General features: G+C 67.9%; 55 protein-coding genes and 1 tRNA gene (2 of these 56 only partly in view). 22 read left to right on the top strand and 34 right to left on the bottom strand.

Annotation, left to right across the window (positions count from 1 at the left end):
• The 5 genes from RTY13_RS03335 to RTY13_RS03315 all read left to right on the top strand — a co-directional run.
• On the top strand, positions 1-1,196 hold the 3' portion of the coding sequence (locus tag RTY13_RS03335; protein WP_312781116.1) for a sugar porter family MFS transporter. It extends 235 nt beyond the left edge of the window; the window shows 1,196 of its 1,431 coding nt (coding positions 236-1,431); its start codon lies off the left edge, out of view; it ends in the stop codon at positions 1,194-1,196.
• A gap of 85 nt (positions 1,197-1,281) precedes the next feature.
• Complete coding sequence (locus tag RTY13_RS03330) at positions 1,282-2,724, top strand: aldehyde dehydrogenase family protein (protein ID WP_312781114.1); 1,443 nt, start codon at positions 1,282-1,284, stop codon at positions 2,722-2,724.
• A gap of 5 nt (positions 2,725-2,729) precedes the next feature.
• On the top strand, positions 2,730-3,599 hold the full coding sequence (locus RTY13_RS03325; RefSeq protein WP_312781113.1) for an SMP-30/gluconolactonase/LRE family protein: 870 nt from the start codon (positions 2,730-2,732) through the stop codon (positions 3,597-3,599).
• On the top strand, positions 3,596-4,453 hold the full coding sequence (locus tag RTY13_RS03320; protein WP_312781111.1) for an aldose 1-epimerase: 858 nt from the start codon (positions 3,596-3,598) through the stop codon (positions 4,451-4,453). The genes RTY13_RS03325 and RTY13_RS03320 overlap by 4 nt, the downstream gene beginning before the upstream one ends.
• A gap of 1 nt (position 4,454) precedes the next feature.
• Complete coding sequence (locus RTY13_RS03315) at positions 4,455-5,306, top strand: rhamnogalacturonan acetylesterase (protein ID WP_312781110.1); 852 nt, start codon at positions 4,455-4,457, stop codon at positions 5,304-5,306.
• Here RTY13_RS03315 and RTY13_RS03310 read toward each other — a convergent pair.
• Positions 5,303-7,099, bottom strand: coding sequence for an IlvD/Edd family dehydratase (locus tag RTY13_RS03310; RefSeq protein ID WP_312781781.1), 1,797 nt, complete (start codon positions 7,097-7,099; stop codon positions 5,303-5,305). The genes RTY13_RS03315 and RTY13_RS03310 overlap by 4 nt on opposite strands.
• Before the next feature lie 114 nt (positions 7,100-7,213).
• On the opposite strand from RTY13_RS03310, the gene RTY13_RS03305 reads away from it, so the two are divergent.
• Together RTY13_RS03305 and RTY13_RS03300 are read left to right on the top strand one after the other, a co-directional pair.
• Positions 7,214-7,969, top strand: coding sequence for a FadR/GntR family transcriptional regulator (locus tag RTY13_RS03305; RefSeq protein ID WP_312781108.1), 756 nt, complete (start codon positions 7,214-7,216; stop codon positions 7,967-7,969).
• A gap of 755 nt (positions 7,970-8,724) precedes the next feature.
• The gene (locus tag RTY13_RS03300) at positions 8,725-9,264 is read left to right on the top strand and encodes a helix-turn-helix transcriptional regulator (RefSeq protein WP_312781107.1); all 540 of its coding nucleotides are present in this window, start codon (positions 8,725-8,727) and stop codon (positions 9,262-9,264) included.
• A 13-nt stretch (positions 9,265-9,277) separates the two neighbouring features.
• Here RTY13_RS03300 and RTY13_RS03295 read toward each other — a convergent pair whose 3' ends face one another.
• A complete protein-coding gene (locus RTY13_RS03295; protein ID WP_312781106.1) occupies positions 9,278-9,562 on the bottom strand; it encodes a hypothetical protein in 285 nt (94 codons plus the stop codon).
• Positions 9,563-9,652: 90 nt separating this feature from the next.
• Entirely contained in the window at positions 9,653-10,174 is a 522-nt protein-coding gene (locus RTY13_RS03290) for a hypothetical protein (protein ID WP_312781104.1), read from the bottom strand.
• Between the two features lie 148 nt (positions 10,175-10,322).
• On the opposite strand from RTY13_RS03290, the gene RTY13_RS03285 reads away from it, so the two are divergent.
• A complete protein-coding gene (locus tag RTY13_RS03285) occupies positions 10,323-11,525 on the top strand; it encodes a threonine ammonia-lyase (protein ID WP_312781103.1) in 1,203 nt (400 codons plus the stop codon).
• Positions 11,506-12,048, top strand: a complete 543-nt coding sequence (locus RTY13_RS03280) for an FKBP-type peptidyl-prolyl cis-trans isomerase (protein WP_312781102.1) — start codon at positions 11,506-11,508, stop codon at positions 12,046-12,048. The genes RTY13_RS03285 and RTY13_RS03280 overlap by 20 nt, the downstream gene beginning before the upstream one ends.
• A 121-nt stretch (positions 12,049-12,169) precedes the next feature.
• On the opposite strand, the gene queG is transcribed toward RTY13_RS03280, so the two are convergent.
• From queG to RTY13_RS03265, 3 genes are read right to left on the bottom strand one after another with little or no spacing between them, the layout of a single operon-like run.
• Positions 12,170-13,309 carry a tRNA epoxyqueuosine(34) reductase QueG gene (gene queG / locus RTY13_RS03275; protein WP_312781100.1) on the bottom strand — a complete coding sequence of 380 codons (1,140 nt, stop codon included), beginning with the start codon at positions 13,307-13,309 and terminating at the stop codon, positions 12,170-12,172.
• 25 nt (positions 13,310-13,334) lie between these two features.
• Complete coding sequence (locus tag RTY13_RS03270) at positions 13,335-14,021, bottom strand: glutathione S-transferase family protein (RefSeq protein ID WP_312781098.1); 687 nt, start codon at positions 14,019-14,021, stop codon at positions 13,335-13,337.
• A 60-nt stretch (positions 14,022-14,081) separates the two neighbouring features.
• On the bottom strand, positions 14,082-15,035 hold the full coding sequence (locus RTY13_RS03265) for a cation diffusion facilitator family transporter (protein ID WP_312781097.1): 954 nt from the start codon (positions 15,033-15,035) through the stop codon (positions 14,082-14,084).
• A gap of 115 nt (positions 15,036-15,150) precedes the next feature.
• Here RTY13_RS03265 and RTY13_RS03260 point away from each other — a divergent pair, with 115 nt between their 5' ends.
• The gene (locus tag RTY13_RS03260; protein ID WP_312781095.1) at positions 15,151-15,957 is read left to right on the top strand and encodes an undecaprenyl-diphosphate phosphatase; all 807 of its coding nucleotides are present in this window, start codon (positions 15,151-15,153) and stop codon (positions 15,955-15,957) included.
• A gap of 72 nt (positions 15,958-16,029) precedes the next feature.
• On the opposite strand, the gene RTY13_RS03255 is transcribed toward RTY13_RS03260, so the two are convergent.
• Positions 16,030-17,004: a complex I NDUFA9 subunit family protein gene (locus RTY13_RS03255; protein WP_312781094.1), complete on the bottom strand. Its 975-nt coding sequence runs from the start codon at positions 17,002-17,004 to the stop codon at positions 16,030-16,032.
• 115 nt (positions 17,005-17,119) lie between these two features.
• On the bottom strand, positions 17,120-18,799 hold the full coding sequence (locus RTY13_RS03250) for an amidohydrolase (protein ID WP_312781092.1): 1,680 nt from the start codon (positions 18,797-18,799) through the stop codon (positions 17,120-17,122).
• 103 nt (positions 18,800-18,902) lie between these two features.
• Here RTY13_RS03250 and RTY13_RS03245 point away from each other — a divergent pair, with 103 nt between their 5' ends.
• Together RTY13_RS03245 and RTY13_RS03240 are read left to right on the top strand one after the other, a co-directional pair.
• Positions 18,903-19,580 (top strand): IPTL-CTERM sorting domain-containing protein, encoded by a 678-nt coding sequence (locus RTY13_RS03245; RefSeq protein WP_312781091.1) that lies wholly within the window; start codon positions 18,903-18,905, stop codon positions 19,578-19,580.
• A 119-nt stretch (positions 19,581-19,699) separates the two neighbouring features.
• The gene (locus tag RTY13_RS03240; RefSeq protein WP_312781089.1) at positions 19,700-20,131 is read left to right on the top strand and encodes a DUF488 domain-containing protein; all 432 of its coding nucleotides are present in this window, start codon (positions 19,700-19,702) and stop codon (positions 20,129-20,131) included.
• A 171-nt stretch (positions 20,132-20,302) separates the two neighbouring features.
• Here the strand turns inward: RTY13_RS03240 and RTY13_RS03235 are convergent, their stop codons facing one another.
• The 5 genes from RTY13_RS03235 to RTY13_RS03215 form a co-directional block, all read right to left on the bottom strand.
• Positions 20,303-22,267, bottom strand: coding sequence for a M1 family metallopeptidase (locus tag RTY13_RS03235; RefSeq protein ID WP_312781088.1), 1,965 nt, complete (start codon positions 22,265-22,267; stop codon positions 20,303-20,305).
• A gap of 52 nt (positions 22,268-22,319) precedes the next feature.
• Positions 22,320-23,576 carry a multidrug effflux MFS transporter gene (locus RTY13_RS03230; RefSeq protein ID WP_312781086.1) on the bottom strand — a complete coding sequence of 419 codons (1,257 nt, stop codon included), beginning with the start codon at positions 23,574-23,576 and terminating at the stop codon, positions 22,320-22,322.
• 71 nt (positions 23,577-23,647) lie between these two features.
• A complete protein-coding gene (locus tag RTY13_RS03225; RefSeq protein WP_312781085.1) occupies positions 23,648-24,778 on the bottom strand; it encodes an HlyD family secretion protein in 1,131 nt (376 codons plus the stop codon).
• A 13-nt stretch (positions 24,779-24,791) separates the two neighbouring features.
• On the bottom strand, positions 24,792-26,474 hold the full coding sequence (locus RTY13_RS03220; RefSeq protein ID WP_312781083.1) for an MFS transporter: 1,683 nt from the start codon (positions 26,472-26,474) through the stop codon (positions 24,792-24,794).
• A complete protein-coding gene (locus tag RTY13_RS03215; protein ID WP_312781081.1) occupies positions 26,471-27,055 on the bottom strand; it encodes a TetR family transcriptional regulator in 585 nt (194 codons plus the stop codon). Before RTY13_RS03215 ends, RTY13_RS03220 begins: the two co-directional genes overlap by 4 nt.
• A 241-nt stretch (positions 27,056-27,296) precedes the next feature.
• On the opposite strand from RTY13_RS03215, the gene RTY13_RS03210 reads away from it, so the two are divergent.
• Positions 27,297-27,578: a hypothetical protein gene (locus tag RTY13_RS03210; protein ID WP_312781079.1), complete on the top strand. Its 282-nt coding sequence runs from the start codon at positions 27,297-27,299 to the stop codon at positions 27,576-27,578.
• 16 nt (positions 27,579-27,594) lie between these two features.
• On the opposite strand, the gene RTY13_RS03205 is transcribed toward RTY13_RS03210, so the two are convergent.
• The 10 genes from RTY13_RS03205 to hppD all read right to left on the bottom strand — a co-directional run bounded on the left by RTY13_RS03205 (position 27,595) and on the right by hppD (position 35,415).
• Positions 27,595-27,679 (bottom strand) — tRNA-Leu (locus tag RTY13_RS03205).
• An 81-nt stretch (positions 27,680-27,760) separates the two neighbouring features.
• Complete coding sequence (locus RTY13_RS03200; RefSeq protein WP_312781077.1) at positions 27,761-28,618, bottom strand: hypothetical protein; 858 nt, start codon at positions 28,616-28,618, stop codon at positions 27,761-27,763.
• Between the two features lie 63 nt (positions 28,619-28,681).
• On the bottom strand, positions 28,682-29,689 hold the full coding sequence (locus RTY13_RS03195) for a fumarylacetoacetate hydrolase family protein (protein ID WP_312781076.1): 1,008 nt from the start codon (positions 29,687-29,689) through the stop codon (positions 28,682-28,684).
• 51 nt (positions 29,690-29,740) lie between these two features.
• The gene (locus RTY13_RS03190) at positions 29,741-31,804 is read right to left on the bottom strand and encodes a TonB-dependent receptor domain-containing protein (RefSeq protein WP_312781074.1); all 2,064 of its coding nucleotides are present in this window, start codon (positions 31,802-31,804) and stop codon (positions 29,741-29,743) included.
• A gap of 94 nt (positions 31,805-31,898) precedes the next feature.
• The gene (locus RTY13_RS03185; RefSeq protein WP_312781073.1) at positions 31,899-32,198 is read right to left on the bottom strand and encodes a hypothetical protein; all 300 of its coding nucleotides are present in this window, start codon (positions 32,196-32,198) and stop codon (positions 31,899-31,901) included.
• The gene (locus RTY13_RS03180; RefSeq protein WP_312781071.1) at positions 32,189-32,659 is read right to left on the bottom strand and encodes an isoprenylcysteine carboxylmethyltransferase family protein; all 471 of its coding nucleotides are present in this window, start codon (positions 32,657-32,659) and stop codon (positions 32,189-32,191) included. Before RTY13_RS03180 ends, RTY13_RS03185 begins: the two co-directional genes overlap by 10 nt.
• A complete protein-coding gene (locus tag RTY13_RS03175) occupies positions 32,656-33,024 on the bottom strand; it encodes a cupin domain-containing protein (protein WP_312781070.1) in 369 nt (122 codons plus the stop codon). Before RTY13_RS03175 ends, RTY13_RS03180 begins: the two co-directional genes overlap by 4 nt.
• Entirely contained in the window at positions 33,021-34,115 is a 1,095-nt protein-coding gene (locus RTY13_RS03170; protein WP_312781068.1) for an isoaspartyl peptidase/L-asparaginase, read from the bottom strand. Before RTY13_RS03170 ends, RTY13_RS03175 begins: the two co-directional genes overlap by 4 nt.
• A 28-nt stretch (positions 34,116-34,143) precedes the next feature.
• The gene (locus tag RTY13_RS03165; RefSeq protein ID WP_312064645.1) at positions 34,144-34,329 is read right to left on the bottom strand and encodes a hypothetical protein; all 186 of its coding nucleotides are present in this window, start codon (positions 34,327-34,329) and stop codon (positions 34,144-34,146) included.
• The gene (hppD, locus tag RTY13_RS03160; RefSeq protein WP_312781067.1) at positions 34,330-35,415 is read right to left on the bottom strand and encodes a 4-hydroxyphenylpyruvate dioxygenase; all 1,086 of its coding nucleotides are present in this window, start codon (positions 35,413-35,415) and stop codon (positions 34,330-34,332) included.
• A 192-nt stretch (positions 35,416-35,607) separates the two neighbouring features.
• Between hppD and RTY13_RS03155 the strand changes: the two genes are divergently transcribed.
• The 3 genes from RTY13_RS03155 to RTY13_RS03145 are packed head-to-tail and all read left to right on the top strand — an operon-like array spanning position 35,608 to position 37,366.
• Positions 35,608-36,189 carry a YqaA family protein gene (locus tag RTY13_RS03155; RefSeq protein ID WP_312781066.1) on the top strand — a complete coding sequence of 194 codons (582 nt, stop codon included), beginning with the start codon at positions 35,608-35,610 and terminating at the stop codon, positions 36,187-36,189.
• Positions 36,190-36,225: 36 nt separating this feature from the next.
• Positions 36,226-36,765, top strand: coding sequence for a disulfide bond formation protein B (locus RTY13_RS03150; protein WP_312781064.1), 540 nt, complete (start codon positions 36,226-36,228; stop codon positions 36,763-36,765).
• 10 nt (positions 36,766-36,775) lie between these two features.
• The gene (locus tag RTY13_RS03145) at positions 36,776-37,366 is read left to right on the top strand and encodes a demethoxyubiquinone hydroxylase family protein (RefSeq protein WP_312781063.1); all 591 of its coding nucleotides are present in this window, start codon (positions 36,776-36,778) and stop codon (positions 37,364-37,366) included.
• Between the two features lie 161 nt (positions 37,367-37,527).
• Here the strand turns inward: RTY13_RS03145 and RTY13_RS03140 are convergent, their stop codons facing one another.
• The 6 genes from RTY13_RS03140 to RTY13_RS03115 form a co-directional block, all read right to left on the bottom strand.
• On the bottom strand, positions 37,528-38,499 hold the full coding sequence (locus RTY13_RS03140) for an esterase-like activity of phytase family protein (protein WP_312781061.1): 972 nt from the start codon (positions 38,497-38,499) through the stop codon (positions 37,528-37,530).
• On the bottom strand, positions 38,496-40,367 hold the full coding sequence (cobT, locus tag RTY13_RS03135; protein ID WP_312781059.1) for a cobaltochelatase subunit CobT: 1,872 nt from the start codon (positions 40,365-40,367) through the stop codon (positions 38,496-38,498). The genes RTY13_RS03140 and cobT overlap by 4 nt, the downstream gene beginning before the upstream one ends.
• A 470-nt stretch (positions 40,368-40,837) precedes the next feature.
• Positions 40,838-41,077 (bottom strand): hypothetical protein, encoded by a 240-nt coding sequence (locus tag RTY13_RS03130; protein WP_312781058.1) that lies wholly within the window; start codon positions 41,075-41,077, stop codon positions 40,838-40,840.
• A 29-nt stretch (positions 41,078-41,106) separates the two neighbouring features.
• Positions 41,107-41,421 (bottom strand): hypothetical protein, encoded by a 315-nt coding sequence (locus RTY13_RS03125; protein WP_312781056.1) that lies wholly within the window; start codon positions 41,419-41,421, stop codon positions 41,107-41,109.
• 1 nt (position 41,422) lies between these two features.
• Positions 41,423-41,755, bottom strand: a complete 333-nt coding sequence (locus RTY13_RS03120) for a hypothetical protein (protein ID WP_312781055.1) — start codon at positions 41,753-41,755, stop codon at positions 41,423-41,425.
• Positions 41,756-41,843: 88 nt separating this feature from the next.
• On the bottom strand, positions 41,844-42,587 hold the full coding sequence (locus RTY13_RS03115; RefSeq protein ID WP_312781054.1) for an NYN domain-containing protein: 744 nt from the start codon (positions 42,585-42,587) through the stop codon (positions 41,844-41,846).
• A 161-nt stretch (positions 42,588-42,748) separates the two neighbouring features.
• Between RTY13_RS03115 and RTY13_RS03110 the strand changes: the two genes are divergently transcribed.
• Both RTY13_RS03110 and RTY13_RS03105 read left to right on the top strand, forming a co-directional pair.
• Entirely contained in the window at positions 42,749-43,135 is a 387-nt protein-coding gene (locus tag RTY13_RS03110) for a hypothetical protein (protein ID WP_312781053.1), read from the top strand.
• Between the two features lie 53 nt (positions 43,136-43,188).
• Positions 43,189-43,617 carry a hypothetical protein gene (locus tag RTY13_RS03105; protein WP_312781051.1) on the top strand — a complete coding sequence of 143 codons (429 nt, stop codon included), beginning with the start codon at positions 43,189-43,191 and terminating at the stop codon, positions 43,615-43,617.
• Positions 43,618-43,682: 65 nt separating this feature from the next.
• Here RTY13_RS03105 and RTY13_RS03100 read toward each other — a convergent pair whose 3' ends face one another.
• Both RTY13_RS03100 and lepA read right to left on the bottom strand, forming a co-directional pair.
• Positions 43,683-46,535: a pitrilysin family protein gene (locus tag RTY13_RS03100; RefSeq protein ID WP_312781049.1), complete on the bottom strand. Its 2,853-nt coding sequence runs from the start codon at positions 46,533-46,535 to the stop codon at positions 43,683-43,685.
• 171 nt (positions 46,536-46,706) lie between these two features.
• Complete coding sequence (gene lepA / locus RTY13_RS03095; protein WP_312781048.1) at positions 46,707-48,515, bottom strand: translation elongation factor 4; 1,809 nt, start codon at positions 48,513-48,515, stop codon at positions 46,707-46,709.
• A gap of 307 nt (positions 48,516-48,822) precedes the next feature.
• Between lepA and RTY13_RS03090 the strand changes: the two genes are divergently transcribed.
• The 4 genes from RTY13_RS03090 to RTY13_RS03075 all read left to right on the top strand — a co-directional run bounded on the left by RTY13_RS03090 (position 48,823) and on the right by RTY13_RS03075 (position 51,485).
• Positions 48,823-49,608 carry a hypothetical protein gene (locus RTY13_RS03090; RefSeq protein ID WP_312781047.1) on the top strand — a complete coding sequence of 262 codons (786 nt, stop codon included), beginning with the start codon at positions 48,823-48,825 and terminating at the stop codon, positions 49,606-49,608.
• A gap of 61 nt (positions 49,609-49,669) precedes the next feature.
• The gene (locus RTY13_RS03085) at positions 49,670-50,050 is read left to right on the top strand and encodes a hypothetical protein (RefSeq protein ID WP_312781046.1); all 381 of its coding nucleotides are present in this window, start codon (positions 49,670-49,672) and stop codon (positions 50,048-50,050) included.
• Positions 50,051-50,166: 116 nt separating this feature from the next.
• Complete coding sequence (locus RTY13_RS03080; protein ID WP_312781044.1) at positions 50,167-50,805, top strand: C39 family peptidase; 639 nt, start codon at positions 50,167-50,169, stop codon at positions 50,803-50,805.
• A gap of 5 nt (positions 50,806-50,810) precedes the next feature.
• Positions 50,811-51,485: a hypothetical protein gene (locus RTY13_RS03075; protein ID WP_312781042.1), complete on the top strand. Its 675-nt coding sequence runs from the start codon at positions 50,811-50,813 to the stop codon at positions 51,483-51,485.
• A gap of 38 nt (positions 51,486-51,523) precedes the next feature.
• Here RTY13_RS03075 and RTY13_RS03070 read toward each other — a convergent pair whose 3' ends face one another.
• The 3 genes from RTY13_RS03070 to RTY13_RS03060 form a co-directional block, all read right to left on the bottom strand.
• Positions 51,524-52,819 carry a transporter gene (locus tag RTY13_RS03070; RefSeq protein ID WP_312781041.1) on the bottom strand — a complete coding sequence of 432 codons (1,296 nt, stop codon included), beginning with the start codon at positions 52,817-52,819 and terminating at the stop codon, positions 51,524-51,526.
• A gap of 105 nt (positions 52,820-52,924) precedes the next feature.
• Positions 52,925-53,611, bottom strand: a complete 687-nt coding sequence (locus RTY13_RS03065; RefSeq protein WP_312781780.1) for a Crp/Fnr family transcriptional regulator — start codon at positions 53,609-53,611, stop codon at positions 52,925-52,927.
• 504 nt (positions 53,612-54,115) lie between these two features.
• Positions 54,116-54,672 carry the 3' portion of a hypothetical protein gene (locus RTY13_RS03060; RefSeq protein ID WP_312781039.1) on the bottom strand. 106 nt of this gene lie beyond the right edge of the window, so the window shows 557 of its 663 coding nt (coding positions 107-663); its start codon lies off the right edge, out of view; it ends in the stop codon at positions 54,116-54,118.

Below are 54,672 nucleotides of genomic sequence, written 5' to 3'. Positions count from 1 at the left end.
CCGCGGGGCGGCTGGCGGACGCCATAGGCCGTCGCACAGTCATGCAGATCGCCGCCGTCATGTTCATCATCTCGGCGGTCTGGGCTGGGGCGGCGGACAGCTCGGCCCATTTCATCATCGCCCGCTTCATCGGCGGGCTGGGCGTCGGCGCGGCCTCGGTCCTGTCGCCGGCCTATATTTCAGAGGTCACCCCGGCCTCGATCCGGGGGCGGCTGTCGTCGGTGCAGCAGATCATGATCATCACCGGTCTGACCGGGGCCTTCGTCGCCAACTACGCCCTGGCCAAGACGGCGGGCGGATCGACGGCCGACTTCTGGCTGGGCTATCCGGCCTGGCGCTGGATGTTCTGGTTGCAGGTCGTCCCGGCCGCCATCTATTTCCTGGCCCTGCTGGCCATTCCCGAAAGCCCGCGCTTCCTGGTGGTCAAGAAGAAGGATGGTCAGGCTGAAGCCGTGCTGTCCAAGCTGTTCGGCCACGGCGCCGGCGCCCGCAAGGTGCAGGAAATCCGCGCCTCGCTGGCGGCGGACCACAAGCCGCGTTTCGCCGACCTGCTGGACCCGGCCACGCGCAAGGTGCGCCCCATCGTCTGGGCCGGCCTGATCCTGGCCGTCTTCCAGCAACTGGTCGGCATCAATATCGTTTTCTATTACGGCGCGGTGCTGTGGCAGTCGGTCGGTTTCTCCGAGAACGACGCCCTGCAGATCAACATCCTGTCCGGCGTCCTGTCGATCGCGGCCTGTCTCGGCGCGGTGGCGGTGATCGACAAGATCGGCCGCAAGCCTCTGCTGCTGATCGGTTCGGTCGGCATGTTCGTGACCCTGGGCGTGCTGGCCTGGTGCTTCTCCAAGGCGGCCATGGTCGACGGGGCGCTGCATCTTGATGATCAGACCGGCCTGACCGCCCTGATCTCGGCCAACGCCTATGTGGTCTTCTTCAATCTCAGCTGGGGCCCTGTCATGTGGGTCATGCTGGGCGAGATGTTCCCCAACCAGATGCGCGGGTCGGCTCTGGCTGTCGCCGGTTTCGCCCAGTGGATCGCCAACTTCGCCATCGCGGTCAGCTTCCCCTGGATGGCGGCGACCCTGGGGCTGGTCGTGACCTACGGCTTCTACTCGGTCAGCGCCCTGATCTCCTTCTTCCTGGTGCAGGCCTGGGTGAAGGAGACGCGCGGTCGCGAACTGGAAGACATGGGCTGAGGCCCGCAAGCTCTGCTACTTGATCTCCCCGAAGGCGGGGCGACGCTCCCCCGTCGCCCCGCAGCCTCAATGAAAGGACCTTCCCATGACGGACACGCTTGAGCTTTCGCACTGGATCGGCGGCGAGAAGGTGGGCGGGGATCTGTCGGGCGAGAGCCTGAATCCGTCCGACACGCGCGACGTCGTCGCCCGCACGCCCAAGGGCGGGGCGGCCGAGGTGGATCAGGCGGTCCAGGCCGCACGCGCCGCCTTCCCGGCTTGGGCCGACGCCTCGCCGGAGGCGCGCTTCGACGTGCTGGACCGGGCCGGGTCCCTGCTGATGGAACGCGCCCCCCAGATCGGCCGCCTGCTGTCGCGCGAGGAGGGCAAGACCCTGCCCGAGGGCATCGGCGAGACCATGCGCGCCGCCCGCATCCTGAAATATTTCGCCGGCGAGGCCCTGAGGGTTCACGGCCAGAACCTGGCCTCGACCCGTCCGGGGGTGGAGATCCAGACCTATCGCCAGCCGGTCGGGGTCTTCGGCCTGATCACGCCGTGGAACTTCCCCATCGCCATCCCGGCGTGGAAGATCGCCCCGGCCATCGCCTTCGGAAACACGGTCGTCATCAAGCCCGCCGGCCCGACCCCCGCGACGGCCGAGGCCCTGATCGCCATCCTGCATGAGGCGGGCCTGCCCAGGGGCGTGGTCAACATGGTCATCGGCGACGGCGACGTGGGCCGCGCCATCGTCGCCCATCCGGGCATTGACGGCATCAGCTTCACCGGCTCGCAGGGCGTCGGCGCCGGCGTGGCCGAGGGCGCGATCAAGCGTCAGGCGCGGGTGCAGCTGGAAATGGGCGGCAAGAACCCGCTGATCGTTCTCGACGACGCCGATCTGGACCGGGCGGTCAACATCGCCCTGGACGGCAGCTTCTTCGCCACCGGCCAGCGTTGCACGGCGTCGAGCCGCCTGATCGTGCAGGACGGCATTCATGATCGCTTCGTCGCCCTGCTGGCCGAGAAGGTGGCGGCGCTTCGCGTCGGCGACGCGCTTGATCCCAACACCCAGATGGGCCCGGCGGTGACCGAGGCCCAGCGCGACGTCTCCTACAACTACATTGACATCGCTCGCGACGGCGGCGGTCGCATTGTCACCGGCGGCGATCGTCTGAAGCTCGACAAGCCGGGCTGGTACGTCCAGCCGACCCTGATCGCCGACACCCTGCCGGACGCGCGCATCAATACCGAGGAAGTCTTCGGCCCCGTCGCCTCGACCATCCGCGTGGCCAGCTACGAGGAAGCCCTGGCCGTGGCCAACGGCGTCGAGTTCGGCCTGTCGGCGGGCATCGTCACCCAGTCGCTGAAACACGCCCGCGACTTCCAGAGGAACGCGCGCGCCGGCATGACCATGGTCAACCTGGCCACCGCCGGCGTCGACTATCACGTCCCCTTCGGCGGCACGAAGAAGTCCTCCTACGGCCCCCGCGAACAGGGCTTCGCCGCCGTCGAATTCTACACCCAGATCAAGACCAGCTACTCGGCGGGCTGATGGCCATGACCACGCCGACCCTCGTCTGGGATGTTCAGGCCGAACTGGGCGAGGGGCCGGTGTGGGATGCGGCACGCGCCTGCCTGTGGTTCGTCGACATCAAGGGGCGGCGGCTGCATCGCTATACGCCCGCGCCTGAAGACCCCAGGACCGGCGACAAGGCGTCGTGGGGCGCGCCGGATCAGATCGGTTTTGCGCTTCCGGCCGAGGACGGCTCGCTGATCTGCGGCGTGCGCGGTGGCCTCTATCGTTTCGACGTGGACATGGGCGACTTCTCCCTGTTCCAGCCGATCGAGACGGACCGCCCGCAGAACCGGTTGAACGACGGCTTCGTCGCCCCCGACGGCGCCCTGTGGTTCGGATCGATGGACGACAGCGAACAGGGACGGAGCGGCGCCCTCTATCGCTGGTTCCGGGGCGAACTGACCCGCCACGACGACGGCTACGGGGTCACCAACGGGCCCTGCCTCAGCCCCGACGGACGGACCCTCTATCATCACGACACGCTGGAGAAGACGGTGCTGGCCTTCGATCATGAGGATGGGGTTCTGTCGAACCGGCGCATCTTCGCCGTGACCGAGGACGGCTATTGTGACGGACCAAGCATGGACGCCGATGGGGTGCTGCACGTCGGCCTGTTCAACGGCTGGGGCGTGGCGCGGCTTGCCCCCGGCGGCCAGCGTCTGGGCACGATCCCTTTTCCCGTCCAGACGGTGACCAAGGCGGCCTTCGGCGGGGCGGACGGGCGCGACCTCTATTGCACCACAGCCTGGCTGGGGAACGCCGACAAGCGCGCGGCGCAGCCGACGCTGGGCGGCCTCTATCATCTGCGGGTCGAGACGCCCGGCCTGCCGCAACACCGGATCGCGTTGTGAGGATCGAACGCGGCGACTGGACCTTGTGCCTGCGCCCTGATCTCGGGGCCTCGATGACGTCTCTGACCTGGCGCGGACGCGACGTGCTGCGGCCGGCGCCGGAAAACCTCGACAGTCCGCTGGCCGCGTCCAGCTTCCCGTTGGCGCCCTACGCCAACCGTATCGACGGCGGCGCCTTCGCCTTTGAGGGAAGGGCGGTGCGCCTGCCCGCCACGCCGGGGTTCGCGCCCCACGCCCTGCACGGCGTCGGCTGGCGCGCGCGGTGGAACGTGCTGCGCGTCCACGGCGGGAGGGTTGATCTGGTCCTGGCCGCCGAGGCCGGGGCGGAATGGCCCTGGGCCTGGACGGCCTCGCACCGGCTGGCTTTGACCGAGGACGGGCTGGAGATGAGCCTGAGCCTCGCCAACGAGGACGCCGCCCCGATGCCCGCCGGGCTCGGCCTGCATCCCTATTTCGCTGTCGATCCCGCGACGCGGCTGCGGCTGTCGGCGCCGAAGGTCTGGCTGACGGATGCGCGCGAAATCCCGGAGCGGCTGGCGGACGCCGCCGACCTCATCGACTGGAGCGAGGCCGTGGCCGTGGCCGAGGCGCCCTTCGTCGATCACGCCTACGCCGAGTGGGATGGGCGCGCGGCGCTGCTTCACGACGGCTGGCGGGTCGATATGACCGCCTCGCCGAACGCCCGCTGGGCCCAGGTCTATGCGCCGCGCGGCGAGGGCTTCGTCTGCGTCGAGCCCGTAACCCATCGTCCCGATGCCCATAACGCCCCGGCGGGCGAGGAGAGCGGCCTGACCGTGCTGGCGCCCGGCGGCGTCCTGACCCTGACCGCCCGCATCACCGCTTCGGAGACCTGAAATGATCGCCGCCCTGACCGCAGCCCTGAGCCTCGCCGCCGTGCAGACCCCTACGGCCGAAGCACCGCCTGTCCAGCCGATCCGCGCGTCGAAGATCATCCTGGTGGGGGATTCCACCACGGCGGTCGTCGGTGGCTGGGGGCCAAGCTTCTGCGCCTATCATGTCACTTCGTTTGCGGCCTGCGTGAACCTGGCGCGCGGCGGGCGCAGTTCGGGCAGCTATATCGCCGAAGGGTCGTGGGACCTGGCCCTGTCCGAGATGGCGACGCCGGGGTTTACGGCGACCTACGTCCTGATCCAGTTCGGTCACAACGACCAGCCGGGCAAGCCGGGGCGCTCGACCGATCTGGCGACCGAGTTTCCCGCCAATCTGAAACGCTACGTCGCCGAGACGCGGGCGCGCGGCGCGACGCCTGTCCTGCTGACGCCCCTGGTCCGTCGCCAGTTCGTCGATGGGCGCCTGCAGAACGATCTGGAGCCCTGGGCCGAGGCGGTGCGGGCCGTGGCGGCCGAGACCAATACGCCTCTCGTCGATCTGAACCGCGCCAGCGCCGAGACGGTTCAGGCGCTCGGTCCGGCCATGTCGGCCCGCTTCGCTCAGGCCGCGCCGTCGCCCGAAGTCGCCGCGGCCCTGCTGACCGGCACGACCATCGCCTCCAGCACCGGAGTTCCCGTCGCGCCGGGCGCGCCCGCTGCGGCCCAGAACAATGCGGCGGTCGAGCCGCTGGGCCAGGCGCGCGTCGCGTTCGACTACACCCATGTCGGGCGCGAGGGCGCGGACTTCTTCGCCGCCCTGGTGACCCGCGACCTGATCGCGGCGGCGCCCTCGATGCGGCGGCTGCTCATTCCCTAGTGGTTGTCACGGGGCAGGCCCAGGGTGTCGACGATGCGGTGATACTTGACGGCGGGCTCCAGCACGGCGCCCGTCTCAAGCTCGCCGATCATGCCGCGCTGGAACTCCTGCCAGGGGGTCTGCGACGCCGGATACTGGTAGCCCCCGGCGGCCTCGAAGGCGGCGCGGCGTGCGGCCATCTCGGTCTCGTCGATCAGAACGTCGACGCGGCGCGTATTCAGGTCGATGCGCATCCGGTCGCCGGTCTTCAGCAGGGCGATGTTCCCGCCGGTCGCCGCCTCGGGCGAGGCGTTCAGGATCGAGGGCGAACCCGAGGTGCCGGACTGGCGCCCGTCGCCGATGCAGGGCAGGGCGTGGACGCCCTGTTTGATCAGATAGGCGGGCGGCCGCATGTTGACGACCTCGGCCGCGCCCGGGTGGCCGACGGGACCGGCGCCGCGCATCACCAGGATGCTGTCGGGGGTGATGCCTTCGGCCGGATCATCGATGCGGTGATGATAATCCTCGGGGCCGTCGAAGACGACGACATCGCCGGTGAAGGCGTCGGGGCTGGCCGGATCGGACAGATAGCGGTCGCGGAACTCGGGGCTGATGACGCTGGTCTTCATGATGGCGCTGTCGAAGACATTGCCCGACAGGACCAGGAAGCCCGCGTCGTTCACCAGGGCCGTGTCGAAGTCGCGGATGACGTCGGGCAGGACGACGTCGGCGTCCCGGCAGTTGTCGCCGATGGTGCGGCCGTTGACCGTCAGGGCGTCCTGGTGGATCTGGCCGCGGCGCATCAGTTCGGCCACCACGGCGGGGACGCCGCCGGCCTGATGAAAGTCCTCGCCCAGATACTTGCCGGCGGGCTGCAGGTTCACCAACAGGGGCGTCTTGTGGCCGATCTCCTCCCAGGCCTGTAGCGGCAGGTCGACGCCCGCGTGGCGCGCCAGGGCGGTCAGGTGGATCGGGGCGTTGGTCGAGCCGCCGATGGCCGAGTTGACGACGATGGCGTTTTCGAACGCCTCGCGGGTCAGGATGTCGGATGGCTTCAGGTCCTCATGGACCATGTCGACGATGCGCTTGCCGGTCAGGTAGGCGACCTGGGGCCGTTCACGATAGGGGGCGGGGATGGCCGCCGAACCGGGCAGGGACATGCCCAGGGCCTCGGCCAGCGAGTTCATCGTCGTCGCCGTCCCCATGGTGTTGCAATAGCCGACCGAGGGCGCCGAGGTGGCGACCAGATCGATGAATTCCTCATAGCCGATCTCGCCCGCCGCCATCATCTCGCGGGCCTTCCAGATGATGGTGCCCGAGCCGACGCGCTCGCCCTTGTGCCAGCCGTTCAGCATGGGGCCGACCGACAGGGCGATGGCGGGAATGTCCACGGTCGCCGCCGCCATCAGGCAGGCGGGCGTGGTCTTGTCGCAACCGATGGTCAGGACCACCCCGTCGATCGGATAGCCGTACAGCAGCTCGACCAGACCCATGTAGGCCAGGTTGCGGTCCAACCCGGCGGTCGGGCGCTTGCCGGTTTCCTGAATGGGGTGGACCGGGAATTCCAGGGCGACGCCGCCCGCCTCGCGGATGCCTTCGCGCACCCGCTTGGCCAGTTCGAGGTGGTGGCGGTTGCAGGGGCTGAGGTCCGACCCCGTCTGGGCGATGCCGATGATCGGCTTGCCCGAGCGCAACTCCTCCAGCGTCAGCCCGTAGTTCAGATACCGCTCCAGATAGAGGGCCGTCATGTCGGGGTTGGACGGATTGTCGAACCAGGCGCGGCTGCGCAGCGGCTTGGGCGAAGACTGGGTCATGGGGCGCGGCAGGCTGAACGTCGTCGAAGGTTGGCGACGCATTGTGAATATCATAATACTAATGATTGGCCAGCGCCTTTGCGCCGAAACGACCAGACCGCTAGAGGAACAGACATGGATATGTCCTCGCCTGCTTCTTCGCCCGCTTCGACCCGTGCGAGCGGTCACGTGGTCTCGGCTCACGACCAGATCGTGCGCGCCCTGGCGCAGGACATCCTGACGGGCGCCCTGGAGCCCGGCGACAAGCTGCCGCTGGAAGCGGATCTGCTGGAACGGTTCGGCGTATCGCGCACCGCCTTGCGCGAGGCGCTCAAGACCCTGTCGGCCAAGGGGTTCCTGAACGTGAAGACCCGGGTCGGCACGCGGGTCAGCGACAGCGTCCACTGGAACTTCTTCGACAAGGAGGTTTTGACCTGGCGCGTCGCCATCGGCATGGACGCCCAGTTCCGACAACACCTGGCCGAGGTCAGGCGCAGCCTGGAGCCGACGGCCGCCTCCCTGGCCGCGCGCCACCGCACCGAGGCGGACCTCGCCGCCATGCGCGCAGCGCTCGACTGGATGCGTCGCGAGGCGGCGTCAGCCCATGAGTTCGCTCGCGCCGACCTGGCTCTGCATCTGGCCATCGGCGCGGCCTCGCAGAACCCGATGATCCGCTCGGTGGCGGGGGTGATCGAAACGGCCTTGCTGGAAGCCTTCACGCTCAGCCCGCCGACCCAGGCGCCGGCTCTGCATCATGAAACGGTCGAGGCTCACGCCCGGATCGTTGAACGGATCGCCGCGCGAGATGAGGCGGGCGCCGCCCAGGCCATGCTCGCTGTCATCGACGCGGGTTATCAGCGAGTGGAAGCGGAGCAGTCGTCCGCGGGATGAGGCAGGCCTGGCGCTCCGGCGACGACTCCGGTCGTGCGGAACGCTGGGGGGCGTGCTGTTCCGCGTCGAGGCCGTCGCGCCGAAGCGCCCATGTTTGAGCGACGACGAAGTGTCGCCGCCCGGCCCGCCCTTTGACGTGTCGATCCCGCAAATGCGGTGGTGGCGATCGAGGCGTCGGGGTCTGAAAGGGCGCTGCGTCGCACGCGAATGCGGGAGGCAGGCTGCGCTCCCTTGGCTCTGCGGGCGAGGGCTGGAACGAATTTTCCGAGATGCCGAGAGCCCTTCTACTTTTGGCGGTCAAGCGTGGCTGGAGGCGACTCTAGAAAAAATCATTAAAACTCAATGTTTTGATCTGTTAACCTTCTATTAGTAATCGATATTTCACTTCGTTTTGACGAAATCGCCTGTCAATTACAGTATTGATTGAGTCAATGCGTCGGTGACGTGCGGGTCTTTCTGTTCTTAACGCTACAATATTATAAAACCTTCAATTGAAATATCACCAATCTGTGGGGTGTCTTTGGGAATATTTTGAGGTATGTTGAAATTTGTCAGGAATACGGCGTTGCGTCAGTGGTGGTGCGACAACCGGTCGGACGGGGGCGACCAGAACTTGGAGCGTCGGTGTGAGGCAGGGTTCTGTAGAGTTTGGGCGCGCCCCGAGTGCGCCGCAGGAGCCGTTCTGGTTCGCGGTTGATCGCCGCGCTGCGCGTGATCGGCGGAGTGCGTCGGCGCTCGAGGCGGACGCCAACGAGATGTGCGGTCGCGCCTTGGCCAACTGGATCGATGGCGAGCGACGCGCGCGGTTGATCGTCACGCGCGATCTGGACGTCCTTTGGATGAATGAAGCGGCGCGGGTCATGCGCGACGACGGCGATGCGTTTGAGGTGATCGATGGCCGACTGGCGCCGCGTTCGCCGATCGTCGCCAGCCTGGTCTGCGGGGCTCGACCAGAGGACGCAGCCTGCTCGGTGGTGCCGGGCGAAGGCGGGCGTCATTGGGTGGCCTGGGCGCGCGAAGTCTGCGCTCCCCCCAAGGCGCTGATCGGATTGACCTTGCAACGAGCGCGTGGCGAAGTCCGTTTTCAGGCCCTGATCGAGAACCACCTTCTGACGCCTTCCGAAGGACGGATCGTCGAGATGCTGCTGGCCGGGGCGGAGACGGGCCGGATCGCTCAGGCGCTGGACATCTCGATCGAGACCCTGCGCACCCATCTGAAGCACGCCTATCAGAAGTTGGGCGTGCGCAGTCGCGGCGAATTGTTCGCCGAGGCCTTGAGCTTTGTCGGCCCTTGAGGGGCGATCGATCTTAAGCGGCTGGAGACGAAACGCCGACGACAGCAGGCGTCGGCGTGACAGCTGTCGGCGCAGGTGCAGGAGCCGAGACCTCGGCGGCGTCGGCCTGGACCAGCAGGGGGCCGAGCGCAAAGGCCGCCGCCGCTGCGCCAGCCGAGAGCGCCAGAACCGCAACCACGGCATAGGCCGCAAGCGAGCGCGAACGGCGCCGCCGGAATCCGCCGGACTTGACGCCGCGAATGATGACGAAGGGCCCCTTGGTGAAGGCCTCTGAGCCGATGATGTTGTGCTGGGACAAGAACGCGCTCCCCGACTGTCCAGGAGTGGATCAGTTCACAGAGCGGCCCGATAAGGCCAAAGGATGGCGAACGCCGGTCCCCTGGTCGGTTTAACTTCCGAGGGTGACGCTGACCATGCGCCCGCCGCGCGTCTGGACGCGCTTCATCACCACCATGATGTCGTCTCCCGCCTTGACCGGCGAGATCAGGAACCAGCTGCCGTCCGGCAGGCCGGTGAAGCGGAAGGCGTCGGCGGCGCAGGGCTGGGCGCGTTCGAACGAGCGATAGTCGGCGCCCTGTTCTCCGGCCGAGCGGGCGCGCACCACGGCGGCTGGCACGGCTGCGCGCTCGGTCGAGCCATAGAGGCGCTGCATGCGGGCGCGGGTGTAGCCGGTGTCGGGGATCAGGCCGACATTGCCGACGCAATGGAAACTCTTGCCGTCCTGGGCGAAGGCGACCCGGCCCTCGATCGAGGCCTGGCCCGCACGGGCCGACCAGGCAAAGGCGTCGGCGCTGAACTCGGTCGAACCGGCGCCGGTCGCGCCGCCCATCGGCGTGGTGGCGCAGGCGCCGAGCGCCAGGGCGCCGGCCAGAACGGCGGCGAGGGCGAGGGAAGGGCGACGGATCGACATGGAGGGGGCTCCCGGAACGCGTTTCAAGCTCCACGGGAATGACGCCCGAAGGCGAGACGAGTCAAGGTTGCCCGGCGTCGCGGCCTGGGCCAAAAGGGCGCCGGAGACCGGACGCAGAGACCGGCCGAGAAACGTTTTCAGGGGCTTCATGACCGTCACCATCGACGACATCCGCGCGGCGCAGTCACGCATCGCCGGTCAGGTCGACCGCACCCCCGTCCGCTATTCCCGCCGCCTGTCCCAGCTGACCGGCGCCGAGATCTGGATCAAGTACGACAACCTGCACTTCACCGGCAGCTTCAAGGAGCGTGGCGCCCTTAACCGGCTGCTGCAGCTGACGCCGGAAGAAATGAAGCGCGGCGTCGTCGCCGCCTCGGCGGGCAACCACGCCCAGGCCCTGGCCTATCACGGCGGCCGCCTCGGCGTGCCCGTGACCATCGTCATGCCTGAGGGCACTCCCTTCGTGAAGGTGGACGGCACCCGCGCCCACGGCGCTAATGTGGTCATCCACGGCCTCGACTTCTCCGGCTCGACCGAGGAGGCCAGGCGGCTTCAGGCCGAGCATGGCTATGTCTTCGTCTCGGCCTTCGACGACGAGGGCATCGTGGCGGGTCAGGGCGTCTGCGGGCTGGAGTTCGTCGAGGATGCGCCGGATCTGGACGCCCTTATCATTCCCATCGGCGGCGGCGGCCTGATCGCGGGCAGCGCCATCGCCGCCAAGGCGATGAAGCCGGACATCAAGGTCTTCGGCGTCGAGGCCGCGCGCTATCCCTCCTTCACCGCTCGCCGGCGCGGCGAACCGGCCAAATGCAGCGGGCAAACCATCGCCGAAGGCATCGCCATCAAGGCCGTGGGGGAGATCCCCTTCAAGCTGGCCGACAGCCTGATCGACGAGGTCTTCGTCTGCGAAGAGGCCGATTTCGAAAAGGGCGTGGCCCTGCTGGCGACTCTGGAGAAGACGGTGGCCGAGGGCGCCGGGGCCGGCGGTCTGGCCGCCATTCTGGCGAACCCGGAGCGCTTCAAGGGCATGAAGGTCGGCATCGAACTGACCGGCGGCAATATCGACGCCCGCATGCTGGCCGTGGTGCTGAACCGCGAAATGGTTCGCGAGAAGCGCCTGATCGTCTATCGCATTCTGGGTGACGACCGCCCGGGCATGCTGTCGGCAATGGCCGCCGTGATCGGCGGACTGGGCGGCAACATCATCGACGTCGTGCACAACCGGCTGGCGCTGGACGTGCCGGCCAAGGGGGCGGAGTTCGACATCATGGTTGAGACCCGCGACGCCCGACATGCCGAGGAAATCGGCGAAGCCCTCAAGGAACGTGGCTATGAACTTCGCATGGGCTAGGCCCGCACTGATCGCGGCATCCGCCGCCATCCTGTTGGCGGTCGCCGCCTGCAACCGCCAGCCCGCCATGTCCGGCGCGGATCTGGCGAAGAACGCGGAAGAAGCCGCCGCCTTCATGAAGACCAACGCCTCGGCGGAAGGGGTGCAGACCCTGCCGTCAGGCCTGCAGTACAAGGTGGTCGCCAGCGGCCCGGCGGGCGGTGTCCATCCTGACCGCAACGATCTGGTGCGTGTCGACTACGAGGGCAGCCTGACTGACGGCACGGTGTTCGACAGTTCCTTCAAGCGCGGCGCTCCGGCGGTCTTCTCGCCCGAGGGCGTGGTGCCCGGCTGGACCGAGGCCCTGCAACTGATGAAACCCGGCGACGAATGGGTCCTCTATCTGCCGCCCGAGCTGGGCTATGGCGAAGCGGGCGGCCCGCCGATGATTCCGGGCAACGCCGTCCTGGTGTTCCGGCTGAAGCTGCTTGACGTGGCCCAGGTGCCGGGCGGCGGACGCGGCGTGGGCTCGGCGGACGTCTGACGTTTCTTCCTCCCCTTCATGGGGAGGGTGGTCGCGTAGCGACCGGGTGGGGAGGACGTGGCAATATGGAGCGCTGTGTCTGATTTGCTGAAACGCCCCCACCCGGCTTCACCTTTCAGGCTCAGCCACCCTCCCCATGAAGGGGAGGGAGAGGCGTGCGCCACTCCGCTCTAACCGTTTCGTCCTTTTCCCCCGCCAGCCGCCTCTCGCGCAGGGCTTCGAACCGCTCGCCATCCAGCCGCGACAGGGCCCAGACCGCCGCCCCGCGCACCACAGGCGTCGGGTCGTCCAGCAGGGCCTCGACCGGGGCGATCAACGCGGCGTCACAGGAGTTCCCCGCCGCATAGAGCACATTGCGAATGAACCGGTCCCGCCCGATGCGCTTGACCGGGCTCTTGGTGAACAGGGCGCGAAACGCCGGATCGTCCAGCGCCAGCAGGTCCGCCAGCCTCGGTCCCTTCAGGGCGTCGCGGGCGTGCAGACGGGCCTCGGACGCCCCTTGCGCGAACTTGTTCCACGGACAGGCGCCCAGACAGTCGTCGCAGCCGTAGATGCGCGGTCCCGCCGCGATGCGGAACTCGACCGGCCAAGGGTCGGCGAACTCGATCGTGAGGTAGGACAGGCAGCGCCGCGCATCGATCTGGAAGGGCGCGGGAAAGGCGTTCGTCGGGCAGGCGTCCAGACAGGCGGTGCAGCGGCCGCAGTGTTCGGTCTCGGCTTCGTCAGCCTCGATCTCGGCGGCGGTCAGGATGACGCCGAGGAAGAGCCAGTTGCCGTGGGTGCGGCTCAGCAGATTGGTGTGCTTGCCCTGCCAGCCCAGACCGGCGCGCTGGGCCAAGGGCTTTTCCATCAGGGGGGCGGTGTCGACGAAGACCTTCACGTCCTGCCCCAGCCGCGCCGCCATCTGACCGGCCAGGATCTTCAGCCGACCCTTGATGACCTCGTGATAGTCGTCGCCGCGCGCATAGACCGAGATATAGCCCGCCGACTTGTCCGCTAACTCCGGCAGGGGATCGGCCTCGGGGCCGTAGTTCATGCCCAGGACGATGGCGGTCCTGGCCCCGTCCCACATGGCGGTGGGGTGGGCGCGGCGCTCCAGCGTTGTCTCCATCCAGCCCATGTCGCCGTGCCGCCCGGCCTCGACGAAGTGGGCCAGCTTCTCGCCCGCGCTCCACGGCGCGCTGGCCGAGGCGAAGCGGCACACGCCGAAGCCCAGTTCGGCGGCGCGCTGTCGGATGAAGATGCGGGGATCGGCCGCCATGACGGGGCCTTTGCCTCTGTTAGCCTCAGAAGTCGAGGTCGGCGTACCAGGTCGCCGGATGGACGCCGGGGAAACGATCGCTCAGCAGCGTGCGGAAGCAGGGCCGCGACTTCAGTTTGGAGTACCAGGTCTTCAGCGACGGATAGGAGGCCCAGGTGATCTCGCCGAAATAGTCCAGCACCGACAGGTGGCCGGCAGCGATCAGATCGGCCTGGCTGAGCCGACGCCCGGCCAGCCATTCACGCCCGGCGGCCAGAGCTTCCAGCATGGCCAGATGAACGCGCAGGGCGTCGCGGCCTTCGCGCAGCATCCGCGCCTCGGGCGGGCCCAGCCGCAGCAGGGGCTTTTCCATCCGCTCGTGCAGCAGGACGGCGTCCACCTCGTCGATGAAACGGCGGTTGAACCAGGTCGCCAGCCGTCGCGCCTCGGCGCGTTCGGCCAGATCGGCCGGCATCAGGACGTCGCCCTTGGAGCGGTCCTCGATCCAGCCGAGGATGGCGTCGGTCTCGCACAGGGTCAGGACCTTGCCCTTTTCGGCCACGCTTAGGACCGGCGGCATCCCCGAGGGATTCAGGTCGAAGAGGGGGCAGTCCTCTTCCCACGGCTTGACCGGTTCTTCGCCGAAATCGATGCGCGCCTCGCCCAGCGCCAGACGCGCCGTGCGCGAGCCGGGATGGAAGGCGAAATGATAGAGGACGGCGGGCGCGGACATTGCCCTAGTCATGCATCGGCGCTCGTTAAGGCTCCGTTTACCGCGACGCCGCGTCGCAGCCTATGACCAGGGGCCGGGCCGGATCGCCAGCGGCTCGGGCGCGGCGACGGAGGGGGGAGACGCATGGACTTCTGCCCGGCCGCGCGGGTCGGCGTGGATCAGGATGTCGGCGTGGGGGAAGGCGGCCAGGATGCGCTGCTCGGCTTCGACCACGATGGCGTGGGCGGCCTCCAGCGTCAGCTGAGGGTCCAGATCGACATGCATCTGCACCATCAGCACCTGTCCGGCCATGCGGGTGCGCAACTGGTGCAGGCCCGAGATGCGCGGGTCGGCCAGGATGGCGGCGGTGATGGCCACGCGCGCCTCCTCGGGTCCGGCGTGGTCCAGCAGGTGGTCGGCGGACTCGCGCAGCAGCGAGATCGCGCCCCAGAACAGCCAGACCGCCACGACCAGACCCGCCGCCGCGTCCAACCCCGGCGCCTGCAGGAAGGCGCCCGAGATGACGCCGATCAGCACCACCACATTGGCGGCGATGTCCGCGGCATAGTGGGCGCGGTCGCCCGCCACGGCCAGGGAGGCGGTCTTCTTCAGCGCCTGGGTCTGCATCCACACCAGCCACAAGGTGACGGCGATCGAGACCAAGACCACGCCGACGGCCCAGCCGCCTGCGCTGACCGGACGGGGATCGAAGATGCGCTGCACCGCCTCCCAGCCAATGAAGACCGAGGAGGCGAAGATCAGGCCGGCCTGCACCAGACCCGCCAGGGCCTCGGCCTTGCCGTGGCCGTAGCGATGCTCGGGGTCGGCCGGGGCCGCCGCCCAGCGCACGGCGAAGAAGGTGGCCAGAGACGCGATCAGGTCCAGCGCCGAATCCGCCAGGGTCGCCAGGATGGACACCGAGCCCGAGGCGCCCAGGGCAAAGGCCTTCATCACGATCAGAACCACGGCGGTTCCCACCGACAGGGTGGTGATGCGGCGGCTGACTGCGTGGGCGTCGTCGAGGGAGGCTGTCATCCCCGCCCTTGTCGCGCAAAACCGCGCATCCGCCAATGGCGGCGTCTTGTCCGGGGCGCTAAGGAAGGAGCCTGCCCGGGGCGGACGAACCGTCGCCGGTCGAGACGGAGTTTCCATGGCGGACTGGCTGACGGCGATCCTTCTGGGTCTGGTCGAGGGATTGACCGAGTTCATACCGGTGTCCTCCACCGGCCACCTGCTGCTGCTGGGGCATTTCCTCGGCTTTGAAAGCACCGGCAAGACGTTCGAGATCGTCATCCAGCTGGGCGCCCTGCTGGCCATCATCAGCGTTTATTTCAAGCGCCTGTGGCAGCTGGCGACGCGCTGGCCCTTCGATCCGGCGGCCCGGCGCTTCCTGATCGGCCTGCTGGTGGCCTTCCTGCCGGCCGTGGTGATCGGCTTCCTGGCCTACGGCTTCATCAAGACCGTGCTGTTCGAGACGCCGCTGGTCATCTGCATCGCCTTGATCGTCGGCGGGCTGCTGCTGTTGTGGTTGGATCGGGTGGACAAGTTCCCGGTCTATCTGGACGCCGACCGCTATCCGATGCGGATCTATTTCCTGATCGGCCTGTTCCAGTGCCTGGCCATGATCCCCGGCGTGTCGCGTTCGGGCGCCACCATCGCCGGGGGGCTGCTGCTGAAGACCGACAAGCGCTCGGCGGCTGAGTTCAGCTTCTTCCTGGCCCTGCCGACCATGGGGGCGGCGGTGGCCTATGACCTGTTCAAGAACCGCGACGTGCTGGACTTCAGCGACTTCGGCCTGATCGCGGTGGGCTTCGCGGCGGCCTTCCTGACGGCCCTGGTGGTGGTGCGCTTCCTGCTCGACTTCGTGTCCAAGCGCGGCTTCGGCCCCTTCGCTTGGTGGCGCATCATCGTCGGCGTGGCGGGGATCATCGGTCTGGCGGTGACGGGCGCGCTTTAGGCGCTCTACACGGCGGGCAAACAAAAACCCCTCGGGACGCGGGTCCCGAGGGGTTTTTCGTGGGCCGACCGATCAGGCCGCAGCCGGGCTTTCGGCGTATTGCCCGCCGACGCGGTAGCGATAGAGGTAGCCCGGCGCGATGGCTTCCAGACCGGTGGGCTCGACGCCCAGTTCGGCCAGACCCTCGGCGCCCGGCGAGACCAGGTTGTCGCCTTCCAGCAGCAGCACCTGGTCCTTGGTCAGGGCGGGCTTCAGGCCGATCGCCGCCGGGATCTGCGCCAGGGACCCCAGGATGCGGGCGGCGAAGAAGGGCACGGGGACCAGGAAGCGCTCGCGGTTGGTCTCGCGCAGGATGAACTTGAGGATGTCCTTGAAGGTCCAGACCGAGGGTCCGCCCAGTTCGAAGGTCTTGCCCTCGGCCTCGGGCGAGACGGTGACGCGGGCGATGGCCTCGGCCACGTCGCCGACATAGACCGGCTGGAACTTCGTCACGCCGCCGCCGATCAGGGGCAGGGCGGGCGAGAAGGTCGCCATGGCGGCGAACTTGTTCAGGAAGGCGTCTTCCTTGCCGAAGATGATCGACGGGCGGATGATCACGGCGCCGGGGAAGGCGGCGCGCACGGCGGTCTCGGCGGCGCCCTTGGTGCGGGCGTAGGCGGCCTTGCCGTTCACGTCGGCGCCGATGGCCGACATATGGGTCAGGCGTTTGACGCCAGCGGCCTTGGCGGCCTCGGCGACATTGACGGCGCCCTCGACGTGCAGGGCCTCGAACTTGCGGCCGCCGGTCTCGAACAGGATGCCGACCAGGTTGATCACGGCGTCAGCGCCCTTGATCGCCTCGGCCACGGCGGCCTTGTCGGTGATGTCGCAGCGGACGGTCTGGATCTGGCCGACGTCGCCGGCCATGCGCAGTTCATAGGCCAGGGCAGGCTTGCGCACGGCGACGCGCACGCGCCAGCCGCGCTTGGCCAGGGCTCGCACCACCTGGGTTCCGACAAAGCCCGAGCCGCCGAAAACGGTGACCAGTCCGGGGGCGAAATCAGCCATCTGAGCGCTCCAACGCCAAACCCCGGCCGCAACGGGCGACCGGAGGAGAATTCCATGGGCGGGGCTTAACCGATGCGCCGCCCCGCCGCAACGCACAGCGGGGCGAGCCGGGCCTTTAGTCGGCCCGATAGACCACCTGGCCGTCGACCACGGTCAGGACCGCATGGCCCTTGGGGATGTCGGCGGCGGGCACGGTCATCAGGTCGATGTCGAAGGCGGTGAAGTCCGCCCGCTTGCCCACCTCGATGGTGCCCAGCTCGTTTTCACGGAAGCTGGCGTAGGCGGGCCACAGGGTGAACATCTTCAGCGCCGTCGCCCGGTCCACGGCCTCGTTCGGGCGCCAGTCCGGCCCCTGGAAGCCGCTCAGGTCGCGCCGCGCCACGGCGGCATAGAACTCGATCAGGGGATCGCCGCGCTCGACCGGCGCGTCGGAGCCGCCGACCACGATCACGCCCCGATCCACCAGGGTGTGCCAGGCATAGGCCCCGTCCAGCCGCGCGTCGCCCAGACGGTCGGCGGCGAAATGCAGGTCGCCGATGGCGTGGCTGGGCTGCATCGAGGCGATGATCGGCAGCTCGTCGAAGTAGTGATAGTCGGCAGGCCGGATGATCTGGGCGTGCTCGATGCGCCAGCGCGGGTCGGCCAGCTTCCATTCCGATTTCGGCACGGAGCGCAGGGCCTCTTCGTACCAGGCCGCGACGTCGTGGTTGCCCTGATCGCCGATGGCGTGGGTGGCGATCTGGACGCCGGTGCGCAGGGCTTCCTGATAAAGCGGCATGACCGTCTCGCGCGAGGCCAGCATCAGGCCGGAGGTGTCGGGGCGGTCCGAATAGGGCTGGAACAGCTTGGCCCCGCGTGAGCCCAGGGCGCCGTCGGCGTAGAACTTGACGGCGCGGGTGATGATCCGCCCGTCGCCCGCGTCGCGCGGCCCGCCCGCCATCAGGGCGCGAGCGTCGCCCATGTCGATGCTGTTATAGACCCGCAAGGGCGCCTCGCCCTCGCGCGCCATCGCCTCCATCAGGGGCACGTCCTTCCACGGGGCGCTCATGAAATGCACCCCGGTCCAGCCGTAGCGGGCGTAGACGTTGAAGCCCGCCCGATAGGCCGCGCGCGTCGCCGCCGCGTCGGCCTGGGGCGTCAGCGGCTCGACCAGGACCATGGCTCCGTCGACCAGCAGGCCGGTCGGCTGACCTCTGGCGTCTTTCAGGATCTCGCCGCCCGAGGGGGCGGGCGTCGCCGTATCGACCCCGGCGGCGGCCAGGGCCGCGCTAGAGACGGCGACCGCATGGCCGTCGGCCCGGCTCAGCAAGACCACCCGGCCCGGCGCGGCGGCGTCCAGATCGGCGGCGGTCAGGAAGCGTTTCTCGGGCCAGTGGGTCTCGATCCAGCCGCGCCCGACAATGACGCCCTCAGGGTGAGCCCTGGCCCAGTCGCTGAGCCGCGCCATGGCCTCGACGACCGAGGCCGAGCCCTCAAGGTTCAGCGTCATCTCGCGCCAGCCGATGCCGTCCAGATGGGCGTGGCCGTCGGTGAAGCCGGGAAACAGGGTGGCGCCCTTCAGGTCCACGACCTCCAGCCCCTCGGCCGAGGGCGCGCCGCTCGCCGCCCCGACATAGGCGATGCGCCCGTCGCGCACGGCCACGACCTCGGCCGTCGGCCGGGCTTCGTCGCCCGTGTGGATGGTCCCGCCCCGGATCAGCAGGTTCTGGGCGAAGGCGGCGGGGGCGGCGGCCAGCATCAGGGCGGCGGCCAGAGCAGCGCTCTGGGGCAGGGCCTTCAGGGCGTAACGGTTCATGGGCTTCCTCCAACTGTGGCGCTCACCGAACGCCGTTGACATGAATTCGGGCTCGCGCGAATAGCCAAGCTTGTTCATCTGTACAGCGATACTGGAAAGCCCCTTGAGAACGATCGTCGCCGCCCTCGCGCTGGCCACAGCCCTCTTCGCCGGTCAGGCCGCCGCTCAGAACATCGACACCATGGCTGCAGCCAGTGGAACTTTCGGCATTTTTGGTGTGCCCGACACGGCGACATACGGTCAGACTATCACCATCCCGGCCGGTGTGACCCAACTGACCAGCTTCGGCTTCGAGATGCAGAGCGTCCCGTCAACGGTCGTCTTCCGTGGCGAGGTCTATCTGTGGGACGATGCCAACAATCGCGCCACCGGGCCGGCGCTGTATGAAAGTGCGGTCCGGTCGACGACGGGCGCCACTCCCCAACTGATCACCTTCAGTCCGCCCGGGGGACTGACCGTGATCCCCGGCCAGAAGTATGTGATCTTCGCGACAACGTCGCGGGATCAAGCGGGCGCATCCGGCGCAGGCAATTGGGCAGCGTCATACAGCAACCCATACGCGGGCGGGGACCTGGTTTTCATCAACAACGGCGCCAATCCTGCCGATTGGACGAGCGGGCCTTGGTCCGTCGACGCGACCATTGATTTCGGTTTCGTCGCCAATTTCAACGCGCCTCCCGCTCCAGTGCCGACGCTGTCGGAATGGGCGATGATCCTGTTCGGTCTGGCCTTGGCGGGCGGGGCCGTGGTGATGGTTCAGCGACGGCGTCTGGCCGCCTGATCGCCCGATCAGCTTGAGCGTAGAGCGGCCCCGACCTGTGACAGGCGGGGCCGTTTTCGTGTGCGCCGTCAAGGCAGAGCAGGCTTGGCGTCAAGCGATCAGGCGCGCATCATCGCCGCATGAAGCTGTTCACCATCGGCTATGAAGGCTCCACCCAGCCCCAGGTCATCGACCGGCTGAAGGCGGCCGGCGTCGAGCTGGTCGCCGACGTGCGGGCCGTGGCCTCGTCGCGCATCGCGGGCTTTTCCAAGACGGTGCTGGGTGAAAGCCTGAAGGCCGAGGGGCTGGATTATCTGCAACTGCGGGCGCTGGGCACGCCCAAGGCCGGGCGCGACGCGGCGCGCAAGGGCGACGTGGCGACCATGCACGCCGTCTTCAACGCCCATATGCAGGAGCCCGACGCCGAGGCCGCCTTCCAGCAGCTGCGTCATGTGGCGAGCGAAAAGCGCGTCGCCCTTTTGTGTTTCGAGGCCGAGGTCTGCGGCTGCCACCGCGCCGTCCTCGCTGACCGACTGGCCCGCGAGGACGGCGTCGAGGTGGTGAACCTGTAGTTCCGCGTCTCCCTTCCCCCTCGAGGGGGGAAGGGTCGGGGATGGGGGTGCGTGCGCGCCGTTGGGAGCTGAAGCACCTGAGGCGCGACGGAGTCTCGTGCGCCTGGCACGGACGCCGCCTGCCTGCACCCCCACCCAACCCTCCCCCCTCGAGGGGGAGGGCTTCATGCCTTACGGACGGCCCACCAGCTGATCCACCGAGCCCGTCGTGACCGGGTGATAGAGGGGCCGCGCCTTGGCGTAGATGCGCGTTGCGATCGGACGGCCCCAGTCGCCCTCGCCCCACAGGGTCTGGAACAGGGGCAGGACGAACTTGCGGCGACCCTGGCTGGTCAGGAAGCGGTCGGCGGTGGCGACGGCGGGTTCGTAGCGGTGGGCCAGGGCGATCTGCAGCCAGGCGAAGGTCAGCTCGGCGTTGCCCTCATTGGCCAGGTTCAGCGTCTTCTCCAGATCGGCCAGTTGCGCCGCCGTCAGCCAGTCGGCGCCCGCCGCCAGACCTTCGGGACGCCAGGCGAGGAAGCGCTGGCGCTGCTGGGTGTTCCAGTTCTTCCAGTCGATGGCCGAGGCCGGGCCCTTGTCGGCGAAGAAGGCCTTGGCCTGGGCGTCCACCGCCTCGAAGGCGTGCGACACCGGCGGGACCCAGTTCGACGGCATGCCCGGCTTGTAGATCCAGTTCTCTAGCTGCAGTTGGGCCTCCAGCGCGGCGTCGCCCTTGATCAGGTGCTCGCGGATGTCGGCGAGGAAGCCGACGTCGGTCATGGGCTGGAAGGCGTGGCGGTCGAAATAGCCGCGCAGCCAGGCGTCGAAGGTCGGGCGGCCGACGATGCGCTCGATGGTGCGCAGCATGGCCGCGCCCTTCTCATAGGGCACGCCCGACAGGCCGTCGTCCGGGTCGCGTCCGGTCAGGTCGATGTGCAGCTTGGTGTCGTCCGGCGCCGTGGTGGCCAGTTCGGCCGACAGTTCGCCCCAGCCCAGAACCTGCTCCTGCATGGCGCGGTCGCGACCATAGAGGGCCTCCATGATCCGGTTCTCGAAATAGACCGTAGTGCCTTCGTTCAGCCAGATGTCCGACCAGGTGGCGTTGGTCACCAGATTGCCGGACCAGCTATGCGCCAGCTCGTGCGCCACCAGCGAGACCAGGGACTGATCCCCGGCGATGATGGTCGGGGTGGCGAAGGTCAGGCGCGGGTTCTCCATCCCGCCGAAGGGGAAGCTGGGCGGCAGGACCAGCAGGTCGTAGCGGCCCCAGCGATAGGGACCGTAAAGCGCCTCGGCCGCGTCCACCATGCGCGGGGTGGATTGCAGCTCGGCGCGGGCGGCCTCCAGCCGGCTGGGCTCGGTCCAGACGCCGGTGCGGCCGTCGAAGGAGGCGAAGGCGATGTCGCCGATGGCGATGGCCATCAGATAGGGCGGGATCGGACGATCCATGTCGAAGCGCCAGGCCTTCTGGCCGGCGGAGGCGGCTTCGCCCTGCGGTGTCAGGTGCTCGGCGGACATGACCACGGTCAGGTCGGCGGGGGCCGTGATGCGCGCCGAATAGGTCTGGCGGATGCCGGGGCTGTCCTGGGTCGGGACCCAGGTGCGGGTCAGGATGGCCTGGCCCTGGCTGAACAGATAGGGTTTCTGCCCGCCCGCTGTCTGCTGCGGGCTGAGCCACTGCAGGGCCGCCGCGTCGGGACGGGTCGAATAGTCGACGACGACCTTCTGGACCTCGGTTCCGGCGAAGGCGGGCAGGTGGACCGTCAGGGCCTGACCCTTGATGGCGTCCACGGCGCCCAGTTCATAGCGCAGCGGACGGCCCTGCGCGTCGCGCACGCCGCGGATGTTCAGGTTCTTGGTGTCCAGCACCACCTCGGTCGCGCTGACGCGGCCCGTGACGTCCAGGGTCGCCGAGCCCGACAGGGTCTTGGCCGCGAAGTCGGCGGTCAGGTCCAGGGCCACATGGCCGACCCGCGCCTCGGCCGGGCGGGCGTTGGAGTGGATGTCGTCGGCGTAGGCGAAGGCGGGCGTCGCGGGCGTGGCGGCGGGCGCGGTCATGTCCGATCCTCCGGGCGCGGTGGCGCAGGCGCCGAGGGAAGAGACAAGGGCGGCGGCGAGGGCGAGGGCGGAAACCTGCCCAACCAGCTTCAGGGTCATCGAACGCTCCGTATTCAGATGCGTGCGAAAAGGCTCCCTCGCGCCGGAAAGATCAAGCCTTCGCCGGCATCGGCCGCAGGTGGTGGGCCTTGAACAGGCGTCCCTTCTCGGCGGCCAGAACCAGCAGCAGGGCGACGACGCCCAGGGCTGCGAACCCGACCGTCATCGGCACGGTGGTGCCGTCGAAGTGCTGGCCGATCCAGAAGCCCAGCAGGGCGCCGCCGATGGTCGAGATGAAGCCCTGGGCCGAGGCCGCCGTGCCGGCGATATGGCCCATGGGCTCCATGGCCATGGAGCCGAAATTGCCGGCGATGAAGCCGAAGCAGAACATCTTGCAGGCCTGCAGCGCGGCGAAGACCCACAGGCTGTCATGCCCCGCATAGGCGATGGCCGCGTGCAGCAGGCTGAAGCCGATGAAGCCGAACAGGGCCGTGTGGGCGATCAGGCGCGAGCCCAGTCTTTCCACCATGCGCGAGTTCAGCACCGAGGCCAGGGCGATGCCGCCGGCCACCATGGCGAAGACGGTGGTGAACAGGCCGGGCGACTTGAAGACGTCGAAGAAGATCTGCTGCGACGAGTTGATGAAGGCGAACAGGGCGCCGCTGATCGCCGTCATGGCCAGGGTGTAGCCCATGCCGATGCGGCTGGTCAGGGCCTGGCCGAAGGCCCCCGCGATGCGCTTCACCTTGATCGGCATCCGGTCTTCAGGGTGCAGGGTTTCCGGCAGGCGCAGGGCGGCCCACAGCAGGAAGCTGCCGCCGAACAGGGCGAAGAAGCCGAAGATCCAGCGCCAGGGCGCCACTAGCATGATCAACTGGCCGACGGTCGGGGCCAGGATGGGCACGCCCAGGAAGACCAGGAAGCTCAGCGACATGACCCGCGCCATGGTCCGCCCGGAATAGCGGTCGCGCACAATCGACACGGCCAGAACCCGCGTCGCCGCCGAGCCCAGACCCATGCCGATGCGCGACAGGATCAGCCACTCGAACGAATGGGCGAAGGCGGCCAGGATGCTGAAGGCGACATAGAGGCCGATGCCGATGAACAGGATGGGCCGCCGACCGAACCGGTCCGCCAGGGGGCCGTAAAACAGCTGCGCCCCGCCAAAGCCCAGCAGATAGGCGGTGATGACCCACTGGCGGGTGTTCTCGTTGACCACGCCCAGGTCCTCGCCGATGTGCGGCAGGGCCGGCAGCATGGCGTCGATGGCCAGGGCGTTCATCGCCATCATGACGGCGATCAGGCAGACGAATTCTGCGAACCCCGGCCCCTTGGGGGCGGCGGCGGTGGTGGGCGGGGTGCTGGTCATCGGGACCAGATGCGGGCTGCGTCAGCCTGACGCAACCCTCAAGCTGGATGAAGTTTTCGCGTCGGCGCGGTTCAGCGGGCGCCGGCTACGTCGATCCGCGCCGTCACCGACATGCCGGGCGCCAGTCGCGTCGCCGCTTCCTGACCGGGATCGATGGAGATGCGGACGGGGATGCGCTGGGCCACCTTGGTGAAGTTGCCGGTGGCGTTGTCGGGGCGGATGACGCTGAACTCGGACCCGGCGGCGGGCGAGATGCGCTCGACCCTGCCCTTAAGCTTCGCTCCGCCCAGGGCGTCGACGGCGATCTCGACCGGCTGACCGACGCGGACGTCGCGCATCTGCGTCTCCTTCATATTGGCCGTGACCCAGACCACGTCGGGGACCAGGGCGGTCAGCTGCGTGCCGACCGCGACCTGCTGGCCGACGCGCACCGCGACCTCGCCCAGACGTCCGGCGCGCGGAGCCTCGATGCGGGTATTGTCCAGATCGATCTGGGCCAGACGCACCTGGGCCTGGGCGTTCTCGACGGCGGCTTCCAGCGAGCCCTTGCTGACGACGGCCGAGGTGACGCTGGTCTGGGCCACGCCCTCGGCGGCGCGGGCGGCGGCCAACTGCGCCTCGGCGGCGCGCAGGGCGTTCTGGGCCGTGTCCACCTGGGCCTGGGCCACCCAGCCCCCGGCGAACAGGGTGCGCACGCGCTGGGCGTCGGCGCGGGCTTTCGTCACGGCGGATTCGGCCCCGGCGATGGAGGCGCGCGTCTGGGCGACCGAGCCGCGCGCCGAGGCCTGGCTCTGGGCCGAGTTGGCCAGGGCCGCTTCAGCCGAGTGCAGGGCCGCCGTCGCCTGATCCAGCCGCTGGCGATAGATGCGGTCGTCGATGGTGGCCAGAAGCTGGCCCGCCTGCACGGTCTGGAAGTCCTGGACCTCGACCGAGGTGACATAGCCGCTGACCTGGGGGCTGATGACCGTCACCTGACCGCGCACATAGGCGTTGTCGGTGACCTGCGGCCCGCCGTCGAAGGGCGGCAGACGCCAGGCGTGCAGCACCAGACCGACCCCGACCAGGGCGATCAAGGCCAGCACCACGCTGATCATGACGCGGCGGCCGGTGGATGGCTGGGGCGCAGCGGCGGGCGCGGGCGGCGGCGCTGCCGGGGCTGCGGGAGCGGGGGCTTGAGCGGGGGCGGGCGTGGCGTCGGTCATGGTCGGGTCCGGGTCATTCGACAGCGGCGGCTGCGGCCTGGGCCGCTTCACGGTTGGCGGCGCGGCGCGCCTCGATACGGGGGCGATAGTGGTTCACGGCGACCCAGAGCGCGCCGACGGCGGCGGCGGCGGCGATCAGCAGGAAGACGTCGTTGTAGGCCAGGACCTGGGCCTGCTGGCTGATCTGCTGTTGCAACAGCTTCAGCGCCAGAGCCTGTCGCTGGGCGGCGTCGCCGATGGTGTGGGCATAGGCGCCGCCCAGTTGCTGCAGCCGCAGCACCACCTCGGGGTCGCCCATGTCGATGTGGGCGCTCAGCTGGTTGGAGTGAAACTTCTCGCGCAGGGTCTGGATGGTGCCGACCATGGCCGAGCCCATCAGGCCGCCGACATTCTGGCCGATCGAAAAGACGACGATGAAGCTGACCATGTGCTTGCCTCCCCCCTGCAACACCTTGCCGAAGCCGATGATCATGGTCGGGCCGATGAAGAAGGCGGCGGCGAAGCCCAGCAGGGCCTGGCTGAAATAGAGGTTGGCCGGACGCGTCAGCACCGTGGCGTGGCTGTCCATGAAGGCGCCGATGGCGATCAGGCCGAGCGCAATGGAGATAGGCTTCCACAGCTTGGTCGGGTTCAGGGTGAAGGCGCTGGTCAGGGTCCCCGCCGCCGTGGCGAACAGCATGACCCAGGACAGGCCGTGCATCTGCTCGTAGCCCAGACCCATCTGCTGCAGGAAGCCGACCGCGCCGGTCGTCTGTTCCGACAGGACGATCCGCACCAAGAGGATGGCCAGAAGCAGCCGCACGATGTCGCCGCCGGCCAGCCACTTCAGGTCGATCAGGGGATTGACGCGGTTGTACTCGATGATGACGGCGGCGGTCAGCAGGCCCAGAGCCCCGATCAGGGCCAGGCCGATCCACGGCGCCTCGGTCCACCAGACGATCCGTCCCAGCCCCAGGACGGCGGTCAGCAGGGCCACCCCCGGCGCGAACAGGGCGAAGGTGACGAAGTCCAGCTTCTCGAAGGCCTTGACCCGCTGCGACGGCGGCATCTTCAGCGCGAAGACGGCGGGCAGGGCGATCAGCACCAGGCCCAGGTCGAACATGTAGACAGCCCGCCATAGGTCGCGATCCAGCAGATAGCCGACCCCCAGCCGCGCCAGGGGAATGGCCAGGCTGGACAGACCGACGCCGATGATGATGCCTTTCAGCCGGTGCTGCGCCGGGAAGGCCTGAATGATGTAGAGGATGCCGAGCGTCGACATCCCTGCCGCCGCGATCCCGGCGATGCCGCGCACCACCAGGGTCGAGCCGTAGTCCTCGAGGAAGAGGTGGGCCGTCGCCGTCGCCAGGAAGATCATCAGGATGATTTCGGTGAACAGCCGCAGCCCGTACTGCATCCTGAACTTGACAAGCAGCAGGTTCATGCAGGCGTTGGTCATGACGAAGACGATGGGCAGCCAGGAGGCCTCGGTCGTGGTCACGCCCAGAGAGCCGGCCAGCAGGGGGATGTTGGCTGTCACCGCCGCATTGCCCAGACTGCCGGTCAGGGCCACCAGAACCCCGACGGCGGCATAGGCCAGCCGCCAGGGCGTCGAATGGTCGGGCGTGGCGGGCGAGCCGGGCAGGGCCGGCCGCTCGTGCGGCTTCAGCGTCGCCAGATAGTCGTCCCAGGGCAGGTCCCAGTTGCGGCGGCTCATGCGGCGCGTCCCTGAGGGCTTGTCTCTAGCCCGGCTTGCGGCCGGACGGCGTCCAGCACCAGTTCCAGCGCGCGTCGACTCAACTGATCCCGGTCGGCGACCCCGACGGTGCGCGACGGCGCCCCCAGCATGAGGGCCAGGACGCGGGTGTCCTCGACGCTCAGGTCAGTCCGCACTCGGCCCGCCGCCTGGGACACGGCCAGGGCCTCGGCCCCTGCGCGCTTCAGGCCGTTGCGGATCGGGGCCAGGGCCTCGTCCTTAAGGTCGCGGATGGCGCCGGCCAGGCCCGCGCTCTGGATCATCAGCTCGACCATCTGGCCGAGGAACCACAGAAAGACGTCAGGATCGTCCAGCCGCGCCTGGGTGCGTGCATGCAGGTCGTCGATCTGTCCCACGAAGACCGCCAGGGCCAGCTCCGACCGATCGGCGAAGTTGCGGTAAAGCGTCGCCCGCCCCACGCCCGCCCGCTCGGCGATGACGTGCAGAGGCGTCTCCAGTCCGTCGCGCGCAAAGGCTTCGGCGGCGGCCTTCAGCAGGGCCTCGCGGCGTTCCGCGGCGTCTTTTCGCAGGGGACGGGTCATGAAGATCGCCAAGTGGACACTTGTGTCCGATTAATCAAGTGCGTTCGGACTCATTCTTTGTTTCGGCCCATGGCGCCTGGCGGCGGGCGTGCGGAATCCCTCCTCGCCCAGCGGAATGCGCCAGAACGGCTAAGGCTGCGTTCCAGGGACGAAGGCGATCTCAGGGGACGTAACGGAGAAGGCTGAATGCATTGCACGAAGCGTCGTATATGGCGGCGAGGGCGCGCGGATTGGAAAGGGCGTGACCATCGGAGACGGCGCCATTGTCGCGGGCAGCGCCTATGTCAGTTCGGACATTCCGCCTGCCGAGCTGTGGGGCGGACTTCCCGCCAAGCGGCTTCGAGGCAACGTGTCGTGGGTGGACGAATTTCCCGCTAGCGAAGCGGCGGCTGCTCAGATGATCGAGTGGATCAACGCGCGGCGGCCCGCACCGAAGGAAGCGCTGTCGTCACCTGAAGAGGCCGGCGGGACGAATCTCCAGAGCGTCGGCAAGGCGGAAAAAGACTGCATGCAAACGGTCTAGATCATTCAATCGCGGATGGTGCGGGTGGCCGGGCTCGAACCGGCACTCCTCTCGGAACAGGATTTTGAATCCAGCGCGTCTACCAATTCCACCACACCCGCACAGGTCCAGCGAAGGTCGCGCAATCTAGCGGCGGAAACCGGCGGGTCAATCGCAGACTTCACCGGACGAATGGAGCCGTTCTATTCGTTGCTGGGGACGCGAAGGCGGCTGCCGGTCGTCTGGTCGGAGGCGCCTTCCAGATGGAAGTAGGTGCGGTAGACGATGCGTGTGAGCGGGATGGGGCCGCCATCTCGATTTTCCAGCCGTCCCTGCCGCGCCGCCCTCACGACGGCGGCGCCGAAGCCGCTGTTGGCGGGAATCTCTGTCTCTGCGACGCAGTCGGTCACGCGCCCGTCGGGTCGCGCCATGCAGGACACGACGGCCAGGCCGCTCGAATAGGCGACGCCCAGGGGATATTGAGGCTGGGGCGTCCTGCGCCAGGTGATGTTCTTGGGAAGCCCGTCGTCTTGCAGCGCCTTCAACTCGGCGTCGCGCGGGTCAACCAGCGGTCGGTCGCAACTGGCCAGGGCCTGATCTATGGCGGTGTTGGAGCGAGGCAGTTCGATGACGTAGCGCAGGTTGCGCCCGTTCTCGGCGGCGCCGGCGACGACGATCTGCATGGGGCCGCCCTCGCGCATGCTGCGCGCCAGAGGCGCGGCCAATTCGGCGAAGGCGAACTGCCGGTTCTCGCCGATCAGGAAACCGTAATCGGAGACCGGTTCATCACCGAAACCGATGCCCAGGACACGTCGCGACGACCGCAAGTCGGGCGCCGCGGGGACCTCCGGCAGGCCGCCGATCATGACTTGGAAAACGCCCGCCTGGCATCGTGCGGCCAGCAGAAGGCCGTTGTCATAGAGGGTGTGGGCGGCCGTCAGCCTGTCTTGCGGCTTGAGCGTCAGTTCCCAGTCCGCGCCCACGTCCTGAGACAGCGCCGGAAGGGCGCTGGCCAAGGCGACGCCGATGCCGATCAGCGAGCTCATGGTTTGCGGCGACATGCGGGAGCTCCCTTTCCGAGCGCCGTCAGCCTAACCCGGCGAACGGCGCTCGAAAAGCGGAGATCAGGCGGGGGCGACCGTCTGTTCGATGGCGCCGAAGATGGTGTGGTGCTTGTCGTCCAGCATCTCGATGCGGACGGTGTCGCCATGCTTGAGGAAGGGCGTCTTGGCCTCGCCGGTCAGGATGGTCTCGACCGTGCGGACCTCGGCGATGCAGGAATAGCCCAGACCGCCGTCGGCCACCGGCTTGCCCGGACCGCCGTCGGCGTCCTTGTTCGACACCGTGCCCGAACCGATGATCGTCCCGGCGCCCAGAGAACGGGTCTTGGCCAGGTGGGCGATCAGCACGCCGAAGTCGAAGGTCATGTCGACGCCTGCGTCGGCCTGACCGAAGTCCTTGCCGTTCAACTGCACCGACAGGGCGCCGGACAGCTTGCCGTCCTTCCAGCGCTCGCCCAGGGCGTCCGGGGTGACGAAGACGGGCGACAGGGCGCTGGCCGGCTTGGACTGGACGAAGCCGAAGCCCTTGGCCAGTTCGCCGGGGATCAGGTTGCGAAGCGAGACGTCGTTGACCAGGCCGACCAGGCGGATCGAGGCCAGGGCCTCGTCGCGGCTGGCGCCGAGGGCTACGTCGCCGGTCACGACCACGATCTCGGCCTCCAGGTCGCAGCCCCAGGCCTCGTCCTTCAGCGGAATGGCGTCGCGCGGACCCATGAAGCAGTCAGAGCCGCCCTGATACATCAGCGGATCGGTCCAGAAGGTGGCCGGTATCTCGGCGTTGCGGGCTTTGCGTACCAGTTCGACGTGGTTCACATAGGCCGAGCCGTCGGCCCACTGATAGGCGCGGGGCAGGGGGGCGGCGGCCTCGTGTTCGCGGAAGCGGCCGCGCGGCACGGCTTCGTGCTCCAGGCTCTCGGCCAGAGACCGCAACAGGGGCTCGCAGCGGTCCCAGTCATCCAGCGCCGCCTGCAGCGTCGGGGCGATCAGGAAGGCGTCCGTGAACCAGTTCAGGTCGTTGGAGACGACGACGAGGCGGCCGTCACGGCCGTGCTTGAGCGAGGCGAGTTTCATGGCGAAAGTCTAGGCGCTTTCGGGCGTCCTGATCAACGTCCCGCAGACGTTTCAGGATGCGCCCAGGGCGCGCCGCAAGGACAGGCCGACAAAGGGGCCAGTGCGTTCGATGCGATGCTCGATCCGGTCGGGCGCGCGTCCGTCGCGGGGCGTGTCGAACAACTGCCGGTCCACCCGGATGGCGCGGTCGCCGAGATTCTCCGCCTTGAGGACGACCGTCCAGCGCGGCCGCGGCGTCCATTCGACAAAGGCGCCGTACCAGGGCTGATAGAGCTCCTCGACCACCTCGTCGAACCGGAACTCGCGATAGGGGGAGCCGATGTCCGCCGTCAGGCCCCATTTCAGGTTCCGGCCCGGCAGGTCGCGCGTCAGCTCGATCTCGGCCTCGAAGGGGTTGTAGCCGGACAGGCGGCGTCGTTCGCCGGTGGTCGGGTCCGACACGCGGGTATGGGCGCGCTCCACCGTCGTCTTCAGCAGGCCGCCTGACAGGCCGACCCTATCCAGCGGCAGGGCCAGTTCGACCATGAAGACGGTCCTTTGGGCGTCGCCGATATTGCCGGGGGCGTCGAAGGCGAAGCCCGGTCCTGTCAGCAGGACCCGGTCGGTCGCATCGGCGATCTCCTGATGCAGCAAGGTGGCCTTGATCGCGCCCTCGGCCCAGAAGCGGCGCTCGTAGACCAGTTCGCCGGTCCAGGCGTCTTGAGGTCTCAGGTCGGCGGCCCCCGCCGTGACGACGCCCGTGTCCAGGCTGGCCGAGGTGACAAAGTCTCCGAACGACAACTGGCCCAGTTCGCGCTCGACCCGCAGCCGCCACTGACTGGCCGGATCGGGCGTCCAGGTCAGCAGCAGGCGTGGCTTGGCGTAGGTCAGGCTGCGTTCCAGCGGAGCGCCGCCGCTGAGGGAGAGGGTCGAGGTTTCCACCCGCAGGCCGGCTTCCGCCGACAGATCAGGTCTGGGTCGCCAGGCGAGGCTGACGAAGGCCTCGCCCCGACGTTCTTCCACGCGCACATTGGATGAAGGCAGAACCACCGGCTGGCCGTCCGCCTCGGCGCTGATCGCCCCTTCCAGCCAGTTGAACGCGCCCTCGACGCCGCCCTCGATCGTCAGTTTCTGCGCCGCCAGTTCACGGCTGATCGCGGCGCGTCCGATGGTTTCGCCAGTGCGCTCGTCGCTTCGGAACAGTTCTTCCCCGTCGCCGCTGACCGAACGCGACAGCTCCCGATCGTCCTCCAGCGTCTGCAGGCCGGTCAGGCGCAACCGATTGGCGCCGTAGGCCCGTTCCCAGTTCAGGCCCAGCTCGGCTTCGCGCACGTCCTCCACCTCGTTGATCCGCCTGTCCGCGCCAATCGCGGGGCGTTCCAGCAGGTCGAACTCATACCGTTCCCCGACCAGGCGGACGTTGGCCGACAGGTCGCCGCCGGCCAGGGTCTGGCGCCAGGCGCCGCTGATCCGGGCGCCGTGTCCGCCGCCGTCGGTCAAGCGATCCGCCGAGTTGACCAGGCCGCCCGCCGCATCGCGCAGCTCCTCACGCCCGTCGCCCGCTTCGTCATCGATGTAGTTGTAGAGCGACCCGGACAGTTCCAGCAGACGCCCGCCCGACAGGTTGCGGGTCATCTCGGCCACAAGGTCCGTCGCCCAGCGATCGCCGGCATGCCGTTCGTTGGACAAAGACATGGCGCCGCTGGTGGTCGTATCGGCGCGGCGGATGATGTTGGCGACCACGGCGTGGCCCTGCATGTCCAGCCCCGCAGCCCGGTCGCGCACGATCTCGATCCGCTCGACCTGACCGGCGGCGACGCGAGCGATCAGGTCGCCCAGATCTTCGCCCTTGGAGGTCGGACGACGGCCGTCGATCAGGACATTGCCCTGGGCCCCCGACAGGCCGCGCACGGAATCGCCTTCGTCCAGGGTGAAGCCGGGCGTGCGGGCGATCATGTCCAGCGCCGTGACGGGCCGGGCCGAGGCGTAGAAGTCGGCCGGATAGCTCAGGACGCCGGTCTCGCCGGCAACCTGACCGCGCGCTTGGGGCGCGTCAGCGGGGCCTGTCTGACCCCAGGCCGGTCCGGCGGCGGCCATGGCCGACATCAGCAGCCAGGCTGCGCGCGAACCGATCATCGAATACCCCCTGTGGTGCGAACGGGTCGCAATTAGCACATATCCTCACGCCGGCATGGAGGCAGATGCGCGCAGGCTGACGGCAGCCTGAGGGTCAGGGCTTCTCTTTGGTCGGCGGGGCGATGACGGCGCGGGCCTCGGCCCCGGTGCGCAGGGCGGGATCGCGCACCTCGACCTCGACGGCGATGGCGCCGGCGGGCTCGTGCGCCCACAGGTAGCGGCGCTCGATCTCGACCGCGCGGCCGGACGGGGCCATGCCTTCATATGTGTCGCCCCAGGGGGTGACGGCCTTCATCTCGACCCACAACAGGCCGCAGGCGGCGTCCAGTTCCTCGATGGCCATCTCCGACAGTTCGTCGGCGTGGGGGGCGGGACGGTTCGGGGTCACAGCCATCGGCGGACCTTTCCTTGATAGGCTTGGTATTCAGCGCCGAACTTGCTGGCCAGATAGCGCTCCTCGCGGACGATGACGAAGCGGTCGATCACGATCAGGCAGGGGAACAGCATGGCCAGGGCGACGGGGCTGTCCATGGCCAGGGCGAAGCCGGCGTAGGTGATCCCGAAGCCGAGATAGATGGGGTTGCGGCTGTACTGGTAGAGGCCCCCGGTCGCCAGGGCCGTGGTCGGCTTCCACGGCTCGGGCGGGGTGCCCAGACGACGGAAGGTCCCCGCCGCGATCCCGTCCAGCAGCAGGCCGCCGATCACCAGCACAAAGGCCAGTCCGCGCCGCCAGTCGACGTCGAGGCCGAGCGACGGCTCGCTGACCAGCCGCCCGATCCCGAACCCGGCCAGCAGGAAGCCGAGGTAGATCAGCGGCGGCGGGGCGATGACGCCGGGATGGTCGGGTTTGCTCATATCGTCTGACCGGAAGGCGCGGTGAATTCAGAGGTCGGGGCGTCGCCGGTGTTGATCACTTCCGAGGGCTCGAAGATCATCACCTCGGCCTCCTCGTCGGCTGCGGTGCGGTGCTCGACGCCGCGCGGCACGACGATGAACTGGCCCGGCTCCAGCGTTTCCACGCGGTCGCGGAACTCTACGCGGAAACGCCCCTTCCAGACCAGGAACATCTCCTCGGCGTCCGCGTGGCTGTGCCAGGGGAAGACCCCCTGCACCTTGACCAGCCTCACGTCCTGACCGTTCAGCTGGGCGGCGACGCGCGGCCGCCAGTGGTCGGAAAAGCCGCCGAACTTCTGTTCCAGATCGACGACCTCGCCGGTCATCGCGGGGTTTCTTCGTCGGCGTAGATGGCGACGCGCGCGGTGCGGCCCGATCCGGCCTCGCCGCGATACATGCCCGAGGTGTTCATCGAGAAGGCGACGGCGCCGTCCTTGCCCATGACGATGACCCCGCCGTCGCCGCCGATGGAGGCGACGTCCGCGATCTCGGCGTCGGCGGCGGCCTGGACGGTCGCGCCCTCGGCGGTGCGGTGACAGATGTCGCGCGCGACCGTGGCGCGGATGAAATACTCGCCCGATCCGGTGGCCGAGACGGCGCAGCCGTCGGCGTTGGAGGCGTAGGTGCCTGCGCCGATCACCGGCACGTCGCCGACCCGGCCCCATTGCTTGGCGGTCATGCCGCCGGTCGAGGTCGCGGCGGCCAGACGACCCTGGCTGTCCAGGGCCACCGCGCCGACGGTGCCGAACTTGCGCTCGTCCAGCGGGGCTTCATTCAGCGAGGCCAGCGGGACGGGCCGTGCCAGGGTGGCCGGTTCCGGCGGGGCGCCTTGCGGACGCGGCGGCAGGGGCAGGCCCTTGTCGCGCAGCGCCTTCAGCAGGGCCTGCCAGCGGCTCTCGGTGAAGAAGAAGCCCGGCTCGACCTGCTCCAGACCGACCGAGGCGGCGAAGGTTTCGGCGCCTTCGCCGATCAGCATGACGTGGGGCGAGCGCTCCATCACCGCCCGCGCCGCCGCGATCGGGTGACGGGTCCGGGTCAGACCGGCCACGGCCCCGGCGCTGCGGTCGACGCCGTTCATCACCGCCGCGTCCAGTTCGTTCTTGCCGGCGGCGGTGAAGACCGCCCCGCGCCCGGCGTTGAACAGGGGGTTGTCCTCCATGGCCTGAACCGCGGCCTGAACCGCGTCCAGCGCCGAGCCGCCCTGGGCCAGGACCGCCGAACCGGCGTCCAGCGCCGCCTGCAGACCGGCGCGGTAGGCCGCGTCGCGTTCCGGGCTCAGGTTGGCGCGCTCGATGACGCCCGCGCCGCCGTGGATGGCCAGCGACCATTTCGGGGCCTCCTGCGCAAAGGCAGGCGACGCCAGCAGGGCCAGGACGCTGGTGGTCAGGGCAGCTGCGGCGGTCAGGGCGGATTTCATCGGCGGTTTCCCCGGTTGACGGCGCCCCTCAGCGCCGGTGGTGCAATCGTTTCCAGATGCGGTAGCCGAGGATGGGGGCGAAGCCGCAGACCAGCGCCGCCAGCAGCACCATCCAGAAGCCTCCCCCCAACCAGTATTCTCCGGCCAGCGCCCCGGCCCCGGCCGCCAGAAGCGGGCCGAGCCAGGGCAGCCAGTGCGGCGGCCGCATCTTCATTCAGGCGTCGACCTTGATGACGCCGCGACGAATCTGGTCCAGCTCGATCGAGTCGAACAGGGCCTGGAAGTTGCCGTTGCCGAAGCCCTCGTTGCCCTTGCGCTGGATGATCTCGAAGAAGATCGGGCCGAAGGTGTCCTGGGTGAAGATCTGCAGCAGCAGGCCTTCCTCGTCCGAGCCGTCGATCAGGATGCGGTTCTTGCGCATCCGCTCCACGTCCTCGCCGTGGCCCGGCAGGCGCTTGTCGATCAGTTCGAAATAGGTCTCGATCGTGTCCTGGAAGTCCACGCCGCGCGCCTTCATGGCCTCGACCGTCTCGTAGATGTTCTCGGTGGTCAGGGCGATGTGCTGGATGCCCTCGCCGTTGTAGCGACGCAGGAACTCCTCGATCTGCGAGTTGTCGTCCTGGCTCTCGTTCAGCGGGATGCGGATGGCGCGGTCGGGCGCGATCATGGCCTGGGAGAACAGGCCTGTCGCCTTGCCCTTGATGTCGAAATACTTCTGCTCTTCGAAGTTGAACACCGAACCATAGAAGCCCGACCAGGTGCGCATCTCGCCGCGACGCACGTTGTGGGTCAGGTGGTCGAGGATTTCGAGACCCATGGAGTTCTTGCGCTCGGCCTCTTCCCAGCCCTCGATCTCGTCCCAGGCGTCATAGAGCGAGCCCTGCTCGCCGTACTGGTCGATGACGTAGAGCAGGCTGCCGCCGATGCCCTGCAGGATGTAGGGATAGTCGTTCCCCAGCGCCCCGCCGTGGACGCCCTCGGCGGCGCGGGCGCCGCGCGCCAGCGCGCCCTCATAGGCCGCCTTGGCGTCGGCGACGCGGAAGGCCATGCCGTTGGCCGAGGGGCCGTGATCCTTGGCGAAGTCCGCCGCCTGGCCCTTGGGACTGCGGTTGACCAGCATGGTGATGTCGCCCTGCTTCAGACGCACCGCGTCCGTGGTCGGGTTCACATGGGTCTGGGTGAAGCCCATCAGCTCCAGCCGGGCGATCATGGCTTCCGGCTCGGGGCCGGTGAATTCGACGAATTCGAAACCGTCCACGCCCAGCGGGTTTTCCTGATCGAGTTTGGCGGCGTCCATCATGGCGCGTCTCCTCATACTGTCTTTTAGGGCGGCCTGTGCCGCCGATTGGGGCGGAACCTAAAGGGCGGCCCCGGTCGGGCGCAAGGCGCGGCTGCATCGAAACAGGACACGTTGCGGTGTCGCAGCCGCTGATCAACGGGTGCGCGCGCTCTCCGGGCCTGCTAGAGCCGCAGGCTCAACCGGGACGCCTGTATGCTTCGCAAGCTCTATGACTGGGTCTTCTCTCTGGCCCGCCATCGTCACGCGACCCGGTCGCTGGCCGTGGTCTCCTTTGCAGAGAGCTCCTTCTTCCCCATTCCGCCCGACGTCATGCTGGCGCCCATGGTGCTGGCCAAGCCGGAACGCGCCTATTTCTACGCCACGGTCTGCACCGTGGCCTCGGTCCTGGGCGGCCTGCTGGGTTACGCCATCGGCTACTTCCTCGAGCCGGTCGGGATGTGGATGCTGGCCGTTCTCGGCAAGGCGGATGCGTTCGAGGCCTCCAAGGCCCTGTTCCAGCAGCACGGCGCCTGGGTCATCCTGATCAAGGGGCTGACGCCGATCCCGTTCAAGCTGATCACCATCGCCTCGGGCATCTTCCAGTTCAACCTGGCCCTCTTCATCGCCCTGTGCGTCGTCACGCGCGGCGCCCGCTTCTTCCTGGTGGCCTTCGTGCTCAAGCGCTGGGGCGAGCCCATGCTGGCCGTGATCGAGAAAAGGCTGGCGCTTTTCACCGTGCTTTTCGTGGTTCTGCTGGTCGGCGCCTTCTTTGCGGTCAAGCTGATCGGACACTGATCGACGCCGGGCCCGGCTGCGTCTAAGAAAGACGCCATGACGCGCCTGTATCAACTCCTGACCCGCTGGTGGACCGCCTTTGCGCTGGCGGCCTCACTGGCCATGCTGGGCGCGGCCCACGCCTTTGAACGGTTCGCGGGCCTGGCGCCGTGCAACCTCTGCCTCAAGCAGCGCGAGGTCTACTGGGCCGCCGTCGCCATCGCCGGGGCCGCCACCTTCTGGGCCGTGTTCAGCCGCGCCAGCCGCGGCACGCCGCGCATCGCCTCCTTCCTGCTGGCCGCCGTCTTCTTCACCGGGGCGATCACGGCGGGCTTCCACGCCGGCGGCGAGCTGAAGTGGTGGGACCTGCCCGCCACCTGCTCGGCCATTCCCTCGACCACCATCGATCTCAGCGCCCTCAGCGCCCTGGCCGACGGCACCGCCGAGATGAAGCCCATCGTCGGCTGCGGCGACGTGCCGTGGAGCCTGTTCGGGATCTCGATGGCGGGCTGGAACTTCTTCATCTCCCTGGCGCTGGCGATCTTCAGCCTGCTGGCGGCGAAACGTCCCAAGGACGCGCGCGCGCCGAAGGCGTAAGGAAGCAGTCATGACCCAGGCATCCGACACCGTCGCCGCCGCCCGCCGCATTCCTTTGCCGCGCCCGGGCGTGGGCCAAACCCGCGCCCGCTTGGCCGAAATGCTGCGCGTCGATCACGCGGGCGAGTTCGCCGCCGTCCACATCTACCGCGCCCAGCGCGCCGTGCTGGAAGGGCGCAAGGGCAAGGCCGCCATCGCCGCCGACCTGACCGAGATGGAGGGTCACGAGGCCGTCCATCTGGCCCGGTTCGAGGCCCTGCTGACCGAGAACCGGGTTCGCCCCACGGCCATGATCCCGCTGTGGAAGCTGGCCGCCACGGCGCTTGGCGCCGGCACCGCCCTGATTTCGGAAAAGGCCGCGCACGCCTGCACCGAGGCGGTCGAAAGCGTCATCGAGAAACACTATGCCGACCAGATCGAGGAGGTCCGCGAGCGCGACCCCGAACTGGCCGCCGAACTGACGAAGTTCCGCGAAGAGGAACTGGCCCACCACGATCACGCCATCGAGCACGGCAGCCGCGAAGCCCCGGCCTACCGCCTGCTCAGCAGCGTCATCAAGGTCGGCTGCAAGGCCGCCATCAAGATCAGCGAACGGATCTAGGAGCGCGACGCCTCTCCCTCCCCTTGATGGGGAGGGTGGTCGCGTAGCGACCGGGTGGGGAGGGCGTGGTGATGTTGGGGCTGCGGCTGGCTTGCCTAGCCGCCCCACCCGTCTGCCGCTTCGCGTCAGCCACCCTCCCCATGAAGGGGAGGGAGAGAATTCTACCTCACATCGAACGCCAGCATCAGGGTCCGCTGCACGGCGTTGAAATTGTCGTCGGACAGGATGTAGAGCCGCGTCCGGTCGCCGCGCTTCTCGGCCGCGATCCCCTCGAAATTGTCGGTCGTCCCCGGCAGCTTCAGTTCGACCAGCACCGGCCCCAGGGTCCCGTCCTGGGCCATGCGCCGTACCCGCGCCCGCACGTCCACCGGGGCGCGATAGGAGCGCTGCACCACGAACCAGCCGCCCGCCGGATCGCGGTCCATGCCGGTGATGCGATAGTCGCCTTCGGTCAGGGGCGTGTCGAGCGGCGTCGTCACGACAGCGCAACGAACAGCCGAGCAGTCCCAGACCCCGCCGGATTCACCGGCCACGCGCCAGCCGTCGCCCGAGGCCGCCAGCCCCTCCATCCCGTCATTCTCGGGGAAGGGGAAGTCGGGCCGCCGCACGGCCTGCGGCGTTCGCAGCGCGCTCAGCGGACCATAGTTCCAGATGCGGTGGTCGCGTTCAAAGCTGACCAGCAGATCGCCGCCGCTGGTGATCGCCAGCGCCTCGGCGTCGCCCTCCATCTTCTGGCTGATCGGCGTCCCGTCGGTCAGGCTCAGGCGGCGCACACGCAGACCCTCCAGCCCGATCAGCCGCCCGCGCCTATCTAGCGCCAGCGTCCCGCGCGCCAGGTCGCCGACGTCGGAGACGCTGACGAAGCCGCCGTCGCCGGTCAGCTTCAGGTCCGACAGGCTGTGCAGCGGAGAATCCATGCCGGCCAGCACGGTCACGCCCCCGGCGAAGCGCACGCCCTGCCCCAGCACCGCCGCGCCGGGCAGGCCCAGCCCGACCGTCCGCGGCGAGGCGCTGACGGGCGTCCAGCCGTCCGTCTCGGGCGTCGGCGTCCACGGCTGCGAGGTCACGACCGCGCTGGCGCAGGCCGCCAGGGTCAGCGCCGCCAGGGCCGCGACATAGATCCGCCGGTTCACGCCGCGCGCTTCTTCGCGGAGCGGGCCACGGTCTTGGGCTTGGCTTCGAACAGTTCGGCCAGCTTCTCGGTCATGACGCCCGCCAGTTGCTCGACGTCGACGATGGTCACCGCGCGGCGATACCAGCGGGTCACGTCGTGGCCGATGCCGATGGCGATCAGTTCCACCGGCGACTTGTTCTCGATCTCGGCGATCACCTGCCTCAGGTGCTTGTCGAGGTAGAGGGCGGCGTTGGCCGACTGGGTGGAATCATCGACCGGGGAACCGTCCGAGATGACCATCAGGATCTGGCGCGACTCGGTGCGCCCCAGCAGCCGCTCGTGCGCCCAGGTCAGGGCCTCGCCGTCGATGTTCTCCTTCAGCAGGCCCTCGCGCATCATCAGGCCCAGGTTCTTCTTGGCCCGGCGCCACGGCGCGTCCGCCGACTTGTAGATGATGTGGCGCAGGTCGTTCAGGCGGCCCGGATTGGCGGGCTTGCCGGCGCTGATCCAGGCCTCGCGCGACTGGCCGCCCTTCCAGGCGCGGGTGGTGAAGCCCAGAATCTCGACCTTGACCCCGCACCGCTCCAGCGTCCGCGCCAGGATGTCGGCGCAGACCGCCGCCACCATGATCGGTCGCCCGCGCATCGAGCCCGAGTTGTCGATCAGCAGGGTCACGACCGTGTCCCGGAACGGGCTTTCGCTCTCCATCTTGAACGACAGGGGGCTGGTCGGATCGGTGATGACGCGGGTCAGGCGCGCGGTGTCCAGCACGCCTTCTTCCAGATCAAAGGCCCAGCTGCGGTTCTGCTGCGCCATCAGGCGGCGCTGCAGCTTGTTGGCCAGCCGCGACACCACGCTCGACAGGGTGGCCAGCTGGGCGTCCAGCAGCGACCGCAGCCGGTCCAGCTCCATCGGATCGCACAGCTCCTCGGCCCCAATGGTCTCGTCATAGGCGGTGGTGAAGACGCGATAGGCGTCCACGGCGCGCCCGTCGTCGACGCTATCCTGACGGTTGGGCAGGGCGCCTTCGTTCAGTTCGGGGCCGTCGTCGCTGGCCTCGCCGTCGGGATCGGCCGGGGCGCCGTCGGGGCGGGTCTGGCGCTCGTCCTCGGCGGACTGGTCGTCGGCCGTGCCTTCCAGCGACTGGCCGCCTTCGCCGCCGTCCTCTTCTTCCTGTTCGTCTTCGTCGGGCGCGTCCTGCTGCGACTGGTCGGGTTCGTCCTCGCCCTGTTCGTCGTTGGCGTCCTCGGCCTGGCCGTCGCCGGGATCGAGGTCCAGCGCCCGCAGCACGTCCTTCAGCCTGGCGGCAAAGGTCGTCTGGTCGTCGGCCACGGCGGCCAGGGCGTCCAGTTCGGCCCCCGCCTTCAGCTCCAGATTGGAGCGCACCAGGTCCAGCATGGCCTTGGCGCCGTCGGGCGCGGGCTCGCCCGTCAGCCGCTCGCGCACCAGAAGCGCCGCCGCCTCGGCCACCGGCACCCGCTCGGCCTCGGCCCGCAGGGCGCCCGACTTCTCCAGCCGGGTCAGCAGGGCCGCGTTCAGATTGCTGCGCACGCCCTTCAGCTCGCGCGCGCCGACCGCCTCGACCCGGGCCTGTTCGACCGCGTCGAAGACCTCGGCCGCCGTCTGGTCGATCGGGCGCAGGCGGGCGTTCAGCCCCTCGTCGTGATTGGCCAGCCGCAGCGCCAGCCGGTCGGCCTGACCGCGCAGGGTCGCGCTCTCGGGCGCGCCGGGATCACGCGGCGGATGGGGCAGGGTCAGGACCCCGTTCGACAGCCGCGGTCCGTCCGAACCGAAATGCACCTCCAGCTCGGCCTGCTCGGCCAGGGCCCGCGCGGCGTTCGCCAATGCGCGTTTGAAGGTCTCGACGGGGGTCTCTGCGGCGGCCATGGGCCACACATAGACCACCCCGCGCGCGGGGGAAGAGGGTGACGGCCTTCGGGGCTTGAAAAGCCCGCACTTCTAGAAGGTCTGTTGCGTCCTCGAGCCCTGGGATTCGCGCACCCGATCACTCGCTGAGCGGTCACGGGCGGAACTATTCACCGGGACCTGACGACAGACGCGCTGCGACAGGTTGGAGCCTGGCTCACGCTCCCGACGACAGACCTCGCGCGTTTGAGCGCTGGGTGAAACGATCGGGGCGGCGGCGACAGGCGGCTGGGGCGAATTGGCCGGGTGGGCGGCAGCAGGATCAGGCGAGAGGGCGGCAAGGGACGCGACAAGGGCGATGAGCATTCGAAAAGACGATCTTCTTCAGACTAGGCAGAGGCACACACAAAGCAGGGGGCGCGGCGAGGCGCAAACATCCGTCTTTCACCCGCTCCCAGAACCGGTTGCGGACAGGAGGCCGAAAGCAGGGTCTAGCGGCGGGCCGAACGGCGGGTTGGGGCTTCGGCCGGAACCCGCTGGCAGAGGTCCTGCGTCACATTCGAGCCGGTTCTCTTGCCGCGATGGCAGACCTCTCGGGTGGCCTGGCCCGGCGCGGCGGCGGATCGGTCCGGTACGACGTGTCCTACCGGCATGGCCGAGGCCGACTGGGCGTGGACCGGCGCCGCAACGGGGCCGGACAGGGTCAGGGCCAGGAAGAGTGAGGCCAGCATGAGGGTCCTCCTTGGTGATTGATGGGCGATCAGTCGCCTTCGATCCGGCCCAAGCGCTGCATATCCTTGAGCATATCGCTGGCCATGCGTTCGCGCTCGCTGCTGTTCACCGGCACGCGCCGGCAAACGCGACGCTGGATGTTGGTGTCCATCGCCCGTTCGCGCGAACAGACCACGCGCGTCGGGCCGTCCGGCAGGGTGGGCGCGCGGGCGGTGATGACGCGGGTCCCCGATACGTTCACGGGCGCGACCACCGTCGCCTCAGGCGTCGCCGGGGGTGACGTCTCGCGCGTCGCCTGGGGGGATTGGGACAGGAGCGCGACAGCGAACAGGGCGATCAACATGTCAGTTCACCGGACGGCCGCCGGGTTGGCGGGGATTGGGGCCATCAGTGGAATTCAACCCGATGCTCTGCATCTGCCGCAGGTAGTCGCCGGACATCCGCTCCCGGCCTGAAGTGTTGATCGGCACTTCGCGGCAGACGCGGCGCTGGATGTTGCTGTCCATCGCCCGCTCACGGCTGCAGACCGTGCGCGTGGGACCGTCGGGGACCGTGGGCGCTCGGGCCGAAATGGCGCGCGACGGAGTGCTGGAGATGACGCGTGGACGGGCGTCGTCGTCATTCTGGGGGACGGGCGCGCTTACCAAGGACAGGGCGGCGGCGGCGATCAACAGCATGGCGGACTCCGTGCATCGACGAAACTAGAGGCCATCCTGCCCCTCGTTTCCATTTGTGGCAACATCGTTACGTGAATGGTTCCGCTTGTCAGCGGGGTTTGACCCGCACCCGCATGGCCCCGCCGGCTCCGGCTTCGACGTCGAAACGGCCCGTGGCGCGGATCAGGTCCGACAGCTTGGCGTGACCGTATGTGCGCTGGTCGAAGTCAGGATAGGCGTTCCTCAGCCGATTGCCGATGCCGCCGATATTGACCCAGCCGTCGCCGTCCTCGTCCATGTCGGCGATGGCTGCGGCGATCAGACGCACGGCGTCCGACGGCTTCTTCTCGGCGACGGGCCTGGGGACGGTCTCGTCATTGTCCGCGCCGCCGCCTCGACCGGTCAGGTTCTCGGTATAGATGAAGCGGGTGCAGGCTTGGCGGAAGCTCTCGGGCGTCTTCCTTTCGCCAAAGCCGTAGACCGGCACGCCCTGTTCGCGGATGCGTTGAGCCAGGCGGGTGAAGTCGCTGTCGGACGACACCAGGCAGAAGCCGTCGAACCGCCCGGAATGCAGCAGGTCCATGGCGTCGATGACCAGGGCGATGTCGCCCGAGTTCTTGCCCTTGGTGTTCTGGAAATTCTGTTGCCACTGAATCGCCCAGCGCGGCAGGACCTCAGCCCAGGACTTCAGCGCCGGGCTGGCCGCGTCGCCATAGATGCGCCGCGCACTGGCCTCCCCCAGGGTGGCGATCTCGGTGAACAGGGCCTCCGCGATCCGGGCCGAGGCGTTCTCTCCGTCGATCAGAACGGCCAGGCGCGGGGCGCGGGCGGCGGTCGGCAGGTCGGTCGGCATGGATGAAAAGCCTTCAGTTCCAGCAGGTCAGCCAGCGTCCTCCGCCATGCGAACCGGGTCAACCTCGCGCCCGACGTGAGGCTGCTGGACACTGTTCTGCGATATGAGATGCCGTTGTTATCTCATGGTCGTCGCCGTGAGCGTTCGATCCGGGGGGATCCATGGAAATCAAAGCCTTCGTCGCGGTATGCGCGGCTCTGTCTCTGGCTGGCTGCGCGACCTCGCCGGACAAGATTTCGGCCAGCTATGTCTCGCCGCTGCAATATCAGGGCTATGACTGCGGTGAGATCCGCGGCGAACTGGTCCGCATCGGCCACCGTGTCGATGAAGTGACGGGCCATCAGCGCAAGCAGGCCAGCAACGACGCCCTGGCCATGGGCGTGGGTCTGGTCCTGTTCTGGCCGGCCCTCTTCTTCCTGGCCGGCGGCAATGACAAGAAGGAAGAGCTGGGCCGCCTGAAAGGCGAGTATGACGCCCTGCAACAGGCCGCCGTCACCAAGCGCTGCGACCTTGAAGCCCAGACCGTCCAGGCCGGCGCCGCCGGCTGACCATGACGACGGCGGGCTCTTCGCGGAGGCCGCCGTTTTCGCTACAGCGGGCCATGACCAACTCTACCCTGCGCCGCCTGATCGACCTGCCTGGCGTTGATGATCTGGAACTGAAGGCGCTGATGAAGCCGCGCTACGCCGATCCCGACGCCCGCGACGAATTTCCCGAGATCGACGCCCTGACCAGCGCCCTGTTCGGCCTGACCGGCGACGAAGCCGAGGCCGTGGCTCTGCCGAGCGATTGGGACGATATCCACCGCCTGTCCGGCGCCGATCTGGCCGAGGCCTTCGAGGCCCTGGGCTGGGACGTGACCGACAAGCGCCGCAAGCCTCTGCGCCTGTTGCCGCACTACGCCCTGCCTCTGGCGCTGGCGATCCGGGGCCTCGCCGGCGAACTGCCCTTCGTGGCCGAGCCCGATCACCCCACGACCGGCTGGGGTTCCAGCCTGGCCGCCGACGCGGCGCGTTTCAGAAAGCGCTAGGCCCCCAACGAAAAAGGCCGGCGGGTCGCCCCGCCGGCCTTTCCGTTCGTGTCGACTGACCGGCCTTACTGGGTCGTCGTCGGCGCCGTGGCCGCACGGACCTCGACCGGCAGGCCGAGCGCGTCCAACTGCGGCTTGACCACGGAGGCGTCGCCGACCACCACCCAGACGAAGGTGTCCGGCTTGATGGCGGCGCGGGCGGCGGCGTCCATCTGTTCCGCCGTCAGGGCGTTGATGCGGCCGGCCAGAGCCTCCTGATAGCCGTCGGGGCGGCCATAGAGGGCGTTGGAGCGCAGGGCGCCCAGCACCTGAGCCGAGGTCTCATAGCTGCCCGACAGGCCGCGCGTGTCGCCCAGGACGGTGCGGTCGCGCTCGGCCTGGGTCACGCCGTCGGCGCCCAGGAAGCGCTCATACTGACCGATCAGGGCGGCGATGGATTCGCCCGTGCGGTTGGCCTGAACCGGGGCGTTGACGATGTAGGGCGAGCGGTTCTGCAGGGTGCTGACGTTACCGCGCACGCCGTAGGACCAGCCCTTGGTTTCACGCAGGTCGGCGTTGATCCGCGACAGGAAGTCCGCGCCCAGCACGGTGTTGGCCGTGGTCAGGGTCAGGATGTCGTCGGTGCCCGACACCGGCAGCACCTGACCGCCGTAGATCAGCGACTGCGGCGACTGCGGGCGGTCGATCAGGACGATCCGCGCCGAGGTCTGGGGCAGGGCGGCGTTGAAGGCCTTGGTCCCCTTGGCAGAGGTCGGCGCGCGCCAGTCGCCGAAGGCGGCTTCCAGTTGCGGTTTCAGTTCGGCCAGGGGCAGGTCCGAGACCACGAACAGCTTGGCGTTGTCGGGGCGGATCCAGGCGGCGTGGTCAGCGGCCAGATCAGCGCGCGTCAGGCTGCGGATCACCGCCTCGTCGCCGGTGCCGCTGAAGGAACGGCCATAGGGGTGGCCTTCGCCGTAGATCAGCGGCGGCAGGGCGCGGCCGGCGATGGCGGCCGGCTGGGTCTTCTCATTGGCCAGACCGGCCAGACGCTGGGCGCGCAGGCGCTCGACCTCGGCCGGAGCGAAGGCGGGGTTGCGCACCACGTCCGACAGCAGGGTCAGCGACGGCCGCAGGTTGGTGGTCACGGTCGACAGGCTGGCCGTGGTGCGGTCCATCGACGAGCCGACCGAGACGCTGGCGCCCAGACGTTCCTGGGCCTCGGCCAGGGCCTTGGAGTCGCGCGTGGTCGTGCCTTCCTGCATGACGTTCAGCATCAGGGTGTGGGCGCCCAGGCGGTCGGCGCGGTCGGCGGCCACGCCGGCGTCGAACTCTAGCGCCACGCGGGTCACCGGCACGGTGGTCGAGCGGGCGTAGACCACTTCGATCCCGTTCGACAGGGCGGCGCGCTCGACGGCGGGGAAGTCGACGTTGGAGACCTGGCCGATGGCCGGAGTCGCTTCGCGGGCCACGCGCTGGATCGGCGCGGCCGGGGTCGGGGTCGCGCCCGACGGGGCGGCGGCGGCGTCGACATAGGCCTCACGCTCGCCCGGCATGACGATCTGGCTATAGACCGGGCGGCTCAGCCACTTCTTCAGCGCGGCCTGAACCTGGGCCGGGGTCACGGCCGCATAGGCCGCCAGCTCTTTCTTGTAGAAGTCGGGGTCGCCCGAATAGAGCTGACCCTCGGCCAGGACCGAGGCCTTGCCGTTGGCCATTTCCAGACCCTGGATGCGACGCGAGGCGTATTGCGTCACCACGCGATCGATCTCGTCCTGGGTTGGGCCGTTGGCGATCAGGTCGGCCAGAACGGCGTCCATGCGGCGGGCCACGGCGTCGGCGTCGGCGCCCGGCTTCACCATGGCCGAATAGCTGAACATGCTGACGCGCTGGAAGGTCTGGTTGCCGGCCGAGACGCTGGAGGCGATCTGCTCGTCGCGCACCAGCACATTGTCCAGACGCGAGCTGGCCAGGCCGCCCAGCACCGAGGCGCCCACGCTCAGCGGCACCGAGTCCGGGTCGTTCAGGCCCGGCGTCGTCCAGGTGCGGCTGATGCGGGTCTGGGCCACGCGGTCATGCAGCACCTGCTCGACCGGCGCCGCCAGGGTCGGCACGTCGGCCGGAACCGGGGTGTGCACAGGGCCGCGGGCGATGGCGCCGAAGTAGCGCTGGCTCAGTTCGCGGGCCTTGGCCTCGTCGATGTCGCCCGACAGCACCAGGATGGCGTTGTTCGGGCCGTAGTTCTGACGGAACCAGTCGCGCACCGTCTCCATGCTGGCGGCGTCCAGGTCGGCCATCGAGCCGATGGTCGAGTGGCGATAGGGATGGCCCTCGGGGAAGAGGGCTTCCAGCGTGGCGTAATAGGTCAGGCCGTACGGCTGGTTGTCGCCTTGGCGCTTCTCGTTCTGAACGACGCCGCGCTGCAGATCCAGCACCTCCTGGCTGACCTGCCCCAGCAGATAGCCCATGCGGTCGGATTCCAGATACAGGGTGTAGTCCAGCGCCGGGGTCGGCACCGTCTGGAAGTAGTTGGTGCGGTCGAACCAGGTCGTGCCGTTCAGGCCCGTGGCGCCGGCGGCGTTCATCGTCTGGATGTGGCTGGACGGCGAGTTCTCCGACCCGCCGAACATCAGGTGCTCGAACAGGTGGGCGAAGCCAGTCGAGCCCTTGGGCTCGTCCTTGGAGCCGACATTGTACCAGACCGACACTGCGACCACCGGCGCCTTGCGGTCCTCATGGACCAGAACGGTCAGGCCGTTCTCCAGCTGGAAGCGCTTCCACGGAATGTCGACGCGGGCGACCAGTTCGGACACCGGCGCCCCGCGCAGCGGCGTGGCCGAGGGCGCGGTCACGGCCGTCGCGGCGGCGGGCGCGTGGGCCAGAACGGGCGAAGCGACAGCCACAAGGGCGGCCAAGGCTACGGAGGAAGCGGCAAGGCGCATAGGTTTCAGTCCCCAACAGATAATGCTGGGCCGGGACCTTAATCGCGCCTGACGCCACGGCAACGCGACACATTCGTATGTGAACGAATGTTCATGTTGGGGGCGGCATGAAAAAGGGGCGGAAAGCCCTGCTTTCCGCCCCTTTCAAGATTCAGCCGTCTGTGGCGAGGATCAATCCTCGTCCATCTTCAGGGCGGCGATGAAGGCCTCCTGCGGGATTTCGACCTTGCCGAACTGGCGCATGCGCTTCTTGCCGGCCTTCTGCTTCTCCAGCAGCTTCTTCTTGCGGGTGGCGTCGCCGCCGTAGCACTTGCTGGTCACGTCCTTGCGCAGGGCGCGGACGGTTTCGCGGGCGATGATCTTGCCGCCGATGGCCGCCTGGATCGGGATGACGAACATGTGGGGCGGGATCAGCTCCTTCATCTTCTCGACCATGCCGCGTCCACGCGTCTCGGCGCGGCCGCGGTGGACCAGCATGCTGAGGGCGTCGACCGGCTCGGCGTTGACCAGGATGCTCATCTTGACCAGATCGCCGACCTTGTAGTCAGTCAGCTCATAGTCGAAGCTGGCGTAGCCCTTCGAGATCGACTTCAGGCGGTCGTAGAAGTCGAAGACCACTTCGTTCAGCGGCAGCTCATAAACCACCAGGGCGCGGCTGCCGACGTAGGACAGCTCGACCTGGGTGCCGCGGCGGTCCTGACACAGCTTGATCACGCCGCCCAGGTATTCGTCGGGGGTCAGGATGGTGGCCTTGATCCACGGCTCGGCGATGCTCTCGATCTGCATCACGTCGGGCAGGTCGGCCGGGTTGTGCAGGTCGATCTCGGTCCCGTCGCGCTTGCCGATCTTGTAGACGACCGAGGGGGCCGTCGCGATCAGGTCCAGATTGAACTCGCGGCTCAGGCGCTCCTGGATGATCTCCAGGTGCAAAAGGCCCAGGAAGCCGCAGCGGAAGCCGAAGCCCAGGGCCGCGCTGGATTCCATCTCGAAGGTGAAGCTGGCGTCGTTCAGGCGCAGCTTGCCGATGGCGGCGCGCAGGTCCTCGAAGTCGGCGGCGTCCACCGGGAAGAGGCCGCAGAAGACCACGGACTGGACTTCCTTGAAGCCCTTCAGCGGTTCGGCGGTCGGCTTCTTCTCGTCGGTGATGGTGTCGCCGACGGCGGCGTGGGCCACTTCCTTGATCTGGGCGGTGATGAAACCGACCTCGCCCGGGCCAAGCTGCTCGACCGGGGTGTTCTTGGGCAGGAAGACGCCGACGCGGTCGACCAGATGGGTCGAGCCGGATTGCATCATCTGCACCCGCTGGCCCGCCTTCAGCACGCCGTCGAAGACGCGCACCAGCAGGACCACGCCCAGGTAGGGGTCGTACCAGGCGTCGACCAGCATGGCCTTCAAGGGGGCGTTGACGTCGCCCTTGGGCGCCGGCAGGCGGGTGACGATGGCCTCCAGCACCTCTTCGATGCCGATGCCCGACTTGGCCGAGGCCATGACGGCGTCGGAGGCGTCGATGCCGATGACGTCCTCGATCTGGGCGCGCACTCGGTCCGGTTCGGCGGCGGGCAGGTCGATCTTGTTCAGGACCGGCACGATCTCGTGGTTGTTGTCGATGGCCTGATAGACATTGGCCAGGGTCTGCGCCTCGACGCCCTGTGACGCATCCACCACCAACAGCGAGCCCTCGCACGCGGCGAGACTGCGCGACACCTCATAGGCGAAGTCGACGTGCCCCGGCGTGTCCATCAGGTTCAGCACATAGTCCAGCCCGTCCTGGGCCTTGTAGTGCAGGCGCACGGTCTGCGCCTTGATGGTGATGCCGCGTTCCTTCTCGATGTCCATGTTATCAAGGACTTGCGCCGACATTTCGCGCGCGGTCAGGCCGCCGGTGTGCTGAATCAGCCGGTCCGACAGCGTGGACTTGCCGTGGTCGATGTGGGCGACCACCGAGAAATTGCGGATGCGTTCGATAGGGGGCGTCGTCATGGTCCGCGCGCTTAGCATCCGCAGCGTCCGAACGCCATGGAGAGGCGTGAAGCTGATGGCCGACGCCGGTCTCGCATCGACGCGATCTTTATTCTGGGTGGCGTACCCGTCAAATGAGCGGCCCTGATGTTCGTGACGCTCGCCGACCATAACAAATGAGGGTTGCGACACCGGAGCGTGGTCGGAAATAGCCCGTTTTCAATGGTTTCGCCTATCGCGGGAATGCGGAACGTCGGTCGTTCTGGGCGATTGGGTTGTCCGGAGGTGGAGGAACCTCCGTATCCACTTTGATCTGGAGGCTAAAGATATGCGTGCCAAATTGATGACTTCGGCGGCTGTCCTGGCGGGGGCCCTCGCCTTTGCGAGCTTCGCTCAGGCTCAATCCAATTCGAGCGGCCCGAATGGTCCGGTCGGCGGCAATACGACCGCAACGGACTCGTACAACAGCACTGATGTCGATCTCGGCATCACCGATTCGCTGAACGACAATTCGAACAACTCGACCAATACCGACCTGGACCTCGGCGTCGCCGATTCGTTCAACGACAGTTCGACGAATGACTCGGGCAACGACAACTCGACCAACCTCGACGTCGCCGTGGCCGATTCGTTCAACGACAGCTCGACGAACGACTCGGGCAACGACAATTCCACCAATACCGACAACTCGACGGACCTGGCGGTCGACATCGCCGACTCGTTCAACGACAACTCGGACAACTCGACCAACACCGACAACTCGACCAATCTGGACCTGGCGGTCGATATCGCCGACTCGTTCAACGACAACTCGGACAACTCGACCCATGTCGGCATCACCGACTCGTTCAACGACAACTCGACCTGGCGGGTGTCGCTGAGCAATCAGTCTCTGGCGGCCAACGTCAGCGATCTGAGCTTCGACATGTCTGAAGGCGGCAATGGCCCGCAAAACGGTCGTCTGCGCAGCGGCGACATCAGCCAAAGCGGCGGCGCCTTCGCTGGCTTCGCCGGCATCCAGACCGTCAGCAACATCACCGGCCAAGCTTCGGTCGGTCAGGCTGCCACGGCGGTCAGCGCCAATGCCAACGTGACCTTCGGCAACGGCGGCTGAACCTCAAGCGTAATGTCGGCGGCCGGTTCAACCGGCCGCCGATCCTTTTTGGGAGGAAGCCATGCTTACCATTCTTGTCGCCGCGCTCTTGCTAGGCGGCGCCGATCCGGTCGCTCAGCCTCAGGCTTTGATGCCCGACGAGCCCCCGGCGACGACCCCTTCGACCCAACCAGACATCCGGCCCTTGGACCTGAGCGAGCTTCAGGACCTGAACGGTCGCCAGGGCGTCAACGTCATCGTCGCCAGCGATCAACTGCTCAAGGCCACCAACAGCGGCAATAGCGTCGTGGCCAACACTGTAGGATCCGGCGGGATCACGGTCGGCGCCAATGCCTTCGCCGGCTACAGCGGCGTGGGCAATTTCGTGATGAACACCGGACACAACAACAACCTTCAAGGCGCCATTACGATCAACATCGTGACCACGGGACCGACCCCGTGACACGCAAGGGCTCGCGATCCGGTCTGAGCGGCGGCTTGGGCGCCGGCATGGGTGCGGGCCTGGTGGTTGCGGTCGTTTGCGCGGTTATGACGCCCGCTTCATCCGCGAGCGCCGACATGCTTCTCAGCAGCGGCCCGGCTCCGTCTCGGGTCAATGTCGTCAGCTATCGCGACATCCCGTTCCGCACTGTCGTGCGCCAACGCTACGACTTCAGTTGCGGCTCGGCGGCTCTGGCGACCCTCTTGCGCTATCACTATGACCGCGAGGTCGGCGAGGAGCAGATCTTTCGCGCCATGTACGCCGCCGGCGATCAGGACGTGATCCGTCGTGTCGGCTTCTCGCTTCTGGACATGAAGCAGTTTCTCGAAGCGAACGGCTATCATGCCGACGGCTACCGACTGAACATCGACAACCTGGCGAGCATGAACAAGCCGGCGATCGTCATGATCGACACTGCGGGCTACAAGCATTTCGTGGTTTTCAAGGGAGACGACGCCGGACGGGTCCTGATCGGCGATCCGGCTCTGGGCCTGAAGATCTACAGTCGCGAACAATTCGTCTCGATGTGGAACGGCATCGCCTTCGTTGTTCGCGAACCGGCCGATCGATTCAATCAGGCGACCGAGTGGACGCCCTGGAACCGGTCACGCCCGGCCCAGGCCCTGCCCAATCATTCCCTGGCGGAACTGACGCGTGAGCTGCCGCCGCTCTATCAGGTGACCACGCGCTTCCCCATCGACCCGTATCTGCGGTGACGATCATGCGACGGGCTTCCATTCTTGCTCTCTTCGCAGTGACGGCCCTGACGCCGATCACCCTGGCGAACGAGGCGGCGGCGAAGGCGCCCGCCTGGGTGCGCCCCATGCTCGAGGTCGACGGCGGTCCCGATTGGTCCTCGCCGTCGGCGTCTCCCGCCGTCGCGGCGGAGGTTGGGCCGCAAGCCTTGTCCGATGAGGACCTGTCGTCCCTGCGCGGAGGCTTCATCACCACCAACGGTTTCACCTTCGGCTTTGGCGTGGTCATACGATCCTACATCGACGACAAGCTGGCGCTGCAGACCCAGCTGACCTGGACGCCGACCGGTGCGGTGACGCAGCAGACGCGCGGCGATGTGCCTGGCGCGATGGACCTGGCCAGCGCCATGACCGCCCTGTTGAACAGCGGCATCGACCTGACGGGGCTCAGCGGGGTCAGCGGCGGGGTTGCTGTGATCGACGGCGACGGGGCGACGGCCTTGATCCACAACGTAACGACAGGACAGCTGCAGAACCTGATGGTCAACAGCGCCAACAATCGCAATCTGCGTCAGGATATGGAGCTGAACCTCTACCTGCCGGACCTGGCGGCGATGCAGGCGGCCACAAGCGCGCAACAGCGCGCGGCGCAGATCACCTATGATCTCAACACTTCCCTGGTCGGCTCGCTAGGGCGCTGAAAGGCTCCGCTTCCGGAGCGAAGCCTTTCTTTGAATCCCTAGAAGATGATCGGCAGCCGCAGGATGAAGCGCATGTCTGGCGCATCTTCCGTGACGCCGAATTCGAAATTGCCGTTCAGGCTGAACCGGTCGGACAGCAGGTAGGACATGCCGAACTGCAAGGCTCCGACCTGCAGGGAATCCGATTTCTCCACTGAGCCGTTCAGTTCGCTTTCGGTGGGGCGGATGTAGTTGTGCTTGTAGCCGAGCGAGAACGAGAACTTCGGATTCAGGGAGAAGCCGAAGCCGATGGACATGCCGATCGCATCGCCAGGATCGACCCGGCCGATCAGAACATCGCCTTCCGTCTTGTCGATGTCGCGCGGCAGATGGGCGAAGTAGCTCAGGCTGCCGAAGATCACCGCCGGGTCGCTGGGGTAGAGGAAGCTGACACTGGGCTCGACGCCCCAGAAGCCCGAGCCGGTGGCCAAGTGGGTCGCCACGCCGAACTCGTCGCGTGGAATGTCGAAGGGACCTTCGCCGGTGTTGCTCTTGGCTCTCAGCCCGGCGATGAAGATGGGGCGGCCGCGCTCGCCGCCGTTGATCTGATAGCGGACGGCGGCCTCCACATCGCCGATGCCGTCGCCGCTCAGGTCGATGGTGCGGGTCACCGCCTCGTCGCGCTGCTGCACCGTGGTGATGGTGTCGTTGCGCCAGACATAGGGGGCGCGCAGTTCGACCTCCATGCGAGAGGAGACGCCATACTTGGCTGCAATGGTCGCCACGCCCGTATCGCGATCGGCTTCATTGGCCTCGATCACGCCGATCTGCACGCCTGGCACGATCTCGATGCCGCGGAAGACCAGTCGATTGGCGCTGGAGCGCGTATATTCGCTCGATACATCGACCGTCAGCCGACCGGGGCGGGTCAGGACGGCGATGCCTTCGGGGATGGCCGCCAACTGTTCACGCCGGGCCTGCAGCAGCGGCGGCTCCACCGGCGGCGCCCCCGCCGGCGCCGGCGTGGTCTGGGGCTGGCCGTTGAGGTTCATCTGACTGCTGGTCTGGTTCGTGGCCTGGCCGGCGCGCAGGCTCGCCATGTCGCGATCGGCGAAGACCGCTCTACCCGAGGCGTCGGTCTGAACGCGCCATCGACCATCGACGTCGGACGGCGCCGCTTCTGAAGGCGTGGCTCCCGCGGCGCGCTCAGCCAGGAGGGCGTCCTGGGCCTCGATGCGTTTCTGCTGTTCCACCACCAGGGCCTCTAGTCGCGCCACGCGCGCGGCCAGGTCCCCGTCCTGCGCCAGGGCGACGCCAGGTCCGACCAAGGCGCTGGCGGCCACTGTCGCCAGCAATAAAGGGGTTCGAGGCGCCCTTCGACGAGAGTCGCGCACCGCGTGCTGCCGAGGCGAAAAACGATGCAGGATCATGACGCGCTCTCTGTCTTGTTGTGGCGGGTTTCAGTGAAGGACGGGCTCTTCGGCGGCGTAGTCGCAGGCCGACCTCAGATAGGCTTCGTCCAGAAAGGTCAGCCAACCGTTCTGGACCGAGATCAGCCGATTGCGTTTCATCTGGCTGAGGGTGCGGCTGACGTGGACCAGGCTGAGGCCAAGGGCGTCCGCCAGGGCTTCCTGTGTCAGCGGCAGGTGCATGCGCTCTGCGCTGCATAGGCCCGCTCGCTGCAGGCGGTCGCGCAACTCCAGCAGCAGATGCGCCGTTCGGGCCAGGGCTGATTGTCGCCCCAACCGCACCACGTGATTCAACAGGCATATGTCTTCGTACCGACGGGCGGCGACCAGGGCGCGTCGCAGGCGATCGTGGCGCGGGTCCCGGAGCGACAGGATTTCCCGCAGCATCACGGCGTCGACGCATTCCACTCGGGTCAGGGCAACGGTCGTGGTCTCGTCCAGGGGGCGAGGCTCTGCGCTCAGTCCCAGGCCGTCGCCGGGCAGGAGAAAGCCGAAGATCTGCCGCTGGCCATCCGCCAAGGTGCGCTGACGGCAGGCCCAGCCGCTGAGGATCAAGCGCGGCGTCGGAGCAAGACCCTCGCCAGTGAAGGCTTCACCGGCGGCGATGACTTCCTGAAAGACGCACAGTCGCCGGATAAGGGCCCGCTCCTCCTCGGACAGTCGCGCGACGGCGTTCATGATTCGCAAGGTCGCGGTATCCGCCGGCACAGTCGGGCTGCGCCGCAAGCTGACCGCTCGCGACGTCATCGAATGCACGCTGATGCGCGGCGCAGGCCTGGCCCTCCAGCCAGGCTGCGCCCCTCCCTCGCCCAAAACATGCGGCGCTCCTCCATGAAGGAAAACGACCGCCGAACGCTGGTGTTCCGTTTGGCTTAGGGAAACATTTATTTCCCGCCACCGCCTCGCGCGTCAGGCGCGCGTGCCTAGCTTGGCCAAGGAATCCGCAAACCTCCCGAACAAGGCCTCGGGCGAAAGCTCTGACTGCTTGAAAAGAATGGTGGACGCGACAGGGATTGAACCTGTGACCCCTACGATGTCAAAATACCGCACCGTTCGCCCGAATGGAAAAGATGCACACATTTTCAATGACTTGGTTGTGCAACGAGTTGCAACGCCACCCACACATGTAGCGCATTTGGGGGTGAATAGGGGTGCGTTTGGCAACATTTGGCAACACGCTCCTCAAGCCCAGTAATCAAGCACGGAGCCGTCGATCTTGACGGTGACGAGCCGCTGCCCTTTCCACAGCAGCACCTGGGTGTGCGGCTTCCTCGCATTGGGGCCGAAGACCTGCTTTATCCGCCAGCCATCTTCCGTGAAGCGCCGCACCTGCTGGACCATGGGATGGTCATTCAAGTCCAGGCGGGCAACCATATCGGCATTCAGCTTCAGGGAGCCCTGCCGAGCGTCAAAGGCGGTCGGTTGATTGTGCATCTTGGAGACTAGCGACAGCGCTTGCGTGAAGAAGGCACGTATGTGCGAGGGATGGCTACCTGTGATGAACAGGAAGGCCGCCCGGTCGCGGAGGTCAGCGAAGTCCTGGGACTGGGGTTGAGACAGGATGCGGCTGACGTCTGACATGCTGGCCCTCGGTGTCGGCTCCCATGGCCCTTCCGGGAGGACAGGCGGGCGTGCCGCATAGTTTAGCGGAATGACCTCCTCGGCGAAGACCATGTCGGATCGACCCGCAATCGCCCTACCGTCCGAGGCGACGGCCTCACAGCGATAGATGCCTTCAT

It is taken from the genome of Brevundimonas sp., assembly GCF_032055285.1.
Taxonomy (GTDB): domain Bacteria; phylum Pseudomonadota; class Alphaproteobacteria; order Caulobacterales; family Caulobacteraceae; genus Brevundimonas.
The sequence above is the reverse complement of the archived record's forward strand: the minus strand, read 5'-3'. Positions and strand labels throughout refer to the sequence as shown.

Bases quoted from the DNA above. Each gene is read 5' to 3' on its own strand.
- RTY13_RS03330 (WP_312781114.1), top strand. From the start codon at position 1,282: ATGACGGACACGCTTGAGCTTTCGCACTGGATCGGCGGCGAGAAGGTG.
- RTY13_RS03325 (WP_312781113.1), top strand. From the start codon at position 2,730: ATGACCACGCCGACCCTCGTCTGGGATGTTCAGGCCGAACTGGGCGAG.
- RTY13_RS03315 (WP_312781110.1), top strand. From the start codon at position 4,455: ATGATCGCCGCCCTGACCGCAGCCCTGAGCCTCGCCGCCGTGCAGACC.
- RTY13_RS03310 (WP_312781781.1), bottom strand. From the start codon at position 7,099: ATGACCCAGTCTTCGCCCAAGCCGCTGCGCAGCCGCGCCTGGTTCGAC.
- RTY13_RS03305 (WP_312781108.1), top strand. From the start codon at position 7,214: ATGGATATGTCCTCGCCTGCTTCTTCGCCCGCTTCGACCCGTGCGAGC.
- RTY13_RS03300 (WP_312781107.1), top strand. From the start codon at position 8,725: ATGTGCGGTCGCGCCTTGGCCAACTGGATCGATGGCGAGCGACGCGCG.
- RTY13_RS03290 (WP_312781104.1), bottom strand. From the start codon at position 10,174: ATGTCGATCCGTCGCCCTTCCCTCGCCCTCGCCGCCGTTCTGGCCGGC.
- RTY13_RS03285 (WP_312781103.1), top strand. From the start codon at position 10,323: ATGACCGTCACCATCGACGACATCCGCGCGGCGCAGTCACGCATCGCC.
- RTY13_RS03280 (WP_312781102.1), top strand. From the start codon at position 11,506: ATGAACTTCGCATGGGCTAGGCCCGCACTGATCGCGGCATCCGCCGCC.
- queG (WP_312781100.1), bottom strand. From the start codon at position 13,309: ATGGCGGCCGATCCCCGCATCTTCATCCGACAGCGCGCCGCCGAACTG.
- RTY13_RS03270 (WP_312781098.1), bottom strand. From the start codon at position 14,021: ATGTCCGCGCCCGCCGTCCTCTATCATTTCGCCTTCCATCCCGGCTCG.
- RTY13_RS03265 (WP_312781097.1), bottom strand. From the start codon at position 15,035: ATGACAGCCTCCCTCGACGACGCCCACGCAGTCAGCCGCCGCATCACC.
- RTY13_RS03260 (WP_312781095.1), top strand. From the start codon at position 15,151: ATGGCGGACTGGCTGACGGCGATCCTTCTGGGTCTGGTCGAGGGATTG.
- RTY13_RS03255 (WP_312781094.1), bottom strand. From the start codon at position 17,004: ATGGCTGATTTCGCCCCCGGACTGGTCACCGTTTTCGGCGGCTCGGGC.
- RTY13_RS03250 (WP_312781092.1), bottom strand. From the start codon at position 18,799: ATGAACCGTTACGCCCTGAAGGCCCTGCCCCAGAGCGCTGCTCTGGCC.
- RTY13_RS03240 (WP_312781089.1), top strand. From the start codon at position 19,700: ATGAAGCTGTTCACCATCGGCTATGAAGGCTCCACCCAGCCCCAGGTC.
- RTY13_RS03235 (WP_312781088.1), bottom strand. From the start codon at position 22,267: ATGACCCTGAAGCTGGTTGGGCAGGTTTCCGCCCTCGCCCTCGCCGCC.
- RTY13_RS03230 (WP_312781086.1), bottom strand. From the start codon at position 23,576: ATGACCAGCACCCCGCCCACCACCGCCGCCGCCCCCAAGGGGCCGGGG.
- RTY13_RS03225 (WP_312781085.1), bottom strand. From the start codon at position 24,778: ATGACCGACGCCACGCCCGCCCCCGCTCAAGCCCCCGCTCCCGCAGCC.
- RTY13_RS03220 (WP_312781083.1), bottom strand. From the start codon at position 26,474: ATGAGCCGCCGCAACTGGGACCTGCCCTGGGACGACTATCTGGCGACG.
- RTY13_RS03215 (WP_312781081.1), bottom strand. From the start codon at position 27,055: ATGACCCGTCCCCTGCGAAAAGACGCCGCGGAACGCCGCGAGGCCCTG.
- RTY13_RS03200 (WP_312781077.1), bottom strand. From the start codon at position 28,618: ATGTCGCCGCAAACCATGAGCTCGCTGATCGGCATCGGCGTCGCCTTG.
- RTY13_RS03195 (WP_312781076.1), bottom strand. From the start codon at position 29,689: ATGAAACTCGCCTCGCTCAAGCACGGCCGTGACGGCCGCCTCGTCGTC.
- RTY13_RS03190 (WP_312781074.1), bottom strand. From the start codon at position 31,804: ATGATCGGTTCGCGCGCAGCCTGGCTGCTGATGTCGGCCATGGCCGCC.
- RTY13_RS03185 (WP_312781073.1), bottom strand. From the start codon at position 32,198: ATGGCTGTGACCCCGAACCGTCCCGCCCCCCACGCCGACGAACTGTCG.
- RTY13_RS03180 (WP_312781071.1), bottom strand. From the start codon at position 32,659: ATGAGCAAACCCGACCATCCCGGCGTCATCGCCCCGCCGCCGCTGATC.
- RTY13_RS03175 (WP_312781070.1), bottom strand. From the start codon at position 33,024: ATGACCGGCGAGGTCGTCGATCTGGAACAGAAGTTCGGCGGCTTTTCC.
- RTY13_RS03170 (WP_312781068.1), bottom strand. From the start codon at position 34,115: ATGAAATCCGCCCTGACCGCCGCAGCTGCCCTGACCACCAGCGTCCTG.
- RTY13_RS03165 (WP_312064645.1), bottom strand. From the start codon at position 34,329: ATGAAGATGCGGCCGCCGCACTGGCTGCCCTGGCTCGGCCCGCTTCTG.
- hppD (WP_312781067.1), bottom strand. From the start codon at position 35,415: ATGATGGACGCCGCCAAACTCGATCAGGAAAACCCGCTGGGCGTGGAC.
- RTY13_RS03155 (WP_312781066.1), top strand. From the start codon at position 35,608: ATGCTTCGCAAGCTCTATGACTGGGTCTTCTCTCTGGCCCGCCATCGT.
- RTY13_RS03150 (WP_312781064.1), top strand. From the start codon at position 36,226: ATGACGCGCCTGTATCAACTCCTGACCCGCTGGTGGACCGCCTTTGCG.
- RTY13_RS03145 (WP_312781063.1), top strand. From the start codon at position 36,776: ATGACCCAGGCATCCGACACCGTCGCCGCCGCCCGCCGCATTCCTTTG.
- cobT (WP_312781059.1), bottom strand. From the start codon at position 40,367: ATGGCCGCCGCAGAGACCCCCGTCGAGACCTTCAAACGCGCATTGGCG.
- RTY13_RS03130 (WP_312781058.1), bottom strand. From the start codon at position 41,077: ATGCTGGCCTCACTCTTCCTGGCCCTGACCCTGTCCGGCCCCGTTGCG.
- RTY13_RS03125 (WP_312781056.1), bottom strand. From the start codon at position 41,421: ATGTTGATCGCCCTGTTCGCTGTCGCGCTCCTGTCCCAATCCCCCCAG.
- RTY13_RS03120 (WP_312781055.1), bottom strand. From the start codon at position 41,755: ATGCTGTTGATCGCCGCCGCCGCCCTGTCCTTGGTAAGCGCGCCCGTC.
- RTY13_RS03115 (WP_312781054.1), bottom strand. From the start codon at position 42,587: ATGCCGACCGACCTGCCGACCGCCGCCCGCGCCCCGCGCCTGGCCGTT.
- RTY13_RS03110 (WP_312781053.1), top strand. From the start codon at position 42,749: ATGGAAATCAAAGCCTTCGTCGCGGTATGCGCGGCTCTGTCTCTGGCT.
- RTY13_RS03105 (WP_312781051.1), top strand. From the start codon at position 43,189: ATGACCAACTCTACCCTGCGCCGCCTGATCGACCTGCCTGGCGTTGAT.
- RTY13_RS03100 (WP_312781049.1), bottom strand. From the start codon at position 46,535: ATGCGCCTTGCCGCTTCCTCCGTAGCCTTGGCCGCCCTTGTGGCTGTC.
- lepA (WP_312781048.1), bottom strand. From the start codon at position 48,515: ATGACGACGCCCCCTATCGAACGCATCCGCAATTTCTCGGTGGTCGCC.
- RTY13_RS03090 (WP_312781047.1), top strand. From the start codon at position 48,823: ATGCGTGCCAAATTGATGACTTCGGCGGCTGTCCTGGCGGGGGCCCTC.
- RTY13_RS03085 (WP_312781046.1), top strand. From the start codon at position 49,670: ATGCTTACCATTCTTGTCGCCGCGCTCTTGCTAGGCGGCGCCGATCCG.
- RTY13_RS03080 (WP_312781044.1), top strand. From the start codon at position 50,167: ATGCTTCTCAGCAGCGGCCCGGCTCCGTCTCGGGTCAATGTCGTCAGC.
- RTY13_RS03075 (WP_312781042.1), top strand. From the start codon at position 50,811: ATGCGACGGGCTTCCATTCTTGCTCTCTTCGCAGTGACGGCCCTGACG.
- RTY13_RS03065 (WP_312781780.1), bottom strand. From the start codon at position 53,611: ATGAACGCCGTCGCGCGACTGTCCGAGGAGGAGCGGGCCCTTATCCGG.